Below are 57,671 nucleotides of genomic sequence, written 5' to 3'. Positions count from 1 at the left end.
GGCGGACTTCCTCGCGCCGTGGTTCGGGGTGGGCCTGTCCAACCACGTACCGGTGGCCGACGCGGTGCGCGAGCGACGGCTCGTGTGGCTCAGCAAGCCCCAGGAAATCGCCCATCGCTACCCGCGCACGGCGATCGCCATGCCGTACCACTTCGCGGCGGCCGCGGCACCGATCCTGACCGGCTCCGCGGCCTGGGGAGCGCTCCTGCTGATCTGGCCGTGCTGCGACACCGCCGAGGTGCCAGCACCCAGCCACGAGCGGGTCGGCGCCGCCTGCCGGCGCCTGGGCCGGTTCCTGCGGGACGCCGCCGACGCCGGGCACCCGGTCACCCCCGCGGCCTACCCGCGGACGGCGTCGCAGCCGCCCGCCAAGGAGTGGGAGCCGTCACAGGCCCTGGCCGCGGCGCAGTTCGCGGCACGCCTGCCGGGAGGCAGCGGCACCCTTGACCTCGAGGGCAGGTTCACCTACCTCAGCGAGACCGCGGCCGGCCTGCTGGGCGGGACCGTCCCCGGCCTCCTCGGCAGGCGCCCCTGGGAGGCCCTGTCGTGGTCGGCCGACCCCGCTTTCGAGGACCGCTTCCGGGCGGCCGTGGTCAGCCGGCAGCAGGAATCCTTCACAGCAATGGTCCCGCCGGGCCGGTGGCTCGCGTTCGAGCTCCACCCCGATGCCACCGGGGTGAGCGTCCGCATCGTCCCCCTCGGTCCGTGCCGCGTCCGGAACGCGGCACGCCCCCGCTCGCCTGCGCCCAGGGGCGCGCCCATCGCCCTTGGCGAGCTCTACCAGGTGCTGCACCTGGCCGCCGCCCTTTCCGAGGCCCTCGGCGTGGGCGACGTGGTCGACCTCGTCGCGGAGGAGATGCTGCCGACCTTCCACGCCCAGACGCTGGCCCTGGCCCTGCTCATCCCGGAGGACGGCCGCCTGCGGTTCATCGGCTGCCGGGGCTACAACCCCTGCCCCAAGGAGATGTTCACGGGAGCGGTGTTCACCTCCCCGGCCGCCGTCGGGACCCTCGCCGAGGGTGTGCCGGCCTTCTTCGCCACCTTCGAGGAGATGCTCGATGTCTACCCCCGCGCCCCGCGCCGGGAGGGCCTGGACGCCTGGGCCTATCTGCCGCTGATCGCCTCCGGCCGGCCCGTGGGCCTGTGCGTACTCGCCTTCGACCGGCCCCACCTCTTCTCCGGCAACCAGCGGACCGTCCTGACCGCGCTGGCCGGGCTGATCGCCCAGGCGCTGGAGCGCGCCCGTCTCTACGACACCAGCAAGGAACTCGCGGAGGCCCTGCAGGCGGCCATGCTCCCCGACTCGCTGCCGGATCTCCCCGGACTCGACGTCGCCGCCCGCTATCTGCCCAGCGTCCGGGGCATGGACATCGGCGGCGACTTCTACGACCTGGTCAGGGTCGACGACACCACGGCGGCCGCGATCATCGGCGACGTCCAGGGCCACCACGTGAGGGCGGCCGCGCTCATGGGCCGGATCCGGCCCGCCATCCGCTCCCAGGCCGTCGCCGGGGCCGCACCGGCGGAGGCCCTGCGCCAGGCCAACCGGCAGATGGTCGACCTGGACCCCGGCCGCTTCGTCAGCTGCCTGTACGCCCGGCTCGACCTCGTCCAGCGCCAGGCCCTCCTGGCCACCGCCGGCCACCCGCCACCGGTGCTGCTCCACCCGGACGGGCACGCGGAGGTCCTCACCGTGCCGCCCGGACTGCTGCTCGGCATCGATCCCGAAGCGGACTACCCCACCACCGAGATCCCCCTGGAGCCCGGCACCGTCCTCGCGCTCTACACCGACGGGCTCATCGAGACCCCGGGGATCGACCTCGACGACGCCATGGCCGGGCTGGCCACCCGCGTCGCCGGCGCTGCTCGCCAGTCCATGGACCTGCTCGCCACGGACCTGATCGACCACGCGCGCCGGACCGCTCCGCGCACCGACGACATCGCGCTGCTGCTCATCAGGTCCGTCGCCGTCGCCTGACGCGCTCGGTCCGCAGACCGGGTGACGGGGTGTCAACGGCCGGGGAGGCGCACCGCGAACGAACCGTACGAGGCGCGGTCCGGGCGCGCCCCGGCCGTCCGTCCCTGCCCGGCGAGGTCGTGTGCGACCTCGCCGCCGCCGTGGCCGTGGAAGAGGAGCCCGCCGGCGTCGTGGAAGACCTCGCTCACCTCGATGCCGCGACCGACGAGCTCCGCGCGGGCCTCATCGGGCACTCGGAGCCCGGCTGCGTGAGGTGCACCGCCCGCCAGTCCTCGCCGACGGCCTCGTCCAGGGCCGGACGGAGGCTCAGGTGCATGGCAGTGGTGTCCTTCGCATGGAGCGGGGGGCGGGTCTGTCAGGACACCGGCGTCGTTGCCGGCCCCGCCCCCCGGGTTCTCATCAGGGAGACGAGGCGGCCCGCACGGGTGTGACGACGCGGGCGGGGGCGACGTGCCGAGCGGGCCCCGCGGCAGGGCAGTACCGTGAAAAGAGGGGCCTCGAGAAGCCGATGTCTGCGGCGCGTTCGTCCATCGTGAGGTCAGTGCCCATGCCGAACAACGACACCAGCGGACCGGACGAGGGCCGACTCGGCTCCGGATCCGGCTCCGCCGAGCCCGTCCCGTGGCAGTCGTGCATCACCACACTGCTGGAACAGGAACCGCCCTTCATCCCCGACCGCGCCCAGGCGATGACCTTGCTCGTGCAGTACCCGCCCGGTTATCCGGGGATTCCGCCGCACCGGCACACCGGCCCCGCGTTCGGCTACGTCATCGAGGGCGAGATGCTCTTCGAGCTGGAGGGCGAACCGGAGCGCGTCGTCCGGGCGGGCGAGTCGTTCTGGGAGCCGGGCGGCGACGTCATCCACTACCAGGACGGCAACAACCAGGCGGGCCAATGGCTGCGCTTCGTCGTGGTGATGCTCTGTGAGCAGGGCAGGCCCATGCTCACGTTCGTCGACGACGGAGAACTCGCCGCCCGCCGGGACCGCCGCGCACCGCGCCCGTCCTGACCCGGCCGGCGCACCCGGGGGTGGGCGTTCGGGTCACCGGCGCGGTAGGCCGGCACCGGCAAGGGCGCCGTTCAGGGTGCGCAGTGCCTTCGCCGTACGCCTCCCGACCGCCCCGGCGGAGCAGTTGAGCAGTGACGCCGTCTCCTCGACGCCCAGGCCCTCCAGGTACCGCAGCCCGATCACGGCCCGCTGCCGCGGCGGCAGGCGGCGCAGGGCCCGGCGCATCGCGTCATCCGGGTCCGCCTCCCGGTACCGGTCGCCGGGCAGGGACGCCCGGGGCGTCCGCGCGTACGGCACCTCCCCACGCCGACGCCTCGGCCACCGGCGGAGGTGCACCCGCACCATGACCCCCCGCACGTATGTCTCGGGCCGGTCGTCGCGGATGCGCCGCCACTTCGGCCAACTCCTCGCGAGGGCGGTCTGCAGCAGTTCCTCGGCGAGGTGACGGTCGCCGGTGAGTATCCAGGCCGTGCGCAGCAGGCGCGGACCGCAGTGGGCCGCGAACTCCTCGAAGTCCGTCCAGCCGCCCTCCTCGGGCGGCGGGCCCGACTCGGCGCTGCTCAGGTTCACGCCAGGGAGACGAGGCGGCCGGCAGGGGTGTGACAGCCGCGGTACGCGACGGCCGGTGCACGTCGGGTGATGTGCGACCGATCCGAACTGGATTTCTGATATCCAGGTTGCCTGGGCGGGTCACATCCGCGCAGGCCGCCTCGTCTCCCTGGCGAGCCCCGGAAGGACCCAGGACGCCCGCGGCGCGGACCACCCCCACACTCCCTCGAACTTCGACGAGGTTGATGCGTGCGGCCGCGTTGTGTGGTCTCGTACGAGAGGGAGGATGCCGCATGGACGTTGCCAGTGACGCGGTGCCGATCGCGGAGCTGCTCGACGAGCGGCGGCATCTGCTCGATGTCGCCCACCGGATGTCGGGTGGCCGCCGCGACACGGAGAGCGTGATCGACGAGACCTACCGCCGGTGGTACGGGCTGTCCGGTGCGGAGCGTGCGCGGATCGTGTCACCCCGTGCCTGGCTGTCGGCGACCGCCGGGGACATCTGCCGGGGCCTCCCGGCCGCGCCCGGCCGGGAGGGTGGTGCCGGGCCCGGCGTTCCATCGGCGGGATACGACCACGAGCTCACCGCCGTCGCGCGTCGCCGGCTCCTGGCGCAGCGCTCCGGTCAGTCGCCTTCCCCGGAGCACGACGCGGTCGTCCGCGCCGTCGGGGATGCCTGCGCGGCGGGCGACGCGGCGTCCTTGTCGTCGGCGCTGTCCCCCGACGCCATGGCCGTGTTCGACGGCGGCGGCAAGGTCCGCACGACGCTGCGATCGGTGCACGGCGGCGAGCAGGTCACGCGCAGCCTGCTGACACTGCTGGGCCCGCACCCGCGCACCACGCTGACCGCCCAGTCGGTGAACAGCCGTACCGGACTCGTGGTGCGTTGCGACCACACCGTGGCCGCGGTCATCAGCCTCGACGTCACCGACCGGCGGGTGGCACAGGTCTGGGCCGTGCTCAATCCGGACAAGCTGCGCCGCTGGAATCAACGCGCGCACGCGACCGGCGCTTTCACCCCCGAATCCTGAGCGGGATCCAGGACATCTGATCTGTCACTTCCGCGGTGGCCGCGTCGTCTCCCTGACGGGAACGTGACCGCGACCACGCGCTCTCGCCCCCGGGCGCCATTCCCGCAGTACGGGCGCCCCTTCACAAGTGCAGACAGAATGGAATGCAAGCGTGACGACGATGCTCGACCGCTATTTCGAGATCGTGGACTCCGCCGACAGCGGTGACTCCCACCTGGACGACCTTCGTGACATCCTCGCCGAGGACGTGGTGCTGATGCACAGCGGCGACATGGTCCGGGGCCGGGACCTGGCCGTAGACCTCCACCGGACGCAGGCGGCCAAGTGGAAGGAGTCCAAGCACCATTGGACGTCCTCCGTGGCGGCGGACGGCTCCCTCACGGGCACGTGGAGCCAGGCCGGACTGGACCCGAAGGGCAACGGCGACTCCGGCAGCGGCCGGGTCTCCGCCTCTCTCGACCCGGACGGGCGGATCTCCCGCCTCCACCTGACGCTGACCGGCGGGTCGGACCGGGCCCGGGTGCTCATCGCCCGGCATCTGGAGGTCTGGATGACCCCGGACCCCGTCGCGCGCAGCAAGGCGATGGAGGGCATCTACACGGAGAACATCACGTTGATGGAGCCCGACCACGTATTCGTGGGCCGGGACGCCCTCAACGACTACATCACCGTCGTGCAGCGCCAGGCCCCGCCGTTGAGCGGCCTCGTCGTGAGTCACTCCCAGAACCGCGAATTCATCCACTGGGCCTGGAACTTCGGTTTCCCCGGCGGCAAGTCCGCATTGGGATCGGAAATACTCCAGTGCGAGGGCGACCTGATCGAGAAGGTCGTCATCTTCAGCTCCGACATGGACGTCGTCACCGAGGGCATGTGACGGCCGGGGACACGCAACACCCGTGAAGGGCCGGACCCGTGCGCGTCTCGTCCAGGCGTGCGCGGGGCCGGCGCGACCGCCCCACCTCGGTACTTCTCCCCACGGCACCGCCGGGCCGTCCCTCCCGGGCGGCTGATCCCGGCCTCCTCGGTCCACCAGCGGTGCCCGCTCCGACCTGCGGCGATCACGACCGGTGACGGTCGCCCACGGTAGTCGGCGCCTGTGGATGCCGTAATGCCCCTTGGGGCGTATGGTCCGGTTATGGGACCAGAGCGGTGTGGTGGCCGCGAGGCTCAGCGGCACCGGCGGACGGCTCGGCGCGCACGATACCGCCGGTGTCCGGCCCACGCGTCCCGGCACCAAGGCGACGGGGGCGAACGCGGTGACCCGGCATGACGTGAGGCCGAAGACGGGCGGCATGCGGCGCCTCGCGGGCCTGTTCGAGGGTCTCGTCCGGAACACCGACACCGCGGTGGGCATGCTCTACGTGCTCGCGCCGGAGGAGCGTGCGCTGGACCTGGTGGCGCTGTCCGGTACCTCCCGGCGGATCGCCGCACCCTGGGCGCGGATCGCGCTCGACGACGCGGCGCCGGTGGCGCAGGCCGCGCGGGAACGGTCGCTGGTGTGGGTGGGCAATTCCCGGGAGCTGGCCGAGCGCTTCCCCCGGGTCGCGCTGGTGGCCCCCTACGAGATCATGCTGGCGGCGGCGCCGATCATGGACGGCGACGAGGTGTGGGGGGCGGTGTGCCTGCTGTGGCCCGTCTGGCACCCGCCGGTACTGAGCCCCGGCGAGCGGGACGTGATCGGCATCTTCTGCGGCAGGTCGGGGCGGCTCCTGCGGCACTACTCGGACCGGGGCCACCCCGTCGTGGCCGGCGCCGACCCCCTGATCCTGCGGGCGGCGCGCCGCCGTGAGCCGGGGCGGGCCGAGGCGCTGGCGGCGTACGACTTCGCCGAGCGGCTGCCGACCGGGTGCTGCTCGCTGGATCTGGAGGGACGGGTCAGGTTCCTCAACGCGGCGGCGGCCGACCTCCTCGGCGCCGGTGCCGCGGACCTGATGGGCTCACTGCCCTGGGAACGGCTGCTGTGGGTCGACGGCCCGGCGTTCGAGGACGCGTACCGCGCCGCCGTCATCAGCAAGCAGACCACCTCGTTCACCGCCCTGCGCCCCCCGGACCAGTGGCTGTCCTTCCGCCTCGTCCCCGGCTCCTCCGGGGTCAGCGTCACCGTGACCCCGGCGGCGGGTGAGCCCGAGCGGGCCGCTGACGGGCCGGCGCTTCCCCCAGGCGCCCGCGGCCCGGTCGGCGCCTCGGCCATGTACCAGTTGATGTACCTGGCCGCGACGCTCACCGAGGCGGTCGGCGTGCAGGACGTGGTCGACCAGGTCGCCGACCAGCTGGTCCCGGCGTTCGAGGCCCAGGGACTGGTCGTGCTCACCGCCGAGGGCGGCCGGCTGCGCGTCGTCGGCCACCGCGGCTACAGCGACGAGTTCATGGCCAAGGTCGACGGAACGCCCCTGACCTCCGCCATCGTGACCGCCCGGGCCCTGAGCCGGGGCACCCCGCTGTTCTTCACCAGCTTCGCCGATCTGCACCGTGCCTACCCGCAGGCCCTCCGCTTCCGGAACCGGGACGCGTGGGCCTTCCTGCCGCTGATCACCTCGGGCCGCCCCGTCGGGCTGCTGGTCCTGTCCTACGACCGGTCCCGCCCCTTCCCGCAGGCCGAGCGGAACGTCCTGATCGCCCTGGCCGGACTCATCGCGCAGGCCCTGGACCGCGCCCATCTCTACGACACCAAGCACCAACTCGCCCGCACCCTCCAGACCGGCCTGCTCCCCAAGGAACTGCCGCGAATTCCCGGCCTCGAGGTCGCCGCCCGCTACCTGCCGGCCGGCCACGGGAGCGAGATCGGCGGCGACTTCTACGACCTCATCCACTGCGGCCCCAACTGCGCGGCCGTCACCATCGGCGACGTACAGGGCCACAATCTGCAGGCCGCCGCGCTCATGGGGCAGGTGCGCATCGCCGTCCACGCCCACGCCACCGCCCATTCCTCACCCGGCGACGTGCTGGCCCGGACCAACCGGCTGCTCTCCGATCTGGACCCCGGCCTGTTCACCAGCTGCCTGTTCGCCCACATCGACCTGGAGCGGCACGTCGCCCGCCTGGCCACCGCCGGCCACCCCCCGCCCCTGATCCGCCGGCCCGACGGGAACGCGGGGATCCTCGGCCTGACGCCGGGCCTGCTGCTGGGCATCGCACCGGACGGCGACTACCCCACCACGGAGATCCCGCTGCCCCCGGGCACGTTGCTGGCGCTGTACACGGACGGCCTCGTCGAGTCGCCCGGGGCCGACGCGGAGTCCGCCGCGGACGACCTCGTGCGGCACCTGGTGGCGACGGCCGATCTGGGAGTGGACGCCGTCGCGGACAGCCTCCTCGAACACGCCCTGCGGACCGCCCCCGGTACCGACGACACGGCCTTGCTGATCGTCCGCCCGAGCGGCCCCGGGGCCACCCCACCGGCGAACGAAGGACGACGAAGGACGGGACCATGATCCTTTGGGGCAACGGGAGGACCCGCGGCGCGGGGAGGGCCGGGCGATGACGGCCGCGGACACCTACGACGCGGTCGTGGTCGGCGGCGGCCACAACGGACTGGTGGCGGCCCTGTACCTGGCGCGGGCGGGGTGGTCGGTGGCCGTGCTGGAGCGGAACGCCGCCGTGGGCGGCGCCATCGCCGGCGGCGAGGTGACACTGCCCGGGTTCGTGCACGACCTGTACTCCACCAACCAGAACCTCTTCCTCGGTTCCCGGGCGTACGCCGACTTCGGCGCCGAACTCACGCGCCACGGGCTGCGGTTCCGCACCACCGACCGCCCGTACGCCAATGTGTTCCCCGACGGCCGCAGCATCCGCGTGTACGGCGACTACGCACGCACGATGGAGGAACTCGCGGCACACGACCCCGGGGACGCCGAGGGTTTCGCCGGCCTGTACCGCGAGTACCAGCGGTTCGCGCCCCACCTGTTCGCGCTCTACGGTTCCGCGCTGCCGTCCCCGTCGGCGGCGCGCGAGGTCCTGGGCCTGCTGCGCCACCACGGCGTACGCGGCGCGGGCGACCTCGCGCACACGCTGCTCATGAGCACCCGTGAACTGGGCGAGGTCTGGTTCGCCACACGCGAGGCGCAGGCGATGGCGGCCTGCTGGGGCATGCACCTGGACTTCGCACCGGACGTGTCCGGCGGGGCGATGTTCCCCTTCCTGGAACTGTTCGCGGACATGGAGAACGGCATGGCCCTCGTCGAGGGCGGCGCGCAGCGGCTGCCGCAGGCGCTCGCGGCCGTGCTCGCCGACCACGGTGGCGAGGTCCGCACCGGTGTCGGGGTCGACCGTGTGCTGTGCCGTGACGGGAGGGCCGTCGGCGTGCGGACCGCGGACGGCGGTACGGTGACGGCGCGGCGCGCGGTGATCGCGAACACCGGTCCGGGCGTGCTGTACCGGGACCTGCTGGAGCCGGAGGAGGTTCCCGCGCGGGTGCGCCGCAGGGCGGACCGCTTCCTGTACGGCCCGGGCACCCTGATGCTGCACCTCGCGCTCGACGGCCCCCTGCCCTGGGCGGCGGGAGAGGAGTTGTCCGGCTTCGGGTACGTCCATGTGGCGCCGTACGTCGACGACCTGGCGCGCACCTACACCGAATCGCAGGCGGGGCTGCTGCCCGCCGACCCGCTGCTGATCGTCGGGCAGACCTCCGCGGTCGACCCGACCCGGGCCCCCGCGGGCCGCCACGTCGTGTGGATCCAGGTCCGTACGATGCCCACCCGCATCCGCAGTGACGCGGCGGGCGCGATCCGGCAGACCCACTGGCCCGACGTCGCCGACGCGGTGACCGACCGGGTGCTGGCCAAGCTGGAGCGGTACGCACCCGGCAGCCGGGAACGGATCGCCCACGTCACCGCGTACACCCCGCAGGACCTGGAGGCGGCCGATCCCAACCTGGTGGGCGGCGACAGCACCGGCGGCAGCCACCACCTGGCCCAGAACTTCCTGTTCCGGCCGATGCCCGGGCACGGCGGCTACCGCACGGCGGTGCCCGGTCTGTACCTGACCGGTGCCGCGACCTGGCCGGGCGCCGGCAACAACGCCACATCGGGCGTGCTCGCCGCGCGCCGGGTGCTGTGGGATTCCCGCTTCCGGCGGTGGGACCGGCGGGCCCGGCGGGCCCGGCGGGACCGGCGGGCCCGGTGGGACCGGCGGGCCCGGCGGGACCGGCGGGCCCGGGCGGGTTCAGCGCCGGCCGCGCCGTAGCGGTCGGCGGTGGCATTCCCCGGTGTGAGGGGCGCTCAGGGCGCTGTGCAGGGCGTGCAGTACGGAGTCCAGGCGGGCCGGCAGCGCGAGCGGGGGAAGGTCGAGGGGCGGTGGAGGGGCGCCGGTCGCGGCGGAGGCGGCGAGGGTGTCGAAGGCACGCCGGACGCGGGCGGCGTCGCCGGGGCCGGGGCCGGGCCGCGGCCGCGGGGACGGCGGGCGGGTGGTGGAGACGGCCAGATAGCCCAGTTGCTGGGTGGCGGCGATGGCCGGCCAGAGCCGGGCGAGTTCGCAGGGGGCCGGGCGGTCTCCGGCGGCGCTGTCGGCGACGGTGCGGAGGTTGATCAGCTCGGTGCGCAGGCGGTGCCGGGCGCTGGCGGCGGCGCCGTTCCCGGAGTCGTCGGTGGTGAGGATCAGGTGCCAGGCCGTGCCTTCCGCGCGGATGACGTGGGCGAGGGTGCTGGGGAGCCGGACGGTCGACGTGCGCCGCCACAGGGTCAGACCTGCCGCCACGCCGACGACGCAGCCGCAGACGGTGTCCAGGAGGCGGGCCGTGACGAGGTCGCCCACGGGAAGGGCCGGTTGTGCGGCCTCGGTCAGGAACAGCGACAGGGGGGTGATGAAGGCGACGCCGAGCGCGTAGTTGTGGGCCAGGACGGCTTCCGCGGCGAACTGGGCGAGCATCACGGCCGCCACCAGAGCGGCCGCGCCGGGGTGGAAGGCCAGGACGGTGCCCCCGAGGAGGACGCCGGCCGCGGTGCCGGCACCGCGCTGCAGACCGCGCCGGATCACGGTGGTGACGTTGGCGCCCTGCAGGACGACGATGGCGGCGCCCGAGGCCCAGTAGGACTGTGCGAATCCGCTCAGGTGGGCGAGCCAGCCGGCGATGACGGCGCCCGATCCGACGCGCAGCGCGGCGGGCAGGACCAGGGAGTGCCGTTTCCTGGCCGAGGCCAGCAGCCGTGTGGCGCCGGACGGTTCGAGGAGTTCCCCGGCGTCGCCCGGCGGTGCCCCCGACACGGCATCGCGTACCGCCCGCTCGACCTCGCCGCGCACGGCACGCCGCCCGGCGGGTTCCCCGCCCGGCCCGGGGGCCGGGAGCGGGGGAGGGGTACGCCGCTCGCGAAGGCAGCCGGCGGTGCTGCGCAGCGCCCCGGCCAGGTCGTCCGGGAGCGGCTCACGCGATGCGGCGGCGGCGCGGACGGCTGCGGCGAACACGTGGTGGGCCTGCCGTACCGCGGTGCGCAGCCGTGCCCGGCCGCCCGCCCGGCCCCGGGGCTGGGGCGGTGCCGCGACGGCGTACCAGGCGGTGCGCAGCGCGATGGCCGCCTGGTGCTGGGCGGCATCCTGGCGGGGACCGCCGATCGCGTCGAGGTAGGCGGCGAGCTGCTCGTAGGCGTCGGCGACCGCCGTCGTCTCCGGCCCGCTGCGGTCGACCAGGAAGCCCGACATCGAGACCAGCCAGGCACAGGCGGCACCGGCCGCGGTGAGCGTGACCCGCTGCCCGGTCGCCGCCCCGTCGAAGGGCAGCGGAGTGGACATGGCACAGGCGAGCGCGAACAGGTAGCCGCCCGGCGGCCCGATCCGCAGCGCGTCGCAGACGTACGTGGCGACCGCGCCGACGAGGCCGATCACGACGGGCGCGAGCCAGATCCTGCCCCCGGCCAGCGACCCGGCGGCGACGGAGAGCACGAAGCCCGCCCCCACCCCGGCCAGGAGCACCGCCCGCCTGGCGTAGGGCTCCTTCGCGCCGTAGACGGCGGCGAAGGCACCCATGGTGGCCGCCAGTCCCCACGGCAGGTGGCCCGTGGCGGCGCCGGCGGTCAGGGGGATGCCCATGCTCACCGCCGCGCGCAGACCGGGGGCGTACCGGTAGCCGGGGCCGCCGCCGGGGCGCAGGGCGTCACGCAGGAAGCCGCCGGCACGGGCGGCTGGGGAGTGGGGCAACCTCGTGGCCTCCGAACGTCGGGACGGCGATGGAACCCGTGCCCCGCCCGCGCCGTGTGACGAGTCCTACCAGAGCGCCGGGCCCGTCCCGGGGAGGGAGGGCGCCCGGCGCGTCCGCCGGTGCGCACCGCCGGTGAGGCGGCACGCGGGCGTGGTCAGGCGAGGACCGGGTAGTCGGTGTAGCCCCGCTCGTCCCCGCCGTAGTAGCTCGCCGGGTTCGGGGTGTTGTAGGGCCCCTGGGCCTTGATGCGGGCGACGAGGTCGGGGTTGGCGAGGAACGCCCGGCCGAGGGTGACGGCGTCGGCGATGCCCTCGGTGAAGACGTCGTCGACGGCCTCGTGGGGCGGGCGCTCGTCGTCGTACTGCGGGTTGAGGACGAGCGTGCCGGGCCAGGCGGCACGGAGCTTGCGCGTCAGGTCGCGTCCGGCCTGCTCGCGGGTGTGGACGTAGGCGAGCGGCAGGTCGGACAGGGCGGTCAGCAGGGCGGTGTACAGCTCGACGGGATCGTTCTCGACGATGCCCTGGTCCGTGATGCCGGGGGAGATGCGCAGTCCGACGCGCTGCGCGCCGATGGCCTCGGCCACGGCCCTGACGGTCTCCACGACGAAGCGGATGCGGTTCTCGGTGCTGCCGCCCCAGCGGTCGGTACGGAGGTTGACGCTGTCGGAGAGGAACTGGTGGAGCAGGTAGCCGGAGGCGGAGTGGAGCTCCACGCCGTCGAAGCCGGCGGCGACGGCGTTGCGCGCCGCCGAGACGTGGTCGGCGATCGTCTCGAGGATCTCCTCCTCGGTCAGTTCGCGCGGGACGTCGTGCTCCTTGGGCCCCTCGGCGGTGTACGTGACGCCGGGCGCGCGCACGGCGGACGGCGCGACCGGGACCAGGCCCGTCAGGTCCCGGTGGCCGATCCGCCCGGAGTGCATGATCTGGGCGAAGATCGTGCCGCCGGCCGCGTGGACGCCGTCGGTCAGGGTGCGCCAGGCGGCCACCTGCTCGTCGCTGTGCAGGCCGGGGGTCGCGATGTAGCCCTGGCCGACCCGGCTGGGCTGGGTGCCCTCGGTGATGATCAGCGCGGCCGCCCCGGCCCGCTGCACGTAGTAGTCGACCATGGCCTCGGTGGCCAGTCCGCCCTCGGCGGTCGCGCGGTTGCGCGTCATGGGCGACATGAAGATCCGGTGGGAGACGCGGGTTTCCCCGACGGTGAGGGGCTCGAACGGTGCAGTCATCTCAGGTCAGTCCTTGTCCGGTGGAGGGTGCGCCAGCCCTGAGGGATAGGGGCTATCTATTTGAAAGTGACTGGCCCTGGGGAAGTTAGCAGAGCGGACTCCTGTCGGCAAGTCGCTATCTTTTGGTAAGCTGTGCGGTATGAGCAGCTACGAGCCCGACTTCTGCCCTCGGTACCACCTGGCCGTCGAGATGATCGGCCGCCGGTGGGCAGGGGTGATCCTGCGCGAGCTGCTCCGGGGCGCGACGCACTTCCGGCAGATCAGTGACGCCATCCCCGACATCACCGACAAGCTGCTGTCGGACCGCCTCAAGCGCTTCGAGCAGGAAGGCGTCGTCGAACGCCATGTGCTCCCGACCACCCCGGTGACCATCGAGTACCGCCTCACCGCCAAGGGCCGCGCCCTGGAGGAGGTCGTCCGGGAGATCTCGACGTGGGCCGAGTCGTGGCTGCCGGCGGAGGACGAGGCGGACGAGGCGGTCCCGTCCGGCGAGGAGATCGAGCCGGCGGCCTGACGCCCCGCGGCCCGCGGTGCACGCGCACCGTGGGCCGCGGCGTGAGCGCCGCCCCTACCGCTCCAGCGCCTGGTTTCCGACGCCGCTCGTGACGGCGGCGCGCAGCGGGACGCCGCGGAAGCTCTGGATGAGGACGATCGCGGCACCGGCCGTGATGCACTGATCGGCGAGGTTGAAGATCCCGGAATCGCCGATCCGGATGAAGTCCAGTACGGCCCCCCGGCCGAAGCCGGGGGTGCGGAAGAGCCGGTCGGCGAGGTTGCCGCCGGCGCCCGCGAAGATCAGTCCGAGACCGACCGCCCAGCCCGTGGAGCGTATGGAGCCGGCGACCCGCGCGATGGCCACCAGCGCGACGATCGCCACCAGCGTGAAGAGCAGGGTCGCGCGGGGGGCGAAGGAGCCGGCCGCCCCGGAGTTCCGGAAGGCGGTGAAGGTCACCGCGCCGCCCAGGGCGTGCCTGGGCTCGTGGCCCTCGACGACCACCGCGGCGATCGCCTTCGTGATCTGGTCCACGGCGAAGCCGGCCGCCGCAACCGTCCACAGCAGATACGCCCGCCGCACCGCCCACCTCCTGATCGCTGGTGCCCGCACCGAGCGTACGCGCAGCTCCCGGTGAGGAAGCGGGCGCCCGGAGCGAGCCGGCGGCGCGCGGCCCGGATTTAGTTTCACTTGATACGGTCTCGAACGGATGGATGGCTGGTAATGTGCGTCCATGACTGCCGACACGCCTCGTGGAGCCGGCGCCCCGCGCGCGACCGACCGCCCCGGGGACACCTCGCCGTTCGCCCTGGGCCTGCTGCTGCGCCGGGCGCACTGGCGCGCGGGCGCGGTGATGGTGGAGGCGCTCCGGCCGCTCGGCATCGAGATACGGCACTTCGCCGTGCTGATGGTGCTGGTCGACCGCGGCCCCACGGTGCAGCGGGACCTGGCCGCGGCGACGGGGTCGGACAAGGCGGGGATCATGCGGGTCGTGGACGACCTGGAGCGCAAGGGCCTCGCCGTCCGCAGGGCCGTGCCGGGGGACCGGCGGGTGCGGGCGGTGGAGATCACGCCCGCGGGCCTCGAAATGTTCGACGCGGCCCATGTGGCGGCCGAGCCCCTGGCCGACCGGCTTGTCGCCGATCTGGGCCCCGGTGAGCCCGAGCTGCTGACCGAGCTGCTGACCCGATTCGCCCATCCCTCGGACGGCGAGGCGTAGGCACAGCCGCAGAGAAGGATCTCCGGCCGCGTGGCGCTTGCGCCGCGCGGCTTTTTCGTCGCGTTCCGCGCCGGAGGGCCGGTCGTACCCCGTTCTTGGTTGTAAGAAAGTCGCACACGAGACGGTATTAAATGATACTGTCGCTGGTGTAACGAAGATGCGCGGGGTGGGAGGTCGTCGGGCCGCGACACCGATCCGAAGCGGTGCCGCGGTGAAGGAGGTGGATCATGAGGATTGCTTGTGGCCGGATACCGGTGCCATTGCCACGCTTGGACTTCCGCGGGGGCGACCCCGTGGGCGGACGCGGCCGTGGTCGGCCTCTGGCCGCCGCGGCCGGCGACCTGGCACTTCCCTGGCCCTGCGGCCGCACGCCGGGGCGGCCGGTATCGGCTTCCCTGGACGCCCTTCCCCGCCCCGTGGCGGCGGTGGTGGGTGCCGGTGGCGTGCTCGGGGCGGCGCACGTCGGCGCGGGGTACGCGCTGGAAGAACGCGGGTTCGTCCCCGACATGATCATCGGCACCTCGGTGGGCGCCCTTCTGGGGGCGATCGCGGCCGCCCATCCCGACGGTTCGGCGGCCTGGCTGGACCGCGTGTGGACCGGCCTGCGCCGTCGTGAGGTGTACCCGCTCGGCTATCCGGCCTCACGGGCCAGCGTCTTCGCCGACCGCGGCCTGCGCCGGCTGATCGAGCGGTCCGGACTGCCGTCCCGGATCGAGGAACTGCCCATCGCGTTCACGGCGGTCGCCATGGACCTGGACACCGGCGCCCCGGCGCTGCTCGACCACGGCGACCTGGAGTCCGCCCTGCTGGCCAGCGCGGCGGTCCCCGGAATCCTGCCCCCGGTCGACCGCGAGGACAGGACGCTCGTCGACGGCGGCGTGATCGCCTACCTCCCGGTGCTGGCGGCCCTTCAGGCCGGCGCGGCCAGCGTCGTGGCGCTGTCGACCGGCCCCGAGGGCGCACCCCCCGGCCGGACCGACCGGCGCCGCGGGGCCGGCGCGGTCGCCGCCAGGGCCGGGGTGCTCCTGATGCGCCACCAGATCGAGCGTGATCTGGACGAGGTGTCCCGGCACGTCCCGACCGTCGTACTGCCGACCGGCATCGACGCCTGGCCCGCACCCTGGGACTTCGGCCATTCCCAGCGGCTGATCAGCACCGCGCACCGCACGGCGGGGGACTTCCTCGACGCGCTGCGCGTCGGCGGGCCCGGCCTGTACCGAACCGACGCCCCCTCGCCGGCCACGGCCGGGGCGGCATCCTCTGTGTCAGGGGGCCTCCTGTGAGCACCATCGCCTTCCTCAACATCGCCATGCACGGCCGGGTCAACCCGACCCTGCCGGTGGTCGCCGAACTCGTCCGGCGCGGCCACCGCGTCACTTACCACACCTCGGCCGCCTTCCGTGAGGAGATCGAGGCCGCGGGCGCCGAGGTGTACCTCTACCCCGGCGGCGAGCAGCCCCTGCCCGATCCGCCGACACCGGTCACGCTGCTCAAGGGGCTGGCCGACAGCGCGGTCGGCCTGCTGCCCGCCGTCCTCACCGACCTGCGGCGCATCCGGCCGGACCTCGTCGTCCACGACAACGCCTGCCTGTGGGGCGCGGTCGCAGCCCATGAACTCGGCGTGCCGGCCGCCTCGTCGTTCACCACGTTCGCGTTCAACCGGCTCGTGCCGAGCCCGACCCGCGGCTCCTGGGACCTGCTGAGCGCCGCGGCGGCCCGGCCCGACAGCGTCCGGGGCTACCTGAGGTCGCGCTGGGACCTGCGCCGCCGCTACGACACCCACGGACTGCCCCTGGCCGACCTGGGCAACCTCCGCCAGCCGCTCAATCTCGTCTTCACCTCGCGGGCCTTCCAGCCCAGGGCCGGCCAGTTCGACGCCTCCTACCGGTTCGTCGGCCCGAGCATCGGCGCCCGTCCGGCCGACCCCTCCTTCCCCGTCGACCGGCTGCGGGACCCCGTGGTGTACGCCTCGCTGGGCACGGTGTTCAACGCCGACGCGCGGCTGCTGCGCACGCTCGCCACCGCCCTGGCCGGGCTGGCCGGCACCGCTGTCGTCTCCACGGGACGCACCGACCCCGCCGCGCTGGGCCCGCTGCCGCCCAACGTGCTCGTCCGCCGGTTCGTCCCGCAGCCCGAAGTCCTCGCCCGCGCCTCGCTGTTCATCACCCACGGAGGCATGAACAGCGTCAACGAGGCCCTGTACGCCGGGGTCCCGATGCTCGTCGTCCCCCAGGGCGCCGACCAGCCGATGGTGGCCCGTCGCGTCGAGGAACTCGGCGCCGGACTCGCGATCCCCACCCGGGACATCACCGAGGACGCGGTGCGCGGCCTCGCCGGACGCCTGCTCAAGGGCCCCGGGTTCCGGGCGGCCGCCGCCGGCCTGCGGACCGCCCAGCGCGAAGCCGGCGGATCCCGGCGTGCGGCGGACGAACTCGAAACCTACCTGGGCGCGGCCGGCCCCGCCGACCGGACCCGGGTCTGCGCCCACGCTTCGAGGCGGGGCTGAGCCATGTCCATCGCCGTCATGATCCTGCTCGGGCTCGCCGGGGTGTCCGAGGCGGCCGGGCGCATCGTGCCCCTGGCCGTGCGCCGACCCGGCATGCCGCGCAGCCTCGTGGCGGGATCGCTGCTGGGCGGCGGCCTCGTCGAGAGCGCCGTCTTCGCGCTGTGGCCGCTCACCGCGGCGACCCTGGCCGAGCTGGCGCTGTCCGCTCCACCGCAGGGCGCCGGACCGGTGTGGACGGCGGACCTGGCGGCCCCGCTGATGCTCGCCGGCATCCTCGCCTTCCCCTGGCTCGGACCCTTCCTCCACCTCGTGCTCTTCGTCGGGGTCGGGGCCGGTCTGGCCGGCCCGCTCGCCGCGGCCACCGGCATCGGCTGGTGGGACGCGGCCGGCTGCGTGGCCGTCGCGGGGGCCGGACTCGGCCTCGCGGTCGAGGCGGTACGGCGTCTGGTCATCAGGATCAGCGCGACAGAACCACGGGAGGCGATCGCATGAACGGGTACCTGCTCTGGGCGTTCGCCGTCGGACCGGCCCTGATCGCCGAAGCGCTGCTGGCCCGCTACGAGGTGCTGGCCTACGGTGCGCGCTGGCGCGCCCCCGTCACCGAACTCCCGGCGGGCATGCCCTACGCCCGCGGCGCGGCACCCGACAACCCCCCCGACGCCTACCTCGTCTACCTGGACGGCATCGGCAAACGCCGTGTCCGCGACACCCGCGACGGCGGCCAACTGGTCACGGCCCTCCTCGCCAGGGCCCCCGAACTACGGGTGCTCAGCCAGGTCCAGCCCTACTCGCCCCTCGCGGACCCGCTGGCCGAAAGGCCGGTCTGGGCATGGCTGCGCCGCCGCATCGGGCTGCTGCTGTTCCTGCACAACGTGATGCAGATCTTCGTCGCCGCCGACCGCCGCTACCGCCCCCTCTACAACCGGGCCGTCGGCCGCCAGATCGCCACCCAGCTCCGCCTGGCCGGCTACCACCCCGACAGCGGCACCCCCGTGGTGCTGCTGAGCTACAGCGGCGGCGCCCAGGTCGCCACCGGCGCGGTCGACGAACTGCACGCCCGGCTGCACGCGCCTCTTCTGCTGATCACGCTGGGCGGCTTCCACAACGGCGCCAACGACCTCACCCACGCCGAGCATGTGCACCGGCTGACCAGTGCCGGTGACCGCATCGAACGGCTCGGCACCTGGATCTTCCCCCAGCGCTGGCCGCTGCTCGGCCGCAGCGGCTGGAACCGCGCCCGCCGCGCCGGCAAGATCACCGTGCACCCGCTCGATCCGGCCACGCACGTCGGCCCGGCCAGCTACATCAGCCGCACCGCCCGTACACCCGACGGCCGCAGGTACGTCGACCGCACCGCGGACACCGTGATCGCACTCATCCGCGCCCACCACCGCAGCGCGGACACACCGGCACCCTGCCGTCTGACATGAGGCCACGCACTGGGCGGGCCCGAAGCGACGGCGCCGGCGAACCTTCCGGGAAGAGCGACAGGAAGGACCGGATCCTCGCAGCCGCACTCGAACTCTTCGCCGCCAAGGGCCACTCGGGCACCACACTGCGGGAGATCGCCCGACGGGCCGACGTGGACCCCGCGTTGATCCACTACTTCTTCGGCGACAAGGACACCCTCTTCCGGGACGCCGTGTCCTCCCGCATCGACCTGTCCACCCTCTTCGACGGCCCCACGGCCGACGAGGCGGAGGCCGGTCCCGCGAACTGGGGGTGTCGGCTCGCCCGGACACTGCTCACCGTCTGGGAGGACGAGTCGACCCGCCCGGCGCTGGTCGCCGTCTACCGGACCGGCACGTCGGACGGGCCGATCGCCACGACGCTCCGCGAGCGCGTCGACGCGGCCCTCGCCTCGTGCCTGGACCGGCTCGCCCCGGACGGGTCCCAGCGGTCGCCGATATCCGCATGCGTGGTCCGCGCGCACCTGAACGGCCTCGTCATGCTGCGCTACGTCTTCCCGGTCGAGCCCCTGGCCTCAGTGGACTTCGTGAAGCTGACGGAACTGCTCGCCCTCGCCGTCGAGGCCCCCGGATCCGGAAACGAGGGGGCACCGGGACACCGCGAACGCGGAACGACGTATTCCTGTCATTAGCAGGCTACCGATACGTACACCCGGCCTATCACAAGCCGCGTTCACCGTGATCCCGGAATTCTCCCGACCCCGCGCCCGGGCTTTCGGGCAATGGCGGCCGAATTCCCCGTCGCCGAACGGGGAATGACCATCCGATGACACACGAGCCCCCCGAGGCGTCTTTTTCCCCGGACCTTGACTGGCGACCCGACTTCTTATGGGATTGGCGCCTCTGTCCTGGAACGACGTGAAGGGATGCTCGTGAGAACCAGATCCTTAACGATCGCTGCGGTCGGCGCCCTCATCCTGTGCAGTGCGACGGTGGCACCCATGGCCCAGGCCCGCGACGCGGGCACGGCCGCCACCGAGGCGGACACCGTCAAGGTGTACCGCGCAGAAGTGACTCGAAGTCAGATCCCTTTGCTGCTCCAGGCCGGCCAGGACGCGCACGAGCTCAGTGAGCGGCCCCCGGCGCAGGGCACGGCCACGGTCGAGGTCTACCTCACCGGCAGGCAGGCGGAGGACCTGGGGAAGAAGGGCGTGCAGCTCAGCGAGCGGACGCTCGGCGCCAAGGCCGAGGCACGCGTACAGAACGCGGCCGACAAGGTGTTCCGCCCGTACAGCGGCAAGGGCGGCATCAAGGACGAGATCCTCGCCACCCACCGCGCCAACCCCGGGCTGACGAAGGTCGTCTCGATCGGGAAGACGACACGCGGGCAGGACATCCTCGCCCTCAAGCTCACCAAGGACGCGGCGAAGTCCAAGGACGGCTCGAAACCCTCCGTGCTGTACATGTCCAACCAGCACGCACGTGAGTGGATCACGCCGGAGATGACCCGCCGGCTCATGCACCACTACCTGGACAACTACCGCACCGACAAGCGGATCAAGAAGCTCGTCGACTCCACCGAACTGTGGTTCCTGATATCGGCGAACCCGGACGGCTACGACTTCACCTTCCAGAACGACGACACCCGCCTGTGGCGCAAGAACCTGCGCGACAACAACGGTGACGGCGTCATCACCGCGGGCGACGGTGTCGACCTCAACCGAAACTTCGCCTACAAGTGGGGCTACGACGACGAGGGCTCCTCGCCCAACCCCGCCAGCGAGACCTACCGCGGAGCGGGCCCGAACTCCGAGCCGGAGACGCGGGCGCTGGACGCCTTCCAGAAGCGGATCGACTTCACCTACGGCATCAACTACCACTCCGCCGCCCAGCTGCTGCTCTACGGAGTCGGCTGGCAGGTGGCCACGGACACCCCCGACGACGTCCTGTACAGGGCACTGGCCGGCACGCCGGACAACTCCGCGATCCCCGGCTACCACCCGCAGGTCTCGTCGGAGCTGTACACCACCAACGGCGAGGCGGACGGTCACGCGTCCAACGTCAACGGCCTGGCGATGTTCACACCCGAGATGTCGACGTGCCAGACGGCGTCCAACATCGACCCGGACGACCAGTGGGTGGCCTCCGACTGCCAGTCGGGGTTCAACTTCCCCGACGACGAGAAGCTGATCCAGCAGGAGTTCGAGAAGAACATCCCCTTCGCGCTCTCCGTGGCGGAGTCGGCCGCCCACCCCGACGTCCCCGCCTCCTCCCTGGGCCTGAACGCCGCGGACTTCACCCTGGCGCCCTTCACCACCTCCTACGCGCGCGGCCATGACCAGGAGGTCTCGGTCGTCGCCCGCAAGTCGCTGCGCGACAAGGAGCTCAACTACCGCGTCAACGGCGGCCGCACCAAGGACGAGTCGCTGCGCTCCTGGCGGGGCGGCGAGACCTTCGGCGGCGAGGACAACCTCTACTTCGACGAGTACCGCGCGACGGTCCGCGACGGCGACGTCGGCGACAAGGTCGAGGTGTGGTTCACCGGCCGGACCAAGAGCGGCAAGAAGGTCTCCGGCGACCACTTCACCTACACCGTGGCCGACCGTCCCTCGGCGGACACCCTCGTCGTCGCAGAGGAAGGCGCAGCCGCCACCCAGACCAAGGCGTACGTCGACGCCCTGAAGGCCAACGGCCACCGCGCGGCCGTCTGGGACGTCGCCACGCGGGGCGCACCCGACGCGCTCGCGGTCCTCGGGCACTTCCGCACCGTCGTGCACTACACGGGCGCGGCCCTGCCGGGCAACCCCACCCAGCTCGAGCTGCGCGCCTACCTCAACGAGGGCGGCAAGCTGATCGAGGCGGGCGAACGGGCGGGCGGCAACGTGGCCCTGGCCGACGGCACCCCGTCGAACGACTTCAGCCAGTACTACCTGGGCGCGTACTCGCGCACGTCGACCAGCGGGGCCACCGGGTTCGCCGGCACGGGCGCGCTGGCCGCCTTCAACGGTCCGCTCGCCGGCGCCACCGGCAACCCGCTGGACGCGGCGGGCACCTACCGGGTGACCTCCGACTGGCTCGAGCCCGCCACGTATCCGCAGTTCGCGAGCAAGGGCGCCGGCCGGTACTCCGGTTCCGTCGCCTCGGACGCGCCCTACGCGGGTTCCTTCATGGCCACCGCCGTCCACACCGACGACGCCTACAACCGGCTCACCCGGACGATCGACCTGAGCGGGGTCAGCGCGGCCGACGCGCCGACGCTCCGCTCGCAGTTCCTGTGGGACACCGAGCCCGGCTACGACAACGCGATCCTGGAGGTCCACACCGTCGGCGCCGACGACTGGACCACCCTCCCCGACAAGGGCGGCGCCACCAGCACCACGGTGCCCGCCGAGTGCGAGGCCGGGTTCTACGTCGCCGAGCACCCGTGGCTCACGCACTACCTGACCCCGGGTGGAGCGGGCTGCCAGGCCACCGGCACCTCGGGCGCCTGGAACGGCTTCACGGGTTCCTCCGGGGGCTGGCGGCAGGTGAACTTCGACCTGAGCGCCTACGCGGGCAAGAAGGTCGAGGTCTCGCTCAGCTACATCACCGACCCGATCTCCGGCGGCCAGGGCCTCCAGGCCGACGACACCTCCCTGGTCATCGGCGGGGCGGTCACCGAGACCGAGGGCTTCGAAACCTCCCTCGGCCCCTGGACCGTCGCCGGTCCGCCCGCGGGCAGCCCTCCCGTCCAGCGGGACTGGGCGCGCACCGGCCCGCTGACGCAGGGGGCGGTCGTCACGCACGACACGGTGCTGCTGGGCTTCGGCCTCGAGCACGTCCCCTCGGCGGCCGACCGCGTGAGCCTGGTCCGCCAGGCACTCAAGGCACTGCGCCGCTGATGCCTGTGCGTGCCGTCCGCCTCTGAGCAGGCGGCACGCACAGGGCACGCCGATCGGTGGGCCAGGCGGCCCGTACCCTCCGCGGGTACGGGCCGCCTCGCGCTGTGCGCCCTGTGTTGCCGGCTCGTCCGTCGCGACCGGCCGAAGACGCGTGTCGCCCCGGGCGCGGGCTCACGCTCCGTTCACACCGGATGCGCTCTGATGGGCCGCATCGCGAGCCGGGTGGAGCCGCGGCCGCGCGTCCGGCTTCCGCCCGGGACGCCGGCCGAGCGCTGAGGGGCGGGAGTTCGGCGCACGCCTCGATGAGGGGTGCCTCGATTCCGATTCATTCACAGTGAATCCACTGCACGGCAATGCGACATTCACGCAAGGGCGGCTAGGTTCATGGCTTTGGGCGTCAGGGCCGCCGCGATGCGGCGCGGCGTGATCTGAACGCGTCGATTCAAGCTGCCGTTCAGGCAGGTCACCCCGGTTCCGGGCGGCGGAGTGGCACCTGGCAGGATAAGGGACCGTCTGACGTGAATCGGGAAATAGCAACGGTATACGCGTGAGCGTGTACAGGTTACCGCAAAGTAGTGAGGAAGTCTTGTGAGGAATCGAGTCCAACGACTGGCGCTCCCGCTCTCCGCGACGGTGACGGCGGTCGTGGTCGCCGGCTGTGGTACGGGAGGGTCGGACGGCGGGGCCACCGGGAAGTCCGTCACGATGGGCATCACGGACAAGGTGACCGCGGTCGATCCGGCCGCCGGTTACGACGTCGGCTCCTGGATCGTGTTCAACAACGTCTTCCAGTCGCTGCTCAGCTTCCCCAAGGGCGCCACCAAGCCCGAGCCGGAGGCCGCGGAGAGCTGCAAGTTCACCGACGAGGCGAGCAAGACCTTCGACTGCACGCTGCGCGGGGGCCTGAAGTTCAGCAATGGTGAGGCGCTCACCTCGGAGGACGTGAAGTTCTCCTTCGAGCGCACCATCAAGATCAACGACGAGAACGGCCCGGCGGTCCTGCTGGACTCGATCAAGACGATCGACACGCCCTCGCCGGAGCGCGTGGTCTTCCATCTGAAGTACTCCGACGCCACGTTCCCGATGAAGATCGCCTCGGGCGCGGGCTCGATCGTGGACCACACGCAGTACCCGGCGGACAAGCTGCGCAGCGACAGCAAGGCGACGGGTTCGGGCCCGTACAAGCTGGACTCCTACGAGGCCGGCAAGGAAGCGGTGTTCTCGGTCAACGGGGATTACCAGGGGTCGGCGGAGATCCGCAACTCCGGTATGACGATGAAGTTCTTCGGTGACGAGCCGACGCTGAAGAAGGCGGTGGAGGACGGGTCGGTGGACCTGGCCTACCGTGGTCTGGACTCCGCCGACATCGCCTCGCTGCAGAGCAGTTCGATAGCCGGCGACACCGGGATCCAGGTCGTGGAGGGCACCGGCGCCGAGGTCCAGCACCTGGTGTTCAACCTCGAGGACCCGGTGGTGGGCAACAAGGCCGTGCGGCGCGCGGTGGCCTATCTGATCGACCGCAAGGCGTTCATCCGCGACGTGTACCAGCGCACCGCGAGCCCGCTGTACTCGATCGTGCCGGCGGGCATCACCGGTCACAACACCGCGTTCTTCGACCGCTACGGCGAGGGCGGCGACACCGCCGGGGCGCAGGCCGCGCTGACGCAGGCCGGGATCACCGACAAGGTCTCCTTCACGCTGTGGGCGACGCCGGTGCGCTTCGGCCCGGGCACGGTGGCGGAGCTGAAGGCGATCGCCAAGCAGCTCAACGACAGCGGCCTGTTCGACGTGGACGTCAAGACCACCGACGCCGACCAGTACGCCAAGGACATCGAAGCCGGCAAGTACGCGGTGTACGTACGCGGCTGGGTCCCGGACTACCCGGACCCGGACAACTTCACCGCCCCCTTCTTCGGCGACGGCAACGTCCTGGGCAACAACTACGTCAACAGCAACATCACGGACAAACTGCTCCCGCGCACCGCCGCCGAGGCCGGCCGCGCCGCCACCTCCGCCGACTTCGAGGACCTGCAGAACACGGTCGCCGACGACGTGCCGATCATCCCGCTGTGGCAGGGCAAGCAGTACGTCGTCTCCAGGGACAACATCAACGGCCTGGAATGGACCCTCGACCCCTCCACCGTCTTCCGCTTCTGGGAGATCCAGAAGGGAGTGACTCAGTAACCGGCGCGCGGACGGGCGTCGTCGGCCGCCGGGGACCGCGGGCAGGGCGCTCACGTTGCGCTCACACGGCGACGGCCACGATGGACGCAGACGCGGCAGTCGCGCAACCCTCTTGCGGCTGCCGCGTCGCGGTCCGGGAACCTGGGGGTGCGGTCTCGGTGTCGGGGGTGGGCGGGGTGGGCACTCCTTGCTGTGAACGCATAGGCTCTTGCCCATGACGCAAGACGATGACGACCTGGACAGCCTGGTACGCAAACGCATCCGTGCTCTGCGCGTCGCCCAGGGGTGGTCCCTCGAAGAGCTGGCCACCCGCGCCAACGTCAGCCAGTCCACGCTCTCCCGCATCGAGAACGGGCAGCGCCGGCTGGCCCTCGACCAGCTGGTCACCCTCGCACGCGCCCTGGACACCTCCCTCGACCAGCTGGTCGAGACCGCGTCGGACGACGTCGTGTCCAACCCGACGATCGACAGGGCGCGGGGCCAGATGCGCTGGCCGATCAAGGCGGAACCCGGCATGACCGTCGTACGGCAGCGCATGACGAACCCGCCGCCCGACCAGCCGGCGCGCATGCGCGCCCATCCCGGCCGCGAATGGCTTGTCGTCCTGTCCGGCACCGCGGTCCTGCTCCTGGGCAACCGGCGCCTGCGGATCGAGACCAACCAGGCAGCGGAGTTCCCCACGATGCTCCCGCACGCCATCGGCGCCGAGGGCGGACCGTGCGAGATCCTCGGCATCTTCGACCGCGACGCCCGCCGCGGCCACCAGCGCGGCGAGGACACCGGGAAGGTGTCGCCCTGACGGTTTGCGCCTGCCGCACCTCAGCGGGCCATCGCCTTGCGCTTTCCGGAAGCCGCGGGCCCCGGCGCCCATGGCCCGGTTAGCGTGACGGCCATGAGCCACCCCCGCCCGCAGGCAGCGCACCACGGCGCCCCCCACGTCCACGTCCACGAGCAGGAGAACGGGTACGAGCACGACCACGACACGGCCGACCAGGCGGAGATCCTCGACCTGGACGCGGAAGTGCTCGCCGAACACACCGCGTCCATCACGGCATGGCTGCCCGTGGAGGACAGCCCCCGCCGCATCGTGGACCTCGGCTGCGGCACGGGAGCCGGAACCCTCGCCCTGCTCCGGCGCTTCCCCGCGGCACAGGTGACGGCCGTCGACTCCTCGGCCCCGCACCTGCACCGCCTGCAGGCGAAGGCGGCCGAGGCGGGAGTGGCCGACCGTGTACGCCTGGTCCGAGCCGACCTCGACGCACCGGCCTGGCCGGGCCTCGGCGCCCCGGAACTGGTGTGGGCCTCGGCCTCCCTGCACCACATGGCCGACCCCGACAGGACCCTGCGCCAGGTCCACGACCTCCTGGCCCCGGGCGGCCTTCTCGCCGTCGTCGAACTGGCCGGCTTCCCCCGCTTCCTGCCCGAGGACGCCCCGGCCGAGGCCCCGGGCCTGGAGGAGCGCTGCCACGCCGCACTCGACCAGCACCACGCAGAGCACGTCCCCCACCGGGGCGCCGACTGGGCGGGCAAGCTGACCGGGGCCGGTTTCGCGGTAGAGGCCGAACGTACCCTGGCCGTCGACATCGCCCCGCCCCTCACCGAGACCGTCACCCGCTACGCCCTCGCCACCCTGCGCCGCATGCGCGGCGCCGTCGCCCCCGCCCTCACACCGGACGACCTGACGGCCCTCGACCGCCTGCTGGACGCCGAGAGCCCCGACGGCATCCCGCGCCGCACCGACCTGCGCGTGCGCACCGAACGGACGGTCTGGGCCGCCCGCCGCCCCTGAACCACCTCGCGATGCCGGCGCCGGTCCGTGCGGTGCAGGGACGGGCAAAACGCTGTGCACGATCGGGCAAGGGTCCGGGTCGCGTTCCTTCCTACGGTCGAGGTGTCCCATCACGAGTGGGACGTCGATGCGCCGGCCGGGAACCGCTCGGGGATCCCTCGGTCTCCGGCCCCGCGCGGACCGCGAGGGAGTGATGCCGATGGCGGACATCGAGCAGTTCGAGGAGGGGCAGGACGAGGGAAAACGGGTGCGGTACCTGGCCGCCGCCAGTGTGACGGCGTGGATCCTCGCGGTGTGCGCGGTGTGCGTGATCCTGCCGCTGTACTCCCATCCGAGCCTCGCGTGCGGCCTGGCGCCGCTGGTCACCGCTGGGACGGCGGCGATGGTGCTCGGAAACGTGAAGGACCGCTATCGCTGCAGGGCGGCGCGGGCGCACGCCGTCTCGGACACCGTGCGGCGCGTCCTGCTGCGGCCACTGCCCGGGCGCATCGGCGCTCTGGGGCTCGCCTCCATCTACCGGCCGTGCGGGGGCCGGGGACAGGTCGGCGGAGACCTCTACGCGGTCACACGCGCGGGTGGGGCGACCCGGCTGATCATCGGAGACGTGTGCGGCAAGGGCCTGCCCACCTTCGAGGACGTCGCGGCCGTGCTCGGGGCCTTCCGGGAATGGGCGCCGCGCGCGGCGACCTTGGCCGAGTTGTCGGCGCGTCTGGAGGAGAGCTTCCTGTTCCACCTGGCCGAGAGCGAAGACCTCTCCCGCGACAAGGACGAACGATTCGTCACGGCGCTGCTGCTGGAGGTGCGGGACGGTGAGCGGTTCGCCCGCATGGTCAACCACGGCCATCCGCCCCCCATACGCGCCCGCCGGGGGAGCGTGGCCCTGGTGGCGGGGTGCCCGGCCCCTCCGCTGGGCCTGTACGGTCTGCGGGACTGCGGCGCCATCGAGGAGCGCTTCGAACTGTGTCCCGGGGACACGCTGTTGCTCTACACCGACGGGCTGATGGAGGCACGCGACGCCGCCGGACGCTGCTACCCGCTGCTGGAACGGGCGACCGCGTGGCGGTGGGTCCGGCAGGGCGCGCCCAGTCATGTGTGCCTGCCGGACGTCCTGGGGGAGATCCTCGAGGATGTCGTCGACCACGCCGGCGCGCTCCCGGCCGACGACCTGGCGATGGTGGCGCTGACGCGCGTGGAGGAACCGGGCGCGCCCGTGCTGACCTGGCCGGCCGGTGAGGCGTGGCGCGAGGACGCGGGGCAGTGGCGGCAGGATTGACCGCTCGCCGGGCTGCCGGGGGAGGAGGCCGGTGTTCCGCAGGGGTGCAGCCCGCGGAAAACCGGCCTGCCGCCGTTCCGCGGGGGGTCCGGGGGACGTGCGCGGGGGTCGTTTGACCCGCACGGCAGCCGCACGCATAGGGGTGTTTGACCCATGCGTGGGGCATGCACCTACTGCCACAGTGGCGGGGCGGGAAGGGACGGCTGGGTCCTCTGCGAAGCCGTTCGAGGAGGCCGGCTCCACAGTGCTGCCCGGGGGCGGCCGCACTCGCGTCCGCGACCTCCTGACGTGAGAGGTCAGGGGCGGCCGACCGGCCCGAATCCCGTGCGAACCGGGCTTGACGGGACGGACCCGTTGCCCCACGGCGGCCGTCCGGGACGCGGGCGCCTGATGCGCCAAGCACCGCGAACAGTTCGCTATCAGTTCATTTCCCTGAAAAAGGGGCGCCATAGCGTCTCGGGGACCGCACACCGATCCGCAGGGGAACGGTGCGAGGAAAGGCGCAGTACATGGAAACGACAAGAGGGTCCAACGGGCCGGACCGCGGGTCCGAGGCCCTGACCCGCCGGAGGTTCGTGGTCATGGCGGGTTCCGCCGTCGTGGCGGTCAGCGTCGGCGCGAGCACCGCCGAGGCTGCCACGAAGCCCGCTTCCGAGCAGGGCGGCAAGGCCAAGGCGGCGGGCCGGACGTCTGCGCTCAACCGGGGGAAGGCGCCCACGGGCAAGTGGCTCGCGGGTGACACCCACGTCCACGACGACCACTCCTCGGACGGCAGCGGGCCCCGCCAGACGTCCCACCAGGCACTGCCCGGAAACCTTCCCGTCGGCGACCAGATCGCGCAGGGCGAGAAGGCCGGCCTCGATTTCATGCCCCTGACCGACCACCGGACGTACGACCAGGTCTGGGACCCCCAGTGGAAGTCGTCCGAACTGCTGCTGCTCCCGGGCGAGGAGGCGAACGGCTCGCCCCACGCCATCGTGCTGGGCAACGTGGACGTGATCGTGGACGGCGCCAACCCGCCCGGCTCCGCGGCCTTCCGCCACGTACAGCAGTCGGTCTGGGACGCCCACGCGCAGGGTGCCGTGTGGTCGCAGGCCCACCCCGACGACGGCGAGTACACGCCGGCGACGGGCCCGAACGACAATGCCAGCGTCCAGGGCGCGGACCTCGCCGAGGTGCTCAACGTCTCCACCGGCCCGGACGAGCAGGTCGAGTACGCGGAGAACCGGTGGAACGCCGGTTTCCGTTTCGGGGTGGCGGCGGCGAGCGACTGCCATTTCCGCGAGCTGTGGGACGTCGACGCCCCCGGGACGCCCACCACCCACGTCTTCGCGGCGAAGCGTTCGGTCCTCGGCATCCTCGACGGGTTCCGCAGCGGCCGTACGACGGTCGCACAGAACACCTCGGGGCCGTTCCTGACCATCGAGGCGGACGCCGACGGTGACGGCGTGTTCGAAGCGATCGGCGGCGACGAGGTCGTCGTTGCCGACCGCAAGCTGCCCAAGAAGGCCACGCTGCGCGTGAAGGTGAAGGGCGGCAAGGGAACCACCGTCCACGTGTACGCCGCCCCCGGCCGTACGGCGGGTCCCATCGCGAGCTACCGGCCGCAGCGGGCCAACGAGAGCTACGAGCTGCCGCTCGTCCTCAAGGGCACGGACCACGGCTGGTTCCGGGCCGAGGCCCGTTCCCCCGGCAGCCCCTCCGGTTCCGACGCCGACCCGAACCTGCCGGACCAGCTCCGGGGCGCCACCTCGCCGATCTTCGTCTCGGTCGGCGCTCCGGCCGTCCCCCGGCCCGAGATCCCGCTCCCGGCCGCCGACACCGCCGACGACAAGGCGGAACTCGTCACCGGCGACCTGGGCGCGTTCACCGGATTCTCCGATGTCGCGGTCGTCGGCGACGTCACGCACATCGTGGCGGAGGTGCACGAGGACCACGCGAGCAAGGTGGTCTACCGCCGGCTCAACGGCAAGGGCCGGATCACCAAGTCCGTCACCCTTTCCGGCCGTTCCGCCACCGCGCGGTTCCCGCGCATAGCCGCCGCCTCCGAGGACGTGTGGGTGGTCTGGCAGGACGAGCAGGGCAAGGAGCAGCCGCACCGTCCGGTGATCCTGCTGGCGCACAGCGCGAACGGCGGCAGCTCCTTCAAGGCCCCGAACAAGATCAGCAAGGGCAGGGGGCGCGCCGTCCACCCGGCGCTTGCACTGGTCGGCGACGGCCATCCGCTGGTCGCGTGGTCCGACAACAGCGGCGGCGCGTTCGACGTGTACGCGCAGATCGTCGGCGTCGACAAGGCCGCGGTGAACATCTCCGCGGCCGGCAAGGCGACCAGTCCCGGCGTGCCCGGGGACGCGCGCTCCCCGCGCTACCCCGCCTCGCTGTTCCCGGCGGTCGCCGTCCACGACGGCCGGCACGCCGTGATCAGCTGGCAGGACGACCGCTTCGACCCGGACCCGCTGTGGACCGGCCACACCCCGCCCACCGGCCAGCCGGCCGGCGGCGGTACGGATCCCGACAACTGGCAGGTGCTGGCGTCGGTACGCAAGGCACCGGGCCGCGGCTGGGGCAACCCGGTCCAGGTCAGCAAGGTCGGCGACCGCTCCGACAGGCACCCGGGCCTGACCGTCGACGAGGACGGCACGTTCGTCGCGATCTGGGAGAGCGGCGCGCTGCAGAGCTCCGGCTCCAACCTCCAGCTCCGGGCCGGCCGCTCCACCGACGGCGGCCTCACCTGGACGGCGTTCGAGAACGTCGGCCTCGACGCCGACGCGATGAGTCAGCGGGCGAAGCTCGGCGTGGACCCCGACGGCACGGTCCGCGCCGTCTGGTACGACTCCCGCTCGACCGACTGGCGGTGGAAGATCTTCACCGCCACTCTGGACGGCAAGAAGGGCTGGTCCAAGGCCACCCAGGTGAGTCACCGGGGCAACAACACCTGGCCCGCCCTGCACCGCGGCGTCGTGGTGTTCACCAGCGACCGCGGCGCGACCCGTACCCAGCGCGACGAGACCCAGCAGATCTTCCGGGCGAAGCTGGCCTGACCGGCCGGTGTGCGGCCCGCACGGCACCGCCCTCCCGACGCGCCTCGGACACGCAGTACGACCGGTGGCGCGCCGGGGGAGGCGGTGCTGTCGCGGGGCTGTTCCATGCGTCGATTGGCCCCCGGCGCTGCGGCGAGTAGTGTGGAAAACGCGCCGGAAGTCGGCTTTGTGGATTGGATTTCGCGTCCCGTCCGGGACGTCGTTCCCCACCTGACGGATGGTTCACGCGGTGGATCCGGCGCCGCCGTCGTCCGTCGCCACCGGGCGGCGACATCGTCATGATCTGGGAAATACTGGTCCTGGGTTTTGTACTCAGTCTCGACAATTTCCGGGTGTCGATCGCGCTCGGTACCGTCCCGTTCGGTCTGAAGCGCGCGGTGCAGGTCGCGCTGACCTTCGGATTGTGGGACGCCGTCATGCCCCTGGTCGGGCTGCTGATCGGTCGCCGGCTCGGAGAGTCCGTCGGGGACGTCGCCGACTTGGTGGGCGCGGCCGCACTCGGTGGGTACGGTCTCTACCTCGTCGTCTCGGCCCTGCGGAACCCCGAGCCCGACGAGTTGGACCACCCGTGGGCCTTGTTCGGCATCCCGTTGACGCTGAGCCTGGACAACCTGTTCGCCGGGGCGAGCCTGGGTCTCCTCGGGCTCTCGCCGTGGTTCTCGGCCGCCGTCTTCGGAATCATGACGGCGGTGATGTCGCTGGTCGGGCTGCAGCTCGGGCGGGTCACGGCGCGTCTGATCCGGATCCGCTCGGACCTGCTGAGCGGGGTCACCTTGATCATCGCCGCAGTGGCGCTGCCGCTGTGGTTCGGCGGCTAGCGGGATCCGCCCGGGATCCGGTCCGCCCGGCGGGCCCGGTGCGGCCGGGGGACCAGCGCGGGATCGTCGGCCCGCGAGCCGGTGTTGGCGGCCTCGACCGCGCGGGCGACGAGCCGGTGGTCGGGCGACAGGTGACAGACCGGGTCGGTACGGGCCGCGTCGCCGGTGAGCAGGAACGCCTGGCAGCGGCAGCCGCCGAAGTCCACCTCCCGCCGGAAGCAGCTCCGGCAGGGCTCGGGCATCCAGTCGGTCCCCCGGAACGCGGTCATCACTGGGGACTCGGCCCAGATCCGCGCCAGCGAGTCCTCCCGCACGCTGGCCCGCGGCAACGGCAGGGACTGCGCGGCCGGGCAGGGCAGGACGTCGCCGTTCGGCGTCACGGTCAGTTGCCGGGACGCCCAGCCGCCCATGCAGGGCTTCGGGTAGCGGCTGTAGTAGTCGGAGAGGACGTAGATGACGTCCATGCGGTCCCGCAACCGTTCGCGGGCGGCGCGCACGACGACCTCGGCGGCGTCGAGCTGGGCCCGGCTGGGCAGCAACGCGGCACGGTTGCGCCAGGCCCAGCCGTAGTACTGGGTGTTGGCCAGCTCCAGCCGGTCGGCGCCCACGTCCTCGGCCAGGGCGAGCACGTCGGCGACGCGGTCGATGTTGTGCCGGTGCAGCACCACGTTCATGGTCAGGGGCCAGCCCAGCTCCTTGACCAGTCGCATCGCCTCGATCTTGCGCCGGAAGGACGGGATACCGGCGATCCGGTCCGACACGGCCGCTTCGTCGGCCTGGATGCTGATCTGCACGTGGTCCAGGCCGGCCGCCCGCAGTTGCTCGGCCCTCGGACGGGAGAGCCCCAGGGCGCTGGTCACGAGGTTGGTGTAGAGGCCCAGGTCGTGAGCGGCCGCCGCGATCTCCACCAGGTCGCGCCGCAGCAGGGGTTCCCCGCCCGACAGGTGGCACTGCAGTACCCCCAGCTCTGCGGCCTCGGCCAGGACCCGCCGCCACTCGTCCAGGGCCAGCTCGTCCCGGTAGCCGGCCATGTTCAGCGGGTTGGAGCAGTACGGGCAGGCCAGCGGGCAGCGGTAGGTGAGTTCGGCGAGCAATCCGAACGGGCTATCCATCGGTGAGCTCCATCCAGCGCCTGGCGACGAGCCGGGCCAGGAACTGCCGCACCTCGTCCCCGGGGACGGCCCGGTAGCGGGTGCCCAGCTCGGTCACGATCTCCGCCACGGTGTGCCGCCCGTCGCACAGTTCGAGGATCGCCGCGCCGCTGCCGTTCAGGACCACCACCGTCTCGGGGTGCAGCAGGATCAGGCGCTGTCTGGTCCGGCAGAAGGTGAGGCGGACATGGCGTGCCAGCAGGGGCCTGTCGGAACCGCACACCTCGACGCCGGGACCGGTCCTGGTCCTGGCCCTGGTCGTTCCGGTGGAGGTCGGGTCCATGGCGGTCACTTCGGGTAGGCCTGCTCGATGGAGTCCATCAGACTCCACAGGACGTCGCACTTGAACGACAGCGCGTCGACGGCGCGGGCCTGGGACTCGGCGGAGACGCAGTGCGACGTGACCACCTGCAGGGCGTGTTCGCAGTCACGGGGAGCCTGCTCCAGACGGGTGCGGAAGTAGGCGAGGCCCTCGGGGTCGATCCACGGGTACCAGCGCTCGAACGCGGCCAGGCGTGCGGCCATCAGGTCGGGTGCGAACAGCTCGGTGAGCGAGGACGCCACCGCCTCCACCCACGGGCGGGTCCGGGCGAAGTTCACGTAGGCGTCCACGGCGAACCGCGCTCCGGGTACCAGGTGCCGGTGGTCCCGGACCTCCTCGCGGGTCAGCCCCGCGGCCTCGCCGAGGCGCAGCCACGCCTCGATGCCGCCCTCGCCGGCGGCGGTGCCGTCGTGGTCGGTGATCCGCCGGAGCCAGCGACGGCGGAACTCGAGGTCGGGGCAGTTGGAGAGGATCGCGGCGTCCTTGCGGGGGATGTTCTCCTGGTAGTAGAAGCGGTTGGCCACCCAGCCGCGGATCTGACGAGGGCTGAGCCCGCCGGCGTTCATCAGCACGTGGAACGGATGCTGGTCGTGGTAGCGCCGCGAGTGGGCCCGCAACGTCTCGACGAAGCCGTCGGTGGCGCTGCTCCTGGTTGTCCTCGTGGGAGTTGTCGTCACGGCTCTACACCTGGACCTCGAGGCCGTCCGTGGCCACCTCTATGCCGCTCTCCCGCAGTGCGCGCCGCTCGGGTGCGTCCTCCAGGAGAACGGGGTTGGTGTTGTTGATGTGGATGAGGATCGTCCGCCCCGCGGCCAGTGACGGGAGCTGGGACAGGCTGCCGTCCGGGCCGTCGATGGGCAGGTGGCCCATCTCCCGGGCCGTCCTGCTCGCCGGCCCGAGCCGTATGAGCTCGTCGTCGCGCCAGCAGGTCCCGTCGAACAGCAGGCATCCGCAGCCTTCGATCTCCGTGCGCAGCGCTGCCGTCAGCGACTGCGCCGCCGGCAGGTAGACCAGCGTGCCCCCGGTGTGCTCGTCGGTCAGCCGGTAGCCCACGACACGGCCGTGGTCCGCCTCGGCTGCGAACCGGGCGCGTTTGGCGGTGGGAACGTCGAACGCGCGGCAGGACAGCCCGTTCGCCAGCGCCAGGTCGGTGCCGGGGACCACGGCCTGCCACTCGACGGTGCAGTAGTGCCGCAGTGTGCTCAGGATTCCCGAGCCGTCAGACAGGGTTTTGTGTGTCGCCGGTGTGGAGTACACCCGCAGGGCCCGGGCCTCGCGCAGCAGGAGCAGGCCCAGTGTGTGGTCCAGTTCGGCGTCGGTGAGCAGCACCGCTTCCAGCGGTGTCGTCCGGTCGCCCCGCGGGTGCAGCCCCGGGAAGGCCTCGAACTGGGCGCGGAGGTCGGGGGAGGCGTTGAGGAGGAACCACCGGCGGTGGTCGGCGCTGACGGCGACCGAGGACTGGGTGCGCGGGGGTGCGGCCCCGGAGCGGACCGCGGCGCACACCGAGCAGCCGCAGTTCCACTGCGGGGATCCGCCTCCCGCCGCTGAGCCCAGCACTCGCAGCAGCACGCCGGCACTCCCTTCGTCCGATGTCCGGGTCCGGGCCGGTGGGTTGGCGTCCCAAGCCGCGGGGGGCGCCGGACACGGTCCGGCGTGCCCCACGTGCGCTAGTCCTCGAGCCGGGCGACGTAGGCCGTCACCTCGGCCGCGACCGCGATCTCCTCGAACTCGGGCGTCTCCCACACGGCGAGCTGGGATTCCAGCTGGCATTCCATGGGCTGGGATTCCATGGGCTCACCTCCTTTCCGACCGGATACGGCAGGTCCGGGTCGCGCGCTACGACCAATCCGGGAGGGCGAAGACGATCAGGGCGCTGCCGTGCCCCGCACCGAGCATGCCGGGGAGGAATCCCTCGGCCCACCCGCCCCAGCCGACCGGTACGGCGACGTACTGCCTGTCGTCGACCATGTAGGTGGTCGGGCTGCTGTGGTGGCCGCTCCCGCACTGGAACTGCCACAGCAGCTGCCCGGTGCGGGCGTCGAGCGCGTTGAACTCGCCGGACGGCTCACCGGCGAACACCAGGTCACCGCCGGTGGCCAGCACCGAGGCGCACATCGGCAGTTCGTTGCGCCAGCGCCACTTCTCCTCGCCGTCGGCGTCGAACGCGCTGACGGACCCCGCCATGTCCTCGATGTCCACCTGAACGCCCGCGCCCCAGTACGGGATGCTCTCCTTGAACTCCCGGCGCCGCCGGGTGGCCGTGGCACCCGTGTCCTGGACGGGGACGTAGAACAGCTCGGACTTCGGGCTGTAGGCCGCATGGGTCCATTCCTTGGCGCCGGCCGGACCCGGGTAGAAGTGGACGGGTTCTCCCTCCTTGTCCGGGTACGCCTTGGCCGTCACCCGGCCGTCCCTCGTGATGGCCCCCCACGTGATGCGGTCCACGAAGGGGGTGATCCCGACCCTCGCCCCGTTGGTGCGGTCGAGGACGAAGAAGTAGCCGTTCTTGTCGAAGTGCCCGAGCAGTTTGCGCCCGTCCCGCTCGAACAGGATGCACTCGGCGATGCTGTCGTAGTCCCACAGGTCGTGCGGGGTGCACTGGTAGTGCCAGCGGATCTGACCGCTGTCGACGTCGACGGCGATGACGCAGTCGGTGAAGAGGTTGTCGCCCTCGCGGACACCTCCGTCGAAGTCGGGCGCCGGATTGCCGGTGCCGACGTACAGCAGGTTGGTCTCCGGGTCGAACGTGCCGGTGACCCAGCAGTTCGCCCCGCCACGTGCCCAGGCCTCACCGTCGGCGGGCCAGGTCTCCGAGCCCGGCTCCCCGGGTTTGGGCACCGTGTAGCAGCGCCATTGGTGCTCGCCGGTGGCGAGGTCGAATGCGTCGAGGTGGCCGCGTACGCCGAACTCGCCGCCGGAACTGCCGACGACGACCATGCTCTTCACGATCAGCGGGGCGAGTGTGGCGCTCTCCCCGGCCCGGACGTCGCCGTAGGTCTTGTCCCAGACCCGGTTGCCGGTGGTGGCGTCGAGTGCGAGCAGACGGGCGTTCGGCGTGACGGTGAAGACCTTCCCCTGGGCCACGGCGACCCCGCGGTTGACGTTCCCGCAGCACAGCGACACGTCGAAGGGGACGGCGTGCTTGTACCGCCAGATCTCCACACCGGTCTTCGCGTCGAGGGCCCAGACCCAGCCGTCCCAGCCGGACACGAACATGACCCCGTCGACGACGATCGGGGCGGCCTCGAACGAGTAGGTCGACGCGCCCGCGATCAGTCCGGTCGTGCCGGCCTGGAAGACCCATGCGGGGACGACGCGCTTGACGCTGTCCGTGTTGATCTGGTCCAGCGGGCTGTACCGCTGACCGTTGTAGGCGCCGTAGTAGGTGAGCCAGTTGTGGGGTTCCCGGCGGGCGTTGAGTATGCGTTCGTAGTCGAGGCCGGCCACCACCGGCGGCGCGACATCCCCGCCCGCGACCTTGCCGCTCAGCAGCCCCTGATCGACGGCTTCGCCCGCGTCCACGTAGTCGACGGACATCTCCTCCTCCTTCCTACGGCCGCGGTTGCTCGGGGCGGTCGAGGCGGGCCTCCGGCGGAGCCTCCCCCAGGACGACGATGGCCCCGGTCAACCCCCGGCCCTCGTCGTTGCCCGTCGGCGAGCAATACCAGTAGTAGCCCGGTCCGTCGAGGTTGAGGGTCGCCCGTCCGCGCGAATGGTTCACCAACCAGATGAACTTCCGGTCGCCATTGCTCGGCAGGAGCGCGCAGTGCGTGTTCAGATCGTCATTGACGAGTTCGAGCTCGATATCGCCTCCGTGGGGCATGACCAAAATGGACGGATCCCAGCTCAGCTCATCCGGGTGGATCCGAATCGTGGCCCGCATGGTGCCATCCGATTTCTCGTCGGCATATCCGATGCTCCCGGTTCCCAGCACCTGACCCAGCGCCGCCTTGTTCTGTTCGGCCAACCCGATCTTGTCCAGCAGGTCGGATCGCTCCTGCATGGTCGTCATCGGGGCGTCACTCTCCTCATGCCGAGATCGTCCTGTTCTTCGTGCCGGACGCGCCGACCGAGGTACGTCGCGGCCGGTTGCACACCTTCCCTCGAAAGTGTTCTCCGAATTGACTTCGTCGGATTTGTCGCATCGGAAATCCATTGCGCCGAATTGAATGCGCGGGAAAGCGGATAAAGTGCCGCCTGATAAGCACGCTACGCCGGATGGATCACACCGACAAGGGTGAGCGCGGGCGCGGGCCCGCTCATGCCGTTCGTCCGCGACCAGCTACCGTTCGTGCGCCGTGCGCCCCCGTTGGGAGGATCGAACGAGGTCGTACCGGTCCAGGCCCATGACCTTGTCCCACGCGGCGACGAAGTCCTTCACGAACTTCTCCCGTGCGTCGTCGCTCGCGTAGACCTCCGCGACGGCGCGCAGTTCGGAGTTCGAGCCGAAGACGAGGTCGACGCGACTGCCGGTCCATTTGACCTCGCCGGTGCCCCGGTCGCGCCCCACGAAGGTCTCGGCGGCCGTGGACGCCGGCTCCCATGCCGTGCCCGTGTCGAGCAGGTTCACGAAGAAGTCGTTGGTCAACGACCCGGGCTCCGAGGTGAACACGCCCAGCGGCGACTGGCGGTGGTTGGCGCCCAGCACCCGCAGGCCACCCACCAGGACGGTCATCTCGGGCGCGCTCAGGTCCAGCAGATTCGCGCGGTCGACCAGCAGGTGCTCCGGCGGCAGCCGGTCGTTCCTGCCGCAGTAGTTGCGGAACCCGTCCGCGACCGGCTCGAGGGCCGCGAAGGACTCCACATCGGTCCACTCCTGCGTGGCGTCCGTGCGTCCCGGAACGAAGGGGACCCGGACCTCGTAGCCGGCCGTTTCGGCGGCCCGCTCGATGGCGGCGGCGCCGCCGAGCACGATGAGGTCGGCCAGCGAGATCCTCTTGTCCCCGGCCTGGGATCGGTCGAAGGACGCCTGGACCTCCTCCAGGGTGCGCAGCACCTGTGCCAGCGTGCCGGGGTCGTTGACCTCCCACCCCCGCTGCGGCTCCAGGCGGATGCGCGCGCCGTTCGCCCCGCCGCGCCTGTCGCTGGCGCGGAACGTCGACGCCGACGCCCACGCGGTCGAGACGAGCCGGGCGACCGACAGCCCGGAGGCAAGAACCATGCCCTTGAGCGCGGCGACGTCCGCCGCCCCGACGAGCTCGTGGTCCACGGCGGGGACCGGGTCCTGCCAGGGCAGGGTCTCCCGCGGGACCAGCGGTCCGAGGTAACGCCGGACCGGGCCCATGTCGAGGTGCGTCAGCTTGAACCAGGCCCGGGCGAACGCGTTCGCGAGCTGGTCCGGGTGGGCGAGGTAGCGCCGTGAGATCGGCTCGTAGACCGGGTCCGACCGCAGTGCCAGGTCCGTCGTCAGCATGGTCGGGGCGTGCGTCGTCGATAGGTCGTGTGCGTCCGGCACGGTGCCGGCCCCGCCGCCGTCCCGCGGGATCCACTGCCACAGACCGGCGGGGCTCAGCTCCAGGTCCCACTCGTAGCCGAACAGCGTCTCGAAGAAGCTGTTGTCCCACGTCGTGGGGGTTGGCGTCCACGTGCCGTGGAGCCCGCTGGAGATGGTGTCCGGGCCCTTCCCGGTGCCGTAGCCGCTCTTCCAGCCCAGGCCCTGTTCCTCGAGGGGCGCCCCCTCGGGCTCGGGGCCGAGGTGGGCGGCCGGGTCGGCCGCGCCGTGGGTCCTGCCGAACGTGTGGCCGCCCGCGATCAGCGCGACGGTCTCCTCGTCGTTCATCCCCATGCGGCGGAAGGTCTCGCGGATGTCCCGGGCCGAGGCGATCGGGTCCGGGACGGTGTTCGGTCCCTCAGGATTGACGTAGATGAGGCCCATCTGGTCGGCGGCCAGCGGACTCTGCAGCTCCCGGACGCCGCCGTGGCGTTCGTCGCCGAGCCAGGCGTGCTCGGGACCCCAGTAGACGTCCTCGTCGGGTTCCCACACGTCCGCCCGGCCGCCCGCGAAACCGAAGGTGGTGAAACCCATCGTCTCCAGGGCACGGTTGCCGGCGAAGACCATCAGATCGGCCCAGGAGATCTTGCGGCCGTACTTCTTCTTCACCGGCCACAGCAGCCTGCGGGCCTTGTCGAGGTTGCGATTGTCCGGCCAGCTGTTCAGCGGTGCGAAACGCTGCATGCCGGCGCCGGCGCCGCCCCGGCCGTCGTGGATGCGGTAGGTGCCGGCGCAGTGCCACACCATCCGGATCACGAGCGGCCCGTAGTGGCCGAAGTCGGCCGGCCACCAGTCCTGCGACGTGGTCAGGGCCTCGTCGACGTCGCGCGCCAGCGCGTCGAGGTCGAGCGTGCGGAACTCCGCGGCGTAGTCGAAGTCCTCGCCCATGGGGCCGGCCTCGGCGGGGTGTCTCCGCAAGATCCTCAGGTCGAGCCGGCTCGGCCACCAGTCGCGATTGCCCGCGGCGCCGATCGGGCGGCCGCGGTGCCCGGTGGGGACGGAGAGACCGAGGCCGCCCGCGTTGCCGGCGTTCGACCGGTCGGCGGCGGCATCCGGAAAGTCGGACACGGGGATCTCCTTCCGAGGTTGCGTCGTGGTTCAGATGTTCAGCGCGCGACGCACGGCCGGCGCGTTCCGCCGGGAAACCGGCACCATCTCGTTCGTCCGGCCCTCCATGACCAGGGACAGCTCGCCCTTGAGCCCGCGCTCGATCTCCCGGATGCGGCTGAGATTGACGACGTACCGGCGGTGCACCCGCAGGAAGCCGACATCCGCCAGATCGCTGTCGAGTCTGTCCAGGCTCAGGGAGGCGGCCCGCAATCGGCCCTGATCGGTGGAGAGCCACACGTCGCTTCCGTGGGACTCGGCGAAGGAGACTTCCGGCAGCCGCAGCAGCACCATCCGGTTGTCGCGCAGCGCGACCAGCCGGCGCGGCGGCACCCGGGGGCGCGCGGGCCCCTCTGGCCGCGGCAGCCGCGCCCCGTCGGAAACCCCGAACAGCACGAGGTTCCCGATCAGGTGGCCGGAGGAGAAGACGGGCCGGAAGCTGATCGGCGTCGGTTCGTCGGCGAGGTGGGCGAAGATCTGCGTCGAGCCGACCCAGTCGCGATCGTGGACCGCCCGCCGGCCGGCGTACCGGGCGGCCGCGATGAATTCCGGCAGCCCGGGGTTCCATCGCAGGGTGGGGTCGATCGCCGGGGTGGACGCGGGGACGCCCAGGAGCACGCCCGCCATGTCGTCGGCGATCACCACCTTGCCCGCGGTGTCCACGGCGGCGAGCGCCGCACCGGTCGTCGCCCTGGCCTGGGTGTAGGCCGCGACCAACTCCGCGCCGCTGTCGCGGGCGCGGCTCTTCAGCGGGCAACGGGTCATGGTGACGGCGCTCGCCAGCCAGCTTTCGACGGCCGCGGGAAGCCCGCCGCGCCAGCACGAGACGTTCAGGACCGCGATTGGTTCCCTGGTCACCACGTCACGCACCGCGATGCCCGCGCACACCCAGTCGTGGAAAGCCTGGCACCAGTGCTCGGCGCCCCTGATGGGCACCGGGCCGTGCGCCTCGAGCGCGGTGCCCGTGCCGTTCGTGCCGACCGCGCGCTCGGACCAGCAGAACCAGGGCGCCAGATTGCAGTCGCCGGCCCGCACCAGCGTGGCGTGATCACCCCACGCGGCGAGGATCCGGCCGGTGGCGTCGGCGACGGTGACGACGCCGCCGAGGCTGCCCACTTCATGCGCCACGGCGGCGGCACGAAAGCCCAGTTCGGCGAAGACCACATCGTGCTCGGGGGCGTGGTCGGGTTTCGCCACGGCCACCGGAGCCTTGGTGAGGCGGGGATCGACTCGGTACTGCTCCCGGCAGCGGTGCCAGGAGATCGCCACCAGGGGCCGGACACCGGGGACGTGATCCTCGCCCTGCACGAACCGTTCCCATGCCGCGAGCACGGGGCCACTGCCGACGTTCGCCGAGTCGGGCTCGAGCCGATGTGTGTCCCTCATGGTTCGGAACCGCCTCAGGTCCATCCCCAATGCCCGACGGCGTCAGCGCGATCCGCTCCGGTCGCCGCTTGTGGTGGCCGGACCTGCAGCGGACCGGTCGCCGCCCCGCGGGCCTTGCTGCTTCGTCACCCGTTCAGGGCCGTCTCACAGCCCTCCACTGCCCACCCTAGTACCGTCGAGGGGCCCCGGACGTCCCCTGGGGCTGGGTGCCGGGGCGGCGGTAGATGCCGTGCCACCAGGTGTGCGCGAGTTCGCGGGCGAACGCGGGGTCGCTCGCGGCGTCGGCAGAGGTGACCTGGTCCGTCAGGGCGCGCTCGCCGCCGGTGACGATGATCCGCGTGGCGCTCACGGGGTCGAGGCCGGCGGGGGTCCGGCCGGCTTCCTGCTCGGCGCGGAGGATCTTGATCGTCCAGTCGGTGAACTGGTGGAGCTCGGCCGTGAAGTAGTCGCGCACGGCGCTGTCGTACGTCGCGACCTCGGCGAGCGCCCGCCGGACCGCGGCGTGCCGCCGGTAGACCTGGATCACGTGCAGGAAGGCCTCCTCGAGCCCCTCGACGCCGGCCGCGGGCTGCCACGCCGAGGTGACGTCGAAGGACGAGGCCATGAGCTCGTTCGCCAGGCGCAGCAGCAGGTCGGTCTTGTCGCGGAAGTGGCTGTAGAAGGTCGAGCGGGCGACGCCGGCCTCGGTGCAGATCTGCTGCACGCCGAGTTCCGTGAAGGTGGCGCCACCGGCCAGCAGGCGCTGGGTCGCGGCCAGGACGTCCGCCTCGGCCGAGGTCGGGCGGCCGACCTTTGCGGAGCGTCGGCGGGTGATCGAGGGCATGTCCGGATCCTGGGTCGTCGTGAGGCGGGGGCCGGCGGGGAACGTCACATTACACCGCGTCCGGACATCGTGTAGCGTAATTTCCGGACGCGATGTCCGGACGCCATATCTGGACGTGGCGATCGGAAAGGCGTGCCCTGCCCCGATCGCCGCCGCGACCGAGCAAGCACGTGTGTGTATGAGGAGTGACTGTGAAATATCGACTGCTGGGACGTACCGGGGTCTGGGTCTCCGAGATCTCCCTGGGCGCGATGACGTTCGGAGGCAAGGACCACCCGGTGTACGGCACCCACGGGGCGCTGGGGCAGGAGGACGTGGACCGCGTGGTCGGCGCGGCGCTGGACGCCGGGATCAACTTCCTGGACACCGCGGACGTCTACGCCGACGGCGAGAGCGAGGAGCTGCTCGGCCGGGCGGTCGGGCGGCGCCGGCGGGACGTGGTGCTGGCCACCAAGCTGCTCGCTCCGGTCGGGCCGGGGCCCAACGACCAGGGGCTGTCGCGGCTGCACGTGACGCGGGCCCTGGACGACAGCCTGCGCCGGTTGGGGACCGACTACATCGACCTCTACCAGATCCACAACCACGACCACCTGACGCCCCTGGAGGAGACCCTGAGCGCCCTCGACGACGCGGTGCGCCAGGGCAAGGTCCGCTACATCGGGTGTTCCAACCTGGCCGCCTGGCAGATCAGCAAGGCGCTGGGCATCTCCGCGCTGCACCACCAGGCGGCGTTCGTCGCCAACCAGACGCACTACTCGCTGGTGGCGCGCGACGCCGAGCACGAGCTGGTGCCCCTGGCCGAGGACGCGGGGCTGGGCCTGACGGTGTGGCAGCCACTGGCCGGCGGGTTCCTCACCGGCAAGTTCGACCGCGGTGGGGCGACCACGGAACCGGACTCCCGCCGTGCCCGCAACGGCTTCGACTTCGTGCCGTTCGACGAGGACCGGGGATTCGCGGTGCTCGACGTGGTCCGGGCCGTCGCGGCGCGGCACGAGGTCGGCCCGGCCCGGGTGGCCCTGGCCTGGCTGCTCGCGCAGCGCGCCGTCACCAGCGTGATCGTCGGTGTCCGCACGGTGGAGCAGCTCGCGGACAACGTCGCCGCCGTTGCCCTGACGCTGACCGAACAGGACCTCGCCGAACTCGACGAGGTCAGCAGGCCCCCGGCGCTGTATCCGCACTGGATCCAGCAGTGGTTCGCCCCGACCCGGATCCCCGCCGGGAACCTGGCCTGACGCACTGCCGCTCGGGCGCGGGCCGCACTCCGGATCCGGTCCGGAGGACCATCTGATCGCCTGGCCTCGGTGCCGTCGTTGCGCCCATGCGGCGGGGTGATCCGACGGACGAGTTCGGCGTCAGGACGGCGCGAGGACGCAGAACTCGTGGCCCTCCGGGTCGGTCAGGCACGTCCACGGGACGTCGCCCTGGCCGAGGTCGAGGTCGGTGGCGCCGAGGGCCCGCAACCTGGCTACCTCCGCTGCCTTGTCGTCACCGGGGTTCGGCAGCAGGTCGAGATGGACGCGGTCCGGCACGGTCTTCACATCGGGCGTGCGCAGGAACTCGAGATAGGGGCCGGCATTCTTGGCGGAGCGCAACACCGCACGATCGTCTGTCACCTCGTGCAGGGTCCAGTCCATCGCCTCGTCCCAGAACCGGGCCATGGCCCGCGGATCGGCGCAGTCGACCACCACCCGGGCGATCGGGCCGGTGTCCCGGTGGATCTCCAGGGGCTCCAGCACGCAGAACTCGTTCCCCTCGGGGTCCGCGAGGACCGTCCACGGCACGTCGCCCTGGCCCACATGGGCGGGCGTGGCACCGAGAGCCCGGAGGCGCGCGACCAACTGCGCCTGATGGGTCGCGGAGGTGGTGGCGAGATCGAGGTGCACACGGTTCTTCGTCGCCGTCTTTAGTTCCGGCACGGGAACGACGTCGACGCCGACGGTCACCGGGTCCGGCCAGACGAGGCCGCCCGCGGGTCCGGCGTAGGTGGTCACGCCGGGACTGTAGGCACTCCAGCCGAGCGCCGCCGCCCAGAACCGGCCGACCGCCGAGGCGTCAAGGGCCTTCACGTTCACCTGAACGGGTCGCAGTGCCATGCCGGCGATCCTATGCACCCGCACCGCGACGCATCCGCACCGCCGCCGGACGGAGATCGACCTCAGGACAGGCGCGGATCGCGCACACCCTTCCCGAACTGCGGGCATGCGCAACGGCAAACGGGCCGACGCGCACTCAGGGGCCCAGTTCGGCGTCCAATCCATCCGGCCAGTTTCCGTCGGCCAGCCCGGCCGCCACCAGCAGGTCACGCCAGTCCGTCCGGGCGAGTCGAACGGCTTCCCGGAACCGCTGAGTCTGCACAGCGGCGGCAGCCTGGCGGGCACGGCGGGTGGCACCCGTCTGGCCGGGGCCCAGGAGCAGGCGGCGATGCCGGCCGGGGTGCCCGGGCCGGCGCAAGCCGCTGCGGTGGCAGCGCCGTTGCCGCCGCAGCCGGTGTCGGCGCCGACGGTCCCGCCGGTCACGGGCGCCTTCGGGGCGGCGCCCCCGGCCGCCACGCCCGCGCTGGGCCGGGTGACGTTCGGCTCCCTGTGGCGGGGGCGAACGGCTCGCCCCGTTCGCGGCGACGCTGCTGTCACTGCCCGTGGTGATTTTCGCGTGGAACTCCTACGAGTACTCGGGCTCGACGATCACCGTGGCACTGGTCGCCGCGTGGCTGACCGCGCTGGTGCTGACGTTTCTGCGTCCCGGTCTCGCGGGAGCCTTTGCTGCGGTCGCACCGGCCACCTTGCTGTCGGTTCGCGATGACATGCCGGGGACGGTGATCCTCGCGCTGCTGGTGGTGGCGTGTGCCGTGGGGGTGTTCTACCGGTCGGGCATGGCCGCCCAGGCCCTGTCCTACGGTGCGATCCTGTGCGCCGGCCCGGTCATCGCGAACACGGCCGGCTACTACGGCGAGGGGTCGACGTTCTCCCCCTGGCCGCCGCGGCCTGCACCGTCCTGGCCGCGGTCCGGCATCCGCGCCGGCAGTGCGAGGGCTGACCCTCTGCGCTCCCGTCCGGGCGTGGGGGAGGATGGTGCGGGCCTGTCCACACCCGTGGCGATGCCAACAGCCCTGGTCGAGCAGCTGGAAGAGGGGGACGGTGGAGATCGCCATGCAGCCCGGTGCCGCCGCGCGGACGCGCAAGCCGTTGAGCAGGAAGCGCATTCTGGCCGCCGCGGTGGCGCTGGCCGATGACGGCGGGGTCGCCGCGTTGAGCATGCGGAAGATCGCGGCGGCGCTCGGAGTGGTGCCGATGGCGCTGTACAAGCACGTGGCGAACAAGGACGAGTTGCTGGACGGCATGATCGACGCCGTGGTCGACGAGATCGACCCGCCTGCCGCCGGGGTGGAGTGGAAACGGGCGGTACGGGGGCGGGTGCTGTCGGCGCGCCGGATGCTGTTGCGCCATCCGTGGGCGCCGGGGGTGATCGAAGCCCGGATGAAGGCTCGTTCGGCTCCGACCCCTGCGGTGCTGGGGTACCTGGACTCGATGATCGGGATCTTCCGGGCCGGCGGGTTCACGCTGGACCTGGTCCATCACGCGATGCACATCATGGGCAGCCGTGTGCTCGGCTTCTCCCAGGAGTTGTTCGAGGACTCCCCGGGCGGCGAGCCGGATCCGGACGCGCTGCCGCCCGAGCAGATGGCCGCGCGCTACCCGCATGTCACCGAACTGGCCATGGCGGTCGCCCATGACGCGGAGTCCGTCGTCGGCGCCGGCTGCGACGACCAGCTGGAATTCGAGTTCGCCCTGGACCTGATGCTGGACGGCCTGGAGCGGCTCCGGCACGCGTCCTGAGCCGCCGAGAACACGTGCGCCCGAACCTCCCTCCCTCACGGCTCTTGACGGGTGTACGCCGTACACCTACGGTGCCCAGCAAGGGAGTTCGGACATTGGGGGGTTCGATGGAAGCGATCGTCCAGAAGAGTTTCGGCCCGCCGGAGGTTCTGCGGCTGGAAGACGTCGACCGGCCCGAGCCGGGCGCCGGAGAGGTGGTGGTGCGGGTACGCGCGGCGGCGCTCAACCCGTACGACTGGCACATGATGCGCGGCGACCCGTACGTGGCGCGGCTCATGGGCGGCATGGGGCTGACCCGGCCGAAGACGGCCGTGGCGGGGATCGACGCCGCCGGTCACGTGGCGGCCGTCGGACCGGGCGTGCGGGGCCTCGAACCCGGTGACGAGGTGCTGGGCTTCTGTCCTGGGGCCTGCGCCGAGTACGCCCGCACCACCGCGGACCTGGTGGTCCCCAAACCCGCGGGGCTGACGTTCGAGCAGGCCGCGGCGGTGCCGATGGGGGCGGTGACCGCGCTGCGCGGTATCCGGACCGTCGGCGGTGCGAAGGCCGGGCACCGCGTCCTGGTCAACGGCGCCGCCGGCGGTGTGGGTCACTTCGCGGTGCAGATCGCCGCCGCCCTGGACGCCGAGGTCACCGCGGTGTGCAGCCCGGGAAACGCGGAACTGGTGCGCTCCTTGGGCGCGGACCATGTCATCGACTACACCCGGCAGGACTTCACCCGGTCCGGCGTCCACTACGACCTGATCCTGGACAACGTCGGCAACCACCCACTCCGCCGGCTGCGCCGGGCACTCGCCCCGGCGGGCACCCTGGTGGCCAACGGTGGTGGATCGCCCGGCCGCATGGTCGGCGCCGTGGGCTCGACGCTCCGCCTGGTCGCGGCCAACGCCTTCGCCCGGCAGCGACTGCGCGTGATCCTCCCGGCGGCCCCGGCCGGCCCCACCCGGGACGACCTGCTCGCCGTCACCGCGCTCATCGACGCCGGCCGGCTCACCCCCGTGGTCGACCGGACCCATCCCCTGGCCGAGACCGCCGTGGGGATGCGTCATGTGGAGCAGGGCCACGCCCGCGGCAAGACGGTGATCACCGTTCCGTGAAGGCCGCGGCCCGCGTCGCCCGACGGCCGTACCCCCGCGGGTCGCCGGCTGTCACGACGCGGGTCGCCGGCCGTCACGACGCGGGCCACGCGGATCGCCGGCGGATGTTCCCCGAAGAATTGCCGGAAAACGGGACTTGGCCCGCATTCGTGCCGGGGTATCCCGCTCGCCTGCTCCGAACAGCCGGTTTCCGCCCGCAGTTGACGCGGCGTCGAACAGGGCGAGACGATGCCGACCGACCGGCGCCGATGTCACGGGGGTGTGCTCCATGGGCGTGGTGTTGCCGAGCTATCTGGATGAGGCTCTCGACCTGATCGGTGTGTCCTGGCCCAACGTGGACGAGGACGACTACCGCGAGATGGCGCAGGCCATGCGCGACTTCTCGGAGAGCCTGCGCGACGGCACCTTCGATCTGCACGCCGCCATGCAGGACATGGTGGGGGCCAACGAGGGCCCCGCCGTGGACGCCCTGGCCGCGCATTGGGAGATGGTGCGCGGCAAGCACCTCTCGGGCCTGACGGACATCGGTGAGGCGGCGGCTTTCGGGCTGGAAGCGGTCGCGGTGCTGATCGAGGGCGCCAAGCTCGCGGCCATCATCCAACTGGGCATCCTCGCCACGGAGATCGTCGCCGCGGTGGCGGCCGCACCCGTCACGCTGGGGCTGTCGTCCCTCGGCGGGATCGCCGGTACGCAGGCCTGCCGGATGATCGTGAAGCGGATCTTCAAGGAGGTCCAGCAGGCCGTCATCGACGAGATCATGTCCCGGGTGACCGCCCCCATCGAGGAGGCCATCGGGGCCATGGTCGGCGACCTGGTGGTCCAGGTCGGCTCGAACGCGCTGGGCGTGCAGGACGGCGTCGACCTCGGCAGGACCGCCAAGGCCGGCAAGGACTCCATGCAACTGGCCTCCGCCGGGCCGGGCGGAGGCGGTTCGGGCGGCAGCGGCGGGGGCACCGGGGGCGGCTCCGGCCAGATCAACGTCGATCTGCAGTCGTACGGCTCCCTGCAGGACTCGCTCAAGAGCGCCGGCGACCACTTCGACGGCCACAGCATGTCGCACATCGGCAAGGCCAAGACCCACCAGGGCCGCACCCGGGGCAAGGACGCCATCGCCAACGCCGTGAACGGCGCCATGGACAAGGCGATGACCGGCATCGTGGACGGGGTCAAGAAGGCGTCCAAACACATCGGCGACGACATGAAGCAAGGCGTCAAGCTGATGCACGACAACCACCACCAGAACGACGGCAAGATCGCCGACGACCTCCACAGGATCCACCGCCGGGAACCGAACCGTGACGAACTGCGCGACCAGCTCGGCGAGCGGCCCGTCTACCTCCTGGGCGACCGCGGGAAGATCCAGCGGCTCACCAAGAACGGGCCCGTCGACCTGACCGACGCGGACCGCGACCTGCTGGGCGTACCGCTGAAGCTGACGGGCGCGAACAAGGACACCGTCCCGCGCCGTCCCAAGAATCCCGACAACCCCTACGCATGGCCGGAGAGCACCCCGGAGGAAAGGGCCGCGCGGCCGCGCAAGGCCTCGACAAAGGTCCCCTTCTACGAGGACGAACTGTCCCGCGCGACAGCGCTCGCACGCCACGAGCAGGGCAGCTACGGCAACTACACGCCGGACAAGAACACCGGCGAGCCCAAGTTCAGCAGCAACAACTACGCCGCGGCACGTGTGGAATACGGGCACGAGGACGGCAGTACCCGGGATTTCATCCTGGTCGGACGGAGCAACAACCCCGTGCACTCGGAAAAGGTCATCGGCATACCCTTCCTGGAGAACGGGACGGGGCAGCATGTGAAGGACCTCTACACCGAACGGGCGCCCTGCAGTGAGAGCAGCGACTGCGCGGCGTGGATCCAGGAATGGATGCCGCACGTCAACGTCACCCACAGCATCGACTACGGGCCGTCAGCCGAATCCATGGAGCAGGGAAACCGGGAAGTGGAGGACCGGCTCAATCGGATGTATCCGGGGGAGCGGCCCGAGAAGAGAAGCCCTTGGACCAACTTCAAGGGCCTCCACCACCACTGAGATGCCCCACTGGTACCATCTGCACCCGTCAGCCGCCCCCGAATGAAAGCCCGGAAGCCGCGAAATGAGTCCCCTGATCGACCGCGTCGCCATGGAGTCGGTTTTCGGCCCCGACGAACTGGTGACTCCGGATGACGCGGCTCTCGCCGGAATCGCCCACGAGCCGACCCGGGTCTTTCTGAGGGACGTGGGCCTTCCGGACCAGATGGGCTGGTTCCAGGCGGATCAGCTGCTCGTCGACGGTGACCTGCGCGTCGGCGGCGAGGCCTGGCAGGCCGTGTCCAGGAAGTACCCGAGTTGCCCCTTCGACATGTCGGCCTGGCTGTCGCTGGGCGGGATCGGCATGGACGACGTCATGGTCGACACCAGGACCGGGGTCGTGTACTGCATCCCGGAGGACGGAAGCCCGCACGTCCTCAACAGCGGCGTGGACGCGCTGGCGTTCTTCCTCCACGCGCTGGAGGAGGAACGGCCCGACTACGATCCGGAGGCCGCCACCGACGAGGGCGTCGACCCGGAGGGCGCGCACGACCGGTTGCTGGCGCTGATGCGCCGGACCGACGCCGCGGCCATGGAGAACGAGGACTCCGCCTGGTACCTCGTTCTGCGGTACGTGCGGAACCTCATGCAGGACTAGCGAACCGGTACCCACCCCTTGAGGAGAACGACGACGTGACGCCCACCGGCGACCGCCTGACCAACCGGTTCGGCGCATCGGGAGTGCGGCTCCTGGAGACCGGGCCCGCAGTACCCGACCTCGTGGACGCCGCCGCCTGGGCGCACACCGCGGGCCTCGTCCTGCCTCTGCGCGTCAACCCGTACTTCCACACCCTGCCGGAGGAGCCGGTCGGTCTGCGCGCGTACGCGCAGGGCATCGGCAGGGACCTGGAGGGCGACCCCCACGCGTCCTGGACGCGCCTCGGCTCCGACCGCGCCTTCGACCTCTGCGTGGCTCCCGACGGCAAGGTGTGGGGCGTCCTCCTCGGCTACGAGGAGCCGGACAGGTTCGTCAGCTCCAGCCCGGCCCAGTTCGCCGAGAGTCTGCTGGAGGTGGACACCCTCCTGGAGGCCGTCACCACCGGCGAGGACCCCGGGCAGGCGTCGGCCGCCTACCAGGCCGCGCTCCGCCGGCTGGAGTCCGCGGACCCCGAGGCCTTCGCCGATCCGGAGCACTGGTGGCCGCTGGTGCTGGAGGACATCCGTACCACCGCCAGCGTCCAGTCCTTCGCGACGTTCGAGTTCGCGGCCCCGGACGGTACCAAGCACCTCGTCAGCGAGCCGGGGTCGATCTGCGTGCACGCGGAGGAACGGACCTGGTCGCGGATGTACGCGGCCGGTGTCGAGCCCGACCAGGTCACCCGCATCCACACCGAACTCGAGCCCTGCTTCATGCCGGGTCACTACTGCTCGATGTGGCTCGAGATGAGCTTCCCCGACGCCTCCCTCACCCACAACGTCTCCTACGGCGAGACCGCCGAGGAACGGCTCGCCGGCATCCGGGAACTGCAGGCGTTCGTCCGAAGCCAGTCCGAGAGAGGGTGACCCGCACTGACCACCCCCGGCATCCCCGCATGGCCGCCCCTGGACGGCGCGGCCGCCCGCCCGGCGCCCGCCCTCCACGCCTGGGCCGCCGACCCCGGCGGTGACCGGCCGCGTGCCGCCCTGGTCACCGGCCCACGCGGCACGGGCAAGAGCCGGCTGATCGCCTGGCTGGTCGCGGGATCGGCCGCCGACCCCCGGATCACCGTGCACGCCGTGGGATTCGCGCGCGGACAGACCGCCCGCACACTGGCCTGGCAGCTCGGCCGGCAACTCGGGTACGGCCCCACCGAGCCGGACGAACTCCTGGGACGGCTCCGAGCGGACCCGCGACCGGTGCTGCTCGCCGTCACCGATCTCCACCAGGCCGGACGGGGCCCGGCCCACCTGCCGTCCGGCCGACCCGGCACGGTCGTCGACGACCTCCTCGCCCCGCTGCTGGGGCTGCCGGACCTCCGTCTGATCATCGAGACGGAAGCACCGGAACTCGCCCGCACACCGGACGCGCTCGTCCTGACGCTGGAACCCGCCGACGACGCCCACCCGGTGGGGGCACCGCTGCCCGGCCCTCGCCCGGAGAGCGCCGTGACACCTGCCCCGCCGGCGCCGGGCCGGGACTGGCGCACCGCGTCGGCCGACGAGCGCGAACACGCCCTCGACCGCGCGCTGACCACGGGCACGGCCCACGAACTGCTCAGGGACCCCGGCTATCTGGTGTACGGATCGGTCCCGGCCATCACCGCCACCCTGGAAGACCCCGCCGTCCCCCTGCCTTCGAGCCTGCGCGCCGTGTGGGCCGACGCGGCTCCCGCGCTGTCGGCCCCGGACCTGCCCGACTCCCAACGGGCCGCCGTCCTGCACGCCGCGGCCGCCGGCACCGACCCGCGCCTGGCCGAGTACCTCAGGCCACTGGCCGAGTCGGGCCCCTGGACCACCCGCTGGTCCCGGCCGTCACGACCCGCGGACGCCCTCGCCCTCCTGCCGGGAGCCGCCGATTCCGACGGCACCCTCGTCTCGGCGAACGGCGTGGGGCAGCTCGCCCGGCTCGCGCTCGCCGACGGTCAGGTCGTCGCGAGCCCGTCGTCGGGCGGCACGCCATGGCGACCCGCGGCGCTCACCGCGGTGACGGACGACTGCCTGCTGGCGCTCGACGGATCGGGGACGCTCCACCCGCTTCCGCTGGCCACCGGGGCGCAGGTCCCCATGGGCCTGGGCTTTCTGGCCCTGCACCACAACTCCGCCTCGCTGGCCTCCCTTTCCGAGCGCCCCACCGCCGTAGCGTCGACCCCGCGCCACGTCGCCGTGGCGGACGGTCAGGGCCGCGTACGGCTGTGGCCGCTGTACGACATCGGGCCCGGCCCCCGCAGCGTCGAGCCGCATCGCACCGGCGTGACGGCGGTGGCCTGCCTCGACATCTCCGACGCCGCCGTGCTGCTGGTCACCGGCGGCCTCGACGGCACCGTCAGGCTGTGGGACACCGAGGGCGGCGACAGCCCGCCGGACCCGGTCGAGCGCCGTGCGGCGGTCCCCGTGGCCCTCGCGGCGGCCGACACCGAAGACGCCGGACCCGTCCTCGCCGTCGCCTGGTCCGACCGGCGGCTGCACCTGTGGCACCTGCTCAGCGGACGCAAGGCCGTCGTCCCCGCTCTGCACGACATCCAGGCCCTGGTCCTCACCGGAAGCGGCCACCTGGTGTCGGCCGGGCACCGGGGCATCCGCAGCACCAGGCTCGACCTGGCCGCCCTGTGGGCGCGGGAGGCCGGGATCCCGGCCGGGTAGGCCACCGCCGGCCCCGGGCCTGCGCGCCCGGGGCCGGAAGGAACGGAGCGTCTCGGCGGCCGTCGGCCGTCGGCTAGGGACGGGCGTAGGGCCGGGTCAGGACCTCCATGTTGTGGCCGTCCGGGTCGGCGAAGTACGCGCCACGACCACCGAACAGGCGGTTGATCCGACCGGGCTCGGTATGGCCGGGGTCGGCGTGGTGAGTGACGCCGATCGCCTCCAGGCGGGCGATCACCTGGTCGAACTGCTCCTCGGTCACGAGGAACGCGTAGTGCTGCGACTGGATCGGCTCGTCACGCTTCTCGTAATAGTCGAAGGTGACGCCGTTGCCGAGCTCGACGGGGAGGAACGGCCCGAAGGGCGCGCCGACCTCCAGGCCCAGTACGACGGCCAGGAACTCGGCCGACAACTGCCGGTCCCGGGCATAGACGGCGGTGTGGTCCAACTGGGCGGGAGCCGGCGACGGCTTGATCGCGGAGGGGTTCTGCTGGTCGTTGGGCATCGGTGACTTCGGTCTCCGGGTCTCGGGTTCGTGGGGACGGGTGCCGCATGGGGGCACCGCGGGGAGACTCGGAAGGAGGGCGGGGCTCTGGCCCGCCTCGCGCTCACGCCAAGGCCGGCGACCCTGCTCGTGCTTGGCTCAAGGCCGACCCGGCAGTCACCTCACAGAATGTAGTGACTGCCGAGGGGCCGGGCAACAGCGGGGTCAGGCGGTGGTGCTCTCGGCGGCCTGCAGGATGAGGCGGGCGACGGCCTCGGGCCGGGAGACGGATACGGCGTGGGAGGCGTCGATCTCCTCGGTGTGGGCTTGCGCGCGCTCGGACATGAAGTGCTGCGCGGCCGGGGGAATGTTGCGGTCGGCGGTGGCGACGAGGCTCCAGGAGGGGATCGCCCGCCATGCGGCGGCGGTGGCCGGCTCCTCCAGGGCGGCCGCGGCGACGGGGCGCTGGGTGGCGGCCATCAGGTCGGTGACGGTGTGCGGCACGTCGGCGGCGAACTGGTCCTGGAACGCCTCGGTCTTGATGTAGAGGTCGGTGCCGGTCCCGGTGTCGGTCAGCGGGAAGGGCGCCGTGTCGTCGGTCAGGGGGAAGGGCAGCGCGTCGAGGTTCGGGCCGAGGGTGCTCCCGGGGTACTTGTTCGACAACTCCAGGGCGCTCTCGCCCTTGTCGGGGATGAACGCGGCGACGTAGACCAGTGCCTTGACCTTCGTCTCCCCGGCGGCCGCTTCGCTGATCACGGCGCCGCCGTAGGAGTGCCCGGCGAGGACGACGGGGCCGTCCACGCCCTTCACCACGCTCGCGACGTACGCGGCGTCACCGGCCAGACTCCGCAGCGGGTTGGCGGCCGCGATGACCGGATACCCGGCCTCCCGCAGGTGCGGGATGACGCCGTTCCAGCTGGAGGAGTCCGCGAACGCGCCGTGCACCAGCACGATGGTGGGCTTGTGCGGGGCAGGGCGGGCGGTGGTGTCGTTCATGGTGGTTCTTCTCCTCGGAGGTTGCGGGTCGTTTCCCTCGCCGGTGCGCCGCTGGGGTGCTGCCGACACCGAGAAACATAGTGGCGTATTGCCTCGTGCACAAGTTACTTGTGGCCAATCAAAATGACCGGCCCGCAGTGAACGGCCAGCAGCGTCAAGTGACTTGTATATGCAGTTCACCGATATATAGTGACGGCCATGACTGAACGTTCTTTGCAGGAGCCGACGTTGCTCCTGCTCACCGCGCTCGCCGACGCGCCCCGGCACGGCTACGCGCTGATCGAGGAGGTCGCCGCCATATCCGGCGGCCGAGTCCGTCTGCGGGCGGGCACGCTGTACGGGGCGCTGGACCGACTGCTGGGGCAGGGGGTCGTCAGGGTCGAGCGCGAGGAGGTCGTCGAGGGCAGGCTGCGCCGGACCTACGCGCTCACCGACGCCGGCTACACGCTGCTCGCCGCCGAGGCGGACCGGTTGCGCACGACGGCACATGAGGCGGTGCGTCGGATCGGGCTGGCCCGCCCCGGCGCGGTGGCGCGCCCGGCGCAGGGCGGAGCGGGCGCGTGAGGGGTGATGAGGCCCGGGCGGGGGAGCGCGGTGTGCGAGGGCGGCATCCGGTGATCGCCCTGTACCCGGCCGCGTACCGTCGCCGGCGCGGCTCGGAGATCGCGGCGACCCTCGAGGACGTCACCGCTGGTGCGGGCCGGTGGCAAGCGCTGCGTGAGACGGCGGCCGTGGCGGGGCACGCGCTGCGGATGCGCACGGGCCTGGACTCCGCCCGGCCGGCGGGGCGCGCGATGGCCGGGCTGGTCCCGTACGTCGTCGCGGTGGCGGCCTCGTTGGCGGCGGCCCTGCTGGCCGTGTGGCCGCTCGATCCGCTGCCCTGGGACGGCGAGCGCACCTACACCCCGCTCGCCTACGCACCCTGGCCGGTTGCCCTGGGGTGCCTTCTCGCGGGCCGCTGGGCATGGGCGCGCATCGCGGCGGGCGCGGCCCTGCTCGGCGCGGGGGTCTCGGTACCGCTGGCCCACTGGTCGGGCGGCCCGGCGGGGCTGTCGCAGAACCTGCCGACCGTGCTCGGGCTGGCGTTTGCCGCGGCGGTGGTGCTGGCCGCCCCGCCCGACCTGCCACCGGTCGGCGCGCACGGACGTCGCACCGCCGCGCTGGTCGCCCTCGCCCTCGGCGTGCCCATGCTCGTGGGCTCGCTCACCGTCTTCCGGGCGCTCGTCGACGTCGGGGTGACCGAACCCGTGCGCGCGGACCCGATGCGCCTGCTCGCGTTCTTCGCTCCGCTCGTGCTGGCCTTCCCGGCGGCCTGGGGCCTGGCCCGCCTCCGGTACGGGGCGGTCTGCGCGGCGGTCCTGGTCGCTGCCCCGATGGTCGCCCTGCTGTACCACCACGATCTGATGGCCTCCGTCCCCTACGACTCCGGGAATCTGTGGGCGGAGGCCGCGATCCTGACGGGCGTCGCCGCGCTTGTCATCCGCCTGGGTCTGCGGCTGCGATCGGCTCGGGAGCGCCGCCGGACGACGTGAGTCCGCGACCGGCGCAAGCGGCCGGGCCGGACGGCATCCGGTCAACACTCCATTGTACGGGGGGAGTTGGGGGAGGGCGGATACGGGGTGCCCGCCCTCCGCCATGGCGTCGGGCACTACGGTCGCTGTCACAGAACCGGTGCGGGGTCGGTCAGTTGAACGGAGCCGTGAGCGCTGCGGGCGCTTGGCCCGAGTGACTTCGTCCCACGCTCCTAGACCCACGACAGAGAGAACCGGATGCGTTTCACCATTGCGGGCATCACGCTCGCCAGCACCGCCGTGATCACCACCCTGGCCGCCTCGCCGGCGATCGCCGCGACCCCGTCGCTGCCCGCCCCGGACATCTCCGGCGTCCTGGCCGTCCAGAAGCAGGCCATGGCGAACGGCGCCCCGGGCGCGCTGACCCGTATCGACTCGGGCAATTCGAGCTACCGCATCTCCATGGGGCAGGCGGACACCGTCGCCCGCACGGCGATGGACGCGGACCGGCGGTTCCGGGTCGGCAGCGTCAGCAAGAGCTTCACCACGGTGGTGCTGATGCAACTGGTCGCGGAGGGCCGGATCGACCTCGACGCCCCGGCGAACACCTACCTGCCCCAGCCGCTGCCCGACGACCGCATCACCGTGCGGCACCTGCTCTCCCACCGCAGCGGCCTGTGGGACTACACCAACGACATGTTCTACTACACCGTCCCCGGCTTCGAATCGGTACGGAACAAGGTCTTCACCTACCAGGAACTCATCGACCTCTCCACCGCCCACCAGCCCACGAACGCACCCGGCGCGGCCTACAGCTACTCCAACACCAACTTCGTGGTCCTCGGCGCCCTCATCGAGAACATCACCGGCGTGCCGATGGCCACCCACTACCAGCAGCGGATCCTCACCCCGCTGAACCTGCGGAACACCACCTACGTCCACCCGCAGACCACCATCTCCGGCTCCTACGCCCACGGCTACCTGCGCCAGGACGACACCACCCTGCCCCTGGTGGACTCCACCGAGCAGACCGTCTCCTGGGCACAGTCCGCCGGCGCCGTCATCTCCAACGCCGCCGACCTGAACCGGTTCTTCTCCGCCCTGGTCACCGGCAAGCTCGTGCCCGCCGCGCAGCTCCAGCAGATGATGACCATGGTCCCGGTCAACGCCGACGGCACCCAGTCCTACGGACTGGGCCTGCGGGCCAGGAAACTGTCCTGCGGCGTGACCGTCTACGGCCACACCGGCACCGTCCAGGGCTTCTACACCTACGCGTTCACCACCGCCGACGGCAAGCGCAGCATGACGTCCATGGCGAACACCTCCAACAACGGCACCGTCAACACCATCCTGGGCGGCACCCTGGAAGCCGCGTTCTGCGGCACCACCACCGCCAAGGCCACCACCCTCAAGACCACCGAAGGCGAGACCTTCACCGAGGACATCGCCCCCCAGGTCGTCCGCCACAACCGGTGATCACCACAGCCGGTTGACCCGGACCGCCGCCGCGCACCCGCACATCCCCCGGCGGGTGTGCGGCGGTTCCTCACGCCGGGACACGGGGCTGAATTCGCCACCTGGTCCCGTGGGGGGATCGAGGACTCGCCGTCGACTCGCCGCCCAGGGATGTTCCGCTTCTCGTAGGGGTGCCGATCAGGGGTGCTCCCGGCCGGCTGCCTGCCACGCACTCGTTCCACAGCCACCGGCACCGCGCCCACTCCGCCTCCAGACCGGCACGCGCGGTGGACGACACCCGCAGCCGATAGGTGTACCGGGCATGCCCGGACCCCTGCTCGGCCATCACTGTCGTCGTCACGCTCCGGAACCTGACAGCCCCCACTGGCAACGAAAGGGAGCACAGGTCAGAACGGACATGCGGAGAGCTCCGCCGCTTCGCGGCTCCGACTCAAGGACCCGTTTCTCCCCGGCTGAAGGTCGGGGCATCCTAGATGATCAATTCCAAGGATGCCTGCGGAGGGTGTGGGGTGGGCGGCGGCCGAGGCCGCCGCGAGACGGTCAGGCGTCAGGGTCGACTTCGGGGTGCGTGAACCGCACGGGCTTGCCCAGCGACCGGGCGTAGGCGATTTCGCCTCGGGTGCTGTCTCCGATGTAGTCGCCGACAACGAGCACCTCATCAGCGAGCCGGATCTTCGCCCGGTGCAGATCGTCGAGTCGAACCTTCAGCGCCTCGGCCTCGACAGGATCGGACCAAAGCTCGTGCGGCGACTTCATGTCACAGCCCGGTTTGACGACAATCTTCCCGGCTTTGGTCTCCCGCAGATCGGCCTCGTTCATCTCGGTCATGAAGCGGGTGGAGCCGCAGATCACGACGATACGCGGGAGGCTCAACAGCTTCTTCGCGTTGGCGAGCTTCCCCTCGGGGGTGAGCAGTTGCGGGTGTGACACTGGTTCCTCCTGGTGGCGCGGTCCAAGGAGTGCCTGCGGAGACGAGAACGAGGGTGTCCAAGATCGTTTTGTGACGAACGACATGGACACCCTCGCGACAGCACCCTATGCGACGACCGACGGGATGCTGAAGGAGCATCCCCGCTGCGACAGGTCATCGAATCGATCAACGAG

At 71.9% G+C, this 57,671-nt stretch carries 50 protein-coding genes and 2 pseudogenes (2 of these 52 cut by a window edge); 32 read left to right on the top strand and 20 right to left on the bottom strand.

Annotated elements, in window-relative coordinates:
• Positions 1–1,978: the 3' portion of a SpoIIE family protein phosphatase gene (locus tag OIE69_RS03520; RefSeq protein ID WP_326570442.1), read on the top strand. 197 nt of this gene lie to the left of the window's left edge; 1,978 of the gene's 2,175 nt are visible here — the last part of the coding sequence; the start codon falls outside the window, past its left edge; the stop codon is at positions 1,976–1,978.
• A gap of 32 nt (positions 1,979–2,010) precedes the next feature.
• Here OIE69_RS03520 and OIE69_RS03515 read toward each other — a convergent pair whose 3' ends face one another.
• Entirely contained in the window at positions 2,011–2,211 is a 201-nt protein-coding gene (locus tag OIE69_RS03515) for a hypothetical protein (protein ID WP_326570441.1), read from the bottom strand.
• A gap of 314 nt (positions 2,212–2,525) precedes the next feature.
• On the opposite strand from OIE69_RS03515, the gene OIE69_RS03510 reads away from it, so the two are divergent.
• Positions 2,526–2,987 (top strand): cupin domain-containing protein, encoded by a 462-nt coding sequence (locus OIE69_RS03510; protein ID WP_326570440.1) that lies wholly within the window; start codon positions 2,526–2,528, stop codon positions 2,985–2,987.
• 33 nt (positions 2,988–3,020) lie between these two features.
• Here OIE69_RS03510 and OIE69_RS03505 read toward each other — a convergent pair whose 3' ends face one another.
• Complete coding sequence (locus OIE69_RS03505) at positions 3,021–3,557, bottom strand: SigE family RNA polymerase sigma factor (protein ID WP_326570439.1); 537 nt, start codon at positions 3,555–3,557, stop codon at positions 3,021–3,023.
• Positions 3,558–3,829: 272 nt separating this feature from the next.
• Between OIE69_RS03505 and OIE69_RS03500 the strand changes: the two genes are divergently transcribed.
• From OIE69_RS03500 to OIE69_RS03485, 4 genes are all read left to right on the top strand, one after another.
• Positions 3,830–4,567 (top strand): sigma-70 family RNA polymerase sigma factor family protein, encoded by a 738-nt coding sequence (locus OIE69_RS03500; RefSeq protein ID WP_326570438.1) that lies wholly within the window; start codon positions 3,830–3,832, stop codon positions 4,565–4,567.
• 151 nt (positions 4,568–4,718) lie between these two features.
• Positions 4,719–5,441 (top strand): hypothetical protein, encoded by a 723-nt coding sequence (locus OIE69_RS03495; protein ID WP_326570437.1) that lies wholly within the window; start codon positions 4,719–4,721, stop codon positions 5,439–5,441.
• Between the two features lie 418 nt (positions 5,442–5,859).
• Positions 5,860–7,998, top strand: a complete 2,139-nt coding sequence (locus tag OIE69_RS03490; protein ID WP_392567647.1) for a SpoIIE family protein phosphatase — start codon at positions 5,860–5,862, stop codon at positions 7,996–7,998.
• A 46-nt stretch (positions 7,999–8,044) separates the two neighbouring features.
• Positions 8,045–9,748: a phytoene desaturase family protein gene (locus OIE69_RS03485; RefSeq protein ID WP_326570435.1), complete on the top strand. Its 1,704-nt coding sequence runs from the start codon at positions 8,045–8,047 to the stop codon at positions 9,746–9,748.
• Here OIE69_RS03485 and OIE69_RS03480 read toward each other — a convergent pair.
• The gene (locus tag OIE69_RS03480) at positions 9,728–11,692 is read right to left on the bottom strand and encodes an FUSC family protein (RefSeq protein ID WP_326570434.1); all 1,965 of its coding nucleotides are present in this window, start codon (positions 11,690–11,692) and stop codon (positions 9,728–9,730) included. The genes OIE69_RS03485 and OIE69_RS03480 overlap by 21 nt on opposite strands.
• A gap of 155 nt (positions 11,693–11,847) precedes the next feature.
• On the bottom strand, positions 11,848–12,915 hold the full coding sequence (locus OIE69_RS03475; RefSeq protein ID WP_326570433.1) for an alkene reductase: 1,068 nt from the start codon (positions 12,913–12,915) through the stop codon (positions 11,848–11,850).
• A 139-nt stretch (positions 12,916–13,054) separates the two neighbouring features.
• Between OIE69_RS03475 and OIE69_RS03470 the strand changes: the two genes are divergently transcribed.
• Positions 13,055–13,429 (top strand): winged helix-turn-helix transcriptional regulator, encoded by a 375-nt coding sequence (locus tag OIE69_RS03470; protein WP_326570432.1) that lies wholly within the window; start codon positions 13,055–13,057, stop codon positions 13,427–13,429.
• A 54-nt stretch (positions 13,430–13,483) separates the two neighbouring features.
• Here OIE69_RS03470 and OIE69_RS03465 read toward each other — a convergent pair whose 3' ends face one another.
• Positions 13,484–13,990, bottom strand: coding sequence for a signal peptidase II (locus tag OIE69_RS03465; RefSeq protein ID WP_326570431.1), 507 nt, complete (start codon positions 13,988–13,990; stop codon positions 13,484–13,486).
• Positions 13,991–14,141: 151 nt separating this feature from the next.
• Here OIE69_RS03465 and OIE69_RS03460 point away from each other — a divergent pair, with 151 nt between their 5' ends.
• The 13 genes from OIE69_RS03460 (at position 14,142) to OIE69_RS03400 (ending at position 31,528) form a co-directional block, all read left to right on the top strand.
• On the top strand, positions 14,142–14,627 hold the full coding sequence (locus OIE69_RS03460; protein WP_326570430.1) for a MarR family winged helix-turn-helix transcriptional regulator: 486 nt from the start codon (positions 14,142–14,144) through the stop codon (positions 14,625–14,627).
• A gap of 425 nt (positions 14,628–15,052) precedes the next feature.
• A complete protein-coding gene (locus tag OIE69_RS03455) occupies positions 15,053–15,910 on the top strand; it encodes a patatin-like phospholipase family protein (RefSeq protein WP_326570429.1) in 858 nt (285 codons plus the stop codon).
• Positions 15,907–17,133, top strand: coding sequence for a macrolide family glycosyltransferase (locus OIE69_RS03450; RefSeq protein WP_326570428.1), 1,227 nt, complete (start codon positions 15,907–15,909; stop codon positions 17,131–17,133). The genes OIE69_RS03455 and OIE69_RS03450 overlap by 4 nt, the downstream gene beginning before the upstream one ends.
• 3 nt (positions 17,134–17,136) lie before the next feature.
• Positions 17,137–17,625 (top strand): hypothetical protein, encoded by a 489-nt coding sequence (locus OIE69_RS03445; protein WP_326570427.1) that lies wholly within the window; start codon positions 17,137–17,139, stop codon positions 17,623–17,625.
• The gene (locus tag OIE69_RS03440; protein ID WP_326570426.1) at positions 17,622–18,563 is read left to right on the top strand and encodes a hypothetical protein; all 942 of its coding nucleotides are present in this window, start codon (positions 17,622–17,624) and stop codon (positions 18,561–18,563) included. The genes OIE69_RS03445 and OIE69_RS03440 overlap by 4 nt, the downstream gene beginning before the upstream one ends.
• Complete coding sequence (locus OIE69_RS03435; RefSeq protein ID WP_326570425.1) at positions 18,560–19,234, top strand: TetR/AcrR family transcriptional regulator; 675 nt, start codon at positions 18,560–18,562, stop codon at positions 19,232–19,234. The genes OIE69_RS03440 and OIE69_RS03435 overlap by 4 nt, the downstream gene beginning before the upstream one ends.
• 234 nt (positions 19,235–19,468) lie before the next feature.
• On the top strand, positions 19,469–22,423 hold the full coding sequence (locus OIE69_RS03430; protein WP_392567453.1) for a M14 family metallopeptidase: 2,955 nt from the start codon (positions 19,469–19,471) through the stop codon (positions 22,421–22,423).
• A gap of 588 nt (positions 22,424–23,011) precedes the next feature.
• Complete coding sequence (locus OIE69_RS03425) at positions 23,012–24,607, top strand: ABC transporter substrate-binding protein (RefSeq protein WP_326570423.1); 1,596 nt, start codon at positions 23,012–23,014, stop codon at positions 24,605–24,607.
• 214 nt (positions 24,608–24,821) lie between these two features.
• On the top strand, positions 24,822–25,406 hold the full coding sequence (locus tag OIE69_RS03420) for a helix-turn-helix domain-containing protein (RefSeq protein ID WP_326570422.1): 585 nt from the start codon (positions 24,822–24,824) through the stop codon (positions 25,404–25,406).
• Positions 25,407–25,499: 93 nt separating this feature from the next.
• Entirely contained in the window at positions 25,500–26,396 is an 897-nt protein-coding gene (locus OIE69_RS03415) for a class I SAM-dependent methyltransferase (protein ID WP_326570421.1), read from the top strand.
• Positions 26,397–26,595: 199 nt separating this feature from the next.
• Entirely contained in the window at positions 26,596–27,669 is a 1,074-nt protein-coding gene (locus OIE69_RS03410) for a PP2C family protein-serine/threonine phosphatase (protein WP_326570420.1), read from the top strand.
• A 509-nt stretch (positions 27,670–28,178) separates the two neighbouring features.
• On the top strand, positions 28,179–30,710 hold the full coding sequence (locus OIE69_RS03405; protein ID WP_326570419.1) for a CehA/McbA family metallohydrolase: 2,532 nt from the start codon (positions 28,179–28,181) through the stop codon (positions 30,708–30,710).
• 332 nt (positions 30,711–31,042) lie between these two features.
• The gene (locus OIE69_RS03400; protein WP_326570418.1) at positions 31,043–31,528 is read left to right on the top strand and encodes a manganese efflux pump MntP; all 486 of its coding nucleotides are present in this window, start codon (positions 31,043–31,045) and stop codon (positions 31,526–31,528) included.
• Here the strand turns inward: OIE69_RS03400 and pqqE are convergent.
• The 10 genes from pqqE to OIE69_RS03350 all read right to left on the bottom strand — a co-directional run bounded on the left by pqqE (position 31,525) and on the right by OIE69_RS03350 (position 41,808).
• Positions 31,525–32,640 (bottom strand): pyrroloquinoline quinone biosynthesis protein PqqE, encoded by a 1,116-nt coding sequence (pqqE, locus tag OIE69_RS03395; protein WP_326570417.1) that lies wholly within the window; start codon positions 32,638–32,640, stop codon positions 31,525–31,527. The genes OIE69_RS03400 and pqqE overlap by 4 nt on opposite strands.
• A complete protein-coding gene (gene pqqD / locus OIE69_RS03390; protein ID WP_326570416.1) occupies positions 32,633–32,962 on the bottom strand; it encodes a pyrroloquinoline quinone biosynthesis peptide chaperone PqqD in 330 nt (109 codons plus the stop codon). Before pqqD ends, pqqE begins: the two co-directional genes overlap by 8 nt.
• A 5-nt stretch (positions 32,963–32,967) precedes the next feature.
• Positions 32,968–33,678, bottom strand: a complete 711-nt coding sequence (gene pqqC, locus OIE69_RS03385) for a pyrroloquinoline-quinone synthase PqqC (RefSeq protein ID WP_326570415.1) — start codon at positions 33,676–33,678, stop codon at positions 32,968–32,970.
• A gap of 4 nt (positions 33,679–33,682) precedes the next feature.
• Positions 33,683–34,570, bottom strand: coding sequence for a pyrroloquinoline quinone biosynthesis protein PqqB (gene pqqB, locus OIE69_RS03380; protein WP_326570414.1), 888 nt, complete (start codon positions 34,568–34,570; stop codon positions 33,683–33,685).
• Between the two features lie 98 nt (positions 34,571–34,668).
• Complete coding sequence (pqqA, locus tag OIE69_RS03375; RefSeq protein ID WP_063741021.1) at positions 34,669–34,791, bottom strand: pyrroloquinoline quinone precursor peptide PqqA; 123 nt, start codon at positions 34,789–34,791, stop codon at positions 34,669–34,671.
• Between the two features lie 46 nt (positions 34,792–34,837).
• Positions 34,838–36,538 carry a PQQ-dependent dehydrogenase, methanol/ethanol family gene (locus tag OIE69_RS03370; RefSeq protein ID WP_326570413.1) on the bottom strand — a complete coding sequence of 567 codons (1,701 nt, stop codon included), beginning with the start codon at positions 36,536–36,538 and terminating at the stop codon, positions 34,838–34,840.
• Positions 36,539–36,551: 13 nt separating this feature from the next.
• Entirely contained in the window at positions 36,552–37,013 is a 462-nt protein-coding gene (locus OIE69_RS03365) for an MSMEG_3727 family PQQ-associated protein (RefSeq protein ID WP_326570412.1), read from the bottom strand.
• Between the two features lie 270 nt (positions 37,014–37,283).
• Positions 37,284–39,464, bottom strand: coding sequence for a catalase/peroxidase HPI (katG, locus tag OIE69_RS03360; protein ID WP_326580945.1), 2,181 nt, complete (start codon positions 39,462–39,464; stop codon positions 37,284–37,286).
• A gap of 126 nt (positions 39,465–39,590) precedes the next feature.
• Positions 39,591–40,985, bottom strand: a complete 1,395-nt coding sequence (locus tag OIE69_RS03355) for a DNA-binding protein (RefSeq protein WP_326570411.1) — start codon at positions 40,983–40,985, stop codon at positions 39,591–39,593.
• A 166-nt stretch (positions 40,986–41,151) separates the two neighbouring features.
• Complete coding sequence (locus tag OIE69_RS03350) at positions 41,152–41,808, bottom strand: TetR/AcrR family transcriptional regulator (protein ID WP_326570410.1); 657 nt, start codon at positions 41,806–41,808, stop codon at positions 41,152–41,154.
• A gap of 191 nt (positions 41,809–41,999) precedes the next feature.
• Between OIE69_RS03350 and OIE69_RS03345 the strand changes: the two genes are divergently transcribed.
• A complete protein-coding gene (locus tag OIE69_RS03345) occupies positions 42,000–43,040 on the top strand; it encodes an aldo/keto reductase (protein ID WP_326570409.1) in 1,041 nt (346 codons plus the stop codon).
• A gap of 120 nt (positions 43,041–43,160) precedes the next feature.
• Here OIE69_RS03345 and OIE69_RS03340 read toward each other — a convergent pair whose 3' ends face one another.
• Positions 43,161–43,901 (bottom strand): VOC family protein, encoded by a 741-nt coding sequence (locus tag OIE69_RS03340; protein WP_326570408.1) that lies wholly within the window; start codon positions 43,899–43,901, stop codon positions 43,161–43,163.
• Positions 43,902–44,443: 542 nt separating this feature from the next.
• On the opposite strand from OIE69_RS03340, the gene OIE69_RS03335 reads away from it, so the two are divergent.
• The 7 genes from OIE69_RS03335 (at position 44,444) to OIE69_RS03305 (ending at position 52,103) form a co-directional block, all read left to right on the top strand.
• A complete protein-coding gene (locus OIE69_RS03335; RefSeq protein ID WP_326570407.1) occupies positions 44,444–45,037 on the top strand; it encodes a hypothetical protein in 594 nt (197 codons plus the stop codon).
• Entirely contained in the window at positions 44,955–45,641 is a 687-nt protein-coding gene (locus OIE69_RS03330) for a TetR/AcrR family transcriptional regulator (protein ID WP_326580943.1), read from the top strand. Before OIE69_RS03335 ends, OIE69_RS03330 begins: the two co-directional genes overlap by 83 nt.
• A gap of 107 nt (positions 45,642–45,748) precedes the next feature.
• On the top strand, positions 45,749–46,738 hold the full coding sequence (locus OIE69_RS03325; RefSeq protein ID WP_326570406.1) for an NAD(P)-dependent alcohol dehydrogenase: 990 nt from the start codon (positions 45,749–45,751) through the stop codon (positions 46,736–46,738).
• Positions 46,739–47,006: 268 nt separating this feature from the next.
• Entirely contained in the window at positions 47,007–48,785 is a 1,779-nt protein-coding gene (locus OIE69_RS03320) for a nucleic acid/nucleotide deaminase domain-containing protein (protein WP_326570405.1), read from the top strand.
• 64 nt (positions 48,786–48,849) lie between these two features.
• A complete protein-coding gene (locus OIE69_RS03315) occupies positions 48,850–49,422 on the top strand; it encodes an SUKH-4 family immunity protein (RefSeq protein WP_326570404.1) in 573 nt (190 codons plus the stop codon).
• 35 nt (positions 49,423–49,457) lie between these two features.
• Positions 49,458–50,327 (top strand): nucleic acid/nucleotide deaminase domain-containing protein, encoded by an 870-nt coding sequence (locus tag OIE69_RS03310; RefSeq protein ID WP_326570403.1) that lies wholly within the window; start codon positions 49,458–49,460, stop codon positions 50,325–50,327.
• Positions 50,328–50,540: 213 nt separating this feature from the next.
• Positions 50,541–52,103 (top strand): WD40 repeat domain-containing protein, encoded by a 1,563-nt coding sequence (locus tag OIE69_RS03305; protein ID WP_326570402.1) that lies wholly within the window; start codon positions 50,541–50,543, stop codon positions 52,101–52,103.
• 73 nt (positions 52,104–52,176) lie between these two features.
• On the opposite strand, the gene OIE69_RS03300 is transcribed toward OIE69_RS03305, so the two are convergent.
• Together OIE69_RS03300 and OIE69_RS03295 are read right to left on the bottom strand one after the other, a co-directional pair.
• A complete protein-coding gene (locus tag OIE69_RS03300; RefSeq protein ID WP_326570401.1) occupies positions 52,177–52,605 on the bottom strand; it encodes a VOC family protein in 429 nt (142 codons plus the stop codon).
• 204 nt (positions 52,606–52,809) lie between these two features.
• Positions 52,810–53,580: an alpha/beta fold hydrolase gene (locus OIE69_RS03295; RefSeq protein WP_326570400.1), complete on the bottom strand. Its 771-nt coding sequence runs from the start codon at positions 53,578–53,580 to the stop codon at positions 52,810–52,812.
• 198 nt (positions 53,581–53,778) lie between these two features.
• Between OIE69_RS03295 and OIE69_RS03290 the strand changes: the two genes are divergently transcribed.
• The 3 genes from OIE69_RS03290 (at position 53,779) to OIE69_RS03280 (ending at position 56,567) form a co-directional block, all read left to right on the top strand.
• Positions 53,779–54,144: a PadR family transcriptional regulator gene (locus OIE69_RS03290; protein WP_326570399.1), complete on the top strand. Its 366-nt coding sequence runs from the start codon at positions 53,779–53,781 to the stop codon at positions 54,142–54,144.
• Positions 54,141–55,112 (top strand): hypothetical protein, encoded by a 972-nt coding sequence (locus OIE69_RS03285; protein WP_326570398.1) that lies wholly within the window; start codon positions 54,141–54,143, stop codon positions 55,110–55,112. The genes OIE69_RS03290 and OIE69_RS03285 overlap by 4 nt, the downstream gene beginning before the upstream one ends.
• 237 nt (positions 55,113–55,349) lie before the next feature.
• A complete protein-coding gene (locus OIE69_RS03280; RefSeq protein WP_326570397.1) occupies positions 55,350–56,567 on the top strand; it encodes a serine hydrolase domain-containing protein in 1,218 nt (405 codons plus the stop codon).
• A gap of 193 nt (positions 56,568–56,760) precedes the next feature.
• On the opposite strand, the pseudogene OIE69_RS03275 reads toward OIE69_RS03280, so the two are convergent.
• Together OIE69_RS03275 and OIE69_RS03270 are read right to left on the bottom strand one after the other, a co-directional pair.
• Positions 56,761–56,892, bottom strand: a pseudogene (locus OIE69_RS03275) (RNA-guided endonuclease TnpB family protein); the annotation flags it as partial.
• A gap of 215 nt (positions 56,893–57,107) precedes the next feature.
• Positions 57,108–57,497, bottom strand: coding sequence for a hypothetical protein (locus tag OIE69_RS03270; protein WP_326570396.1), 390 nt, complete (start codon positions 57,495–57,497; stop codon positions 57,108–57,110).
• A 141-nt stretch (positions 57,498–57,638) separates the two neighbouring features.
• On the opposite strand from OIE69_RS03270, the pseudogene OIE69_RS03265 reads away from it, so the two are divergent.
• Positions 57,639–57,671: pseudogene (locus OIE69_RS03265) on the top strand (IS982 family transposase) (its annotated part continues 161 nt past the right edge of the window); the annotation flags it as partial.

Source organism: Actinacidiphila glaucinigra (assembly GCF_035918135.1).
Lineage (GTDB): Bacteria > Actinomycetota > Actinomycetes > Streptomycetales > Streptomycetaceae > Actinacidiphila > Actinacidiphila glaucinigra.
This window is presented reverse-complemented; position numbering and strand designations above follow the sequence as displayed.

Bases quoted from the DNA above. Each gene is read 5' to 3' on its own strand.
- OIE69_RS03510 (WP_326570440.1), top strand. From the start codon at position 2,526: ATGCCGAACAACGACACCAGCGGACCGGACGAGGGCCGACTCGGCTCC.
- OIE69_RS03500 (WP_326570438.1), top strand. From the start codon at position 3,830: ATGGACGTTGCCAGTGACGCGGTGCCGATCGCGGAGCTGCTCGACGAG.
- OIE69_RS03490 (WP_392567647.1), top strand. From the start codon at position 5,860: ATGCGGCGCCTCGCGGGCCTGTTCGAGGGTCTCGTCCGGAACACCGAC.
- OIE69_RS03485 (WP_326570435.1), top strand. From the start codon at position 8,045: ATGACGGCCGCGGACACCTACGACGCGGTCGTGGTCGGCGGCGGCCAC.
- OIE69_RS03475 (WP_326570433.1), bottom strand. From the start codon at position 12,915: ATGACTGCACCGTTCGAGCCCCTCACCGTCGGGGAAACCCGCGTCTCC.
- OIE69_RS03470 (WP_326570432.1), top strand. From the start codon at position 13,055: ATGAGCAGCTACGAGCCCGACTTCTGCCCTCGGTACCACCTGGCCGTC.
- OIE69_RS03460 (WP_326570430.1), top strand. From the start codon at position 14,142: ATGACTGCCGACACGCCTCGTGGAGCCGGCGCCCCGCGCGCGACCGAC.
- OIE69_RS03445 (WP_326570427.1), top strand. From the start codon at position 17,137: ATGTCCATCGCCGTCATGATCCTGCTCGGGCTCGCCGGGGTGTCCGAG.
- OIE69_RS03440 (WP_326570426.1), top strand. From the start codon at position 17,622: ATGAACGGGTACCTGCTCTGGGCGTTCGCCGTCGGACCGGCCCTGATC.
- OIE69_RS03435 (WP_326570425.1), top strand. From the start codon at position 18,560: ATGAGGCCACGCACTGGGCGGGCCCGAAGCGACGGCGCCGGCGAACCT.
- OIE69_RS03430 (WP_392567453.1), top strand. From the start codon at position 19,469: ATGCTCGTGAGAACCAGATCCTTAACGATCGCTGCGGTCGGCGCCCTC.
- OIE69_RS03420 (WP_326570422.1), top strand. From the start codon at position 24,822: ATGACGCAAGACGATGACGACCTGGACAGCCTGGTACGCAAACGCATC.
- OIE69_RS03415 (WP_326570421.1), top strand. From the start codon at position 25,500: ATGAGCCACCCCCGCCCGCAGGCAGCGCACCACGGCGCCCCCCACGTC.
- OIE69_RS03410 (WP_326570420.1), top strand. From the start codon at position 26,596: ATGGCGGACATCGAGCAGTTCGAGGAGGGGCAGGACGAGGGAAAACGG.
- OIE69_RS03405 (WP_326570419.1), top strand. From the start codon at position 28,179: ATGGAAACGACAAGAGGGTCCAACGGGCCGGACCGCGGGTCCGAGGCC.
- pqqE (WP_326570417.1), bottom strand. From the start codon at position 32,640: ATGGATAGCCCGTTCGGATTGCTCGCCGAACTCACCTACCGCTGCCCG.
- pqqD (WP_326570416.1), bottom strand. From the start codon at position 32,962: ATGGACCCGACCTCCACCGGAACGACCAGGGCCAGGACCAGGACCGGT.
- pqqA (WP_063741021.1), bottom strand. From the start codon at position 34,791: ATGGAATCCCAGCCCATGGAATGCCAGCTGGAATCCCAGCTCGCCGTG.
- OIE69_RS03370 (WP_326570413.1), bottom strand. From the start codon at position 36,538: ATGTCCGTCGACTACGTGGACGCGGGCGAAGCCGTCGATCAGGGGCTG.
- OIE69_RS03365 (WP_326570412.1), bottom strand. From the start codon at position 37,013: ATGACGACCATGCAGGAGCGATCCGACCTGCTGGACAAGATCGGGTTG.
- OIE69_RS03355 (WP_326570411.1), bottom strand. From the start codon at position 40,985: ATGAGGGACACACATCGGCTCGAGCCCGACTCGGCGAACGTCGGCAGT.
- OIE69_RS03350 (WP_326570410.1), bottom strand. From the start codon at position 41,808: ATGCCCTCGATCACCCGCCGACGCTCCGCAAAGGTCGGCCGCCCGACC.
- OIE69_RS03340 (WP_326570408.1), bottom strand. From the start codon at position 43,901: ATGGCACTGCGACCCGTTCAGGTGAACGTGAAGGCCCTTGACGCCTCG.
- OIE69_RS03330 (WP_326580943.1), top strand. From the start codon at position 44,955: ATGCAGCCCGGTGCCGCCGCGCGGACGCGCAAGCCGTTGAGCAGGAAG.
- OIE69_RS03325 (WP_326570406.1), top strand. From the start codon at position 45,749: ATGGAAGCGATCGTCCAGAAGAGTTTCGGCCCGCCGGAGGTTCTGCGG.
- OIE69_RS03320 (WP_326570405.1), top strand. From the start codon at position 47,007: ATGGGCGTGGTGTTGCCGAGCTATCTGGATGAGGCTCTCGACCTGATC.
- OIE69_RS03315 (WP_326570404.1), top strand. From the start codon at position 48,850: ATGAGTCCCCTGATCGACCGCGTCGCCATGGAGTCGGTTTTCGGCCCC.
- OIE69_RS03300 (WP_326570401.1), bottom strand. From the start codon at position 52,605: ATGCCCAACGACCAGCAGAACCCCTCCGCGATCAAGCCGTCGCCGGCT.
- OIE69_RS03295 (WP_326570400.1), bottom strand. From the start codon at position 53,580: ATGAACGACACCACCGCCCGCCCTGCCCCGCACAAGCCCACCATCGTG.
- OIE69_RS03290 (WP_326570399.1), top strand. From the start codon at position 53,779: ATGACTGAACGTTCTTTGCAGGAGCCGACGTTGCTCCTGCTCACCGCG.
- OIE69_RS03280 (WP_326570397.1), top strand. From the start codon at position 55,350: ATGCGTTTCACCATTGCGGGCATCACGCTCGCCAGCACCGCCGTGATC.